60 protein-coding genes (1 of these 60 running past the window's edge) are annotated in these 54,951 nt (G+C 58.7%); 23 read left to right on the top strand and 37 right to left on the bottom strand.

From position 1 onward, the window contains the following. Positions 1-65, top strand: partial view of an SDR family NAD(P)-dependent oxidoreductase gene (locus ACR0M9_RS02780; protein ID WP_267364183.1) — the 3' end only. Its footprint begins 580 nt before the window's first position; only the last 65 of its 645 coding nucleotides appear in the window; its start codon lies off the left edge, out of view; it ends in the stop codon at positions 63-65. Positions 66-125: 60 nt separating this feature from the next. On the opposite strand, the gene ACR0M9_RS02785 is transcribed toward ACR0M9_RS02780, so the two are convergent. The 4 genes from ACR0M9_RS02785 to ACR0M9_RS02800 form a co-directional block, all read right to left on the bottom strand. Beyond that, positions 126-968, bottom strand: coding sequence for an ATP-binding protein (locus tag ACR0M9_RS02785; protein ID WP_267364184.1), 843 nt, complete (start codon positions 966-968; stop codon positions 126-128). Positions 969-1,085: 117 nt separating this feature from the next. Further along, positions 1,086-1,964 (bottom strand): twin-arginine translocase subunit TatC, encoded by an 879-nt coding sequence (gene tatC, locus ACR0M9_RS02790; protein WP_480772793.1) that lies wholly within the window; start codon positions 1,962-1,964, stop codon positions 1,086-1,088. Beyond that, positions 1,961-2,419 (bottom strand): Sec-independent protein translocase protein TatB, encoded by a 459-nt coding sequence (tatB, locus tag ACR0M9_RS02795; protein WP_209503728.1) that lies wholly within the window; start codon positions 2,417-2,419, stop codon positions 1,961-1,963. Before tatB ends, tatC begins: the two co-directional genes overlap by 4 nt. A gap of 6 nt (positions 2,420-2,425) precedes the next feature. Then, a complete protein-coding gene (locus ACR0M9_RS02800; RefSeq protein WP_209503727.1) occupies positions 2,426-2,641 on the bottom strand; it encodes a twin-arginine translocase TatA/TatE family subunit in 216 nt (71 codons plus the stop codon). A gap of 222 nt (positions 2,642-2,863) precedes the next feature. On the opposite strand from ACR0M9_RS02800, the gene ACR0M9_RS02805 reads away from it, so the two are divergent. Both ACR0M9_RS02805 and ACR0M9_RS02810 read left to right on the top strand, forming a co-directional pair. Further along, positions 2,864-3,169 carry a hypothetical protein gene (locus ACR0M9_RS02805; RefSeq protein WP_267364188.1) on the top strand — a complete coding sequence of 102 codons (306 nt, stop codon included), beginning with the start codon at positions 2,864-2,866 and terminating at the stop codon, positions 3,167-3,169. 21 nt (positions 3,170-3,190) lie between these two features. Further along, positions 3,191-3,862 (top strand): helix-turn-helix transcriptional regulator, encoded by a 672-nt coding sequence (locus ACR0M9_RS02810; RefSeq protein WP_267364189.1) that lies wholly within the window; start codon positions 3,191-3,193, stop codon positions 3,860-3,862. Positions 3,863-3,924: 62 nt separating this feature from the next. Here ACR0M9_RS02810 and ACR0M9_RS02815 read toward each other — a convergent pair whose 3' ends face one another. From ACR0M9_RS02815 to ACR0M9_RS02850, 8 genes are all read right to left on the bottom strand, one after another. Continuing rightward, positions 3,925-5,097 carry a peptidoglycan DD-metalloendopeptidase family protein gene (locus tag ACR0M9_RS02815; protein ID WP_480772794.1) on the bottom strand — a complete coding sequence of 391 codons (1,173 nt, stop codon included), beginning with the start codon at positions 5,095-5,097 and terminating at the stop codon, positions 3,925-3,927. A gap of 62 nt (positions 5,098-5,159) precedes the next feature. Then, positions 5,160-5,810: a protein-L-isoaspartate(D-aspartate) O-methyltransferase gene (locus ACR0M9_RS02820; protein WP_209503723.1), complete on the bottom strand. Its 651-nt coding sequence runs from the start codon at positions 5,808-5,810 to the stop codon at positions 5,160-5,162. Continuing rightward, positions 5,807-6,589, bottom strand: a complete 783-nt coding sequence (gene surE / locus ACR0M9_RS02825) for a 5'/3'-nucleotidase SurE (protein ID WP_480772795.1) — start codon at positions 6,587-6,589, stop codon at positions 5,807-5,809. The genes ACR0M9_RS02820 and surE overlap by 4 nt, the downstream gene beginning before the upstream one ends. 114 nt (positions 6,590-6,703) lie before the next feature. Further along, positions 6,704-7,771 (bottom strand): ABC transporter ATP-binding protein, encoded by a 1,068-nt coding sequence (locus ACR0M9_RS02830; protein WP_480486463.1) that lies wholly within the window; start codon positions 7,769-7,771, stop codon positions 6,704-6,706. Between the two features lie 107 nt (positions 7,772-7,878). Further along, on the bottom strand, positions 7,879-8,928 hold the full coding sequence (locus tag ACR0M9_RS02835; RefSeq protein ID WP_480485428.1) for a methyltransferase domain-containing protein: 1,050 nt from the start codon (positions 8,926-8,928) through the stop codon (positions 7,879-7,881). A 106-nt stretch (positions 8,929-9,034) separates the two neighbouring features. Beyond that, positions 9,035-10,147 (bottom strand): hypothetical protein, encoded by a 1,113-nt coding sequence (locus ACR0M9_RS02840; protein WP_480772796.1) that lies wholly within the window; start codon positions 10,145-10,147, stop codon positions 9,035-9,037. A gap of 2 nt (positions 10,148-10,149) precedes the next feature. Then, positions 10,150-10,929 (bottom strand): SDR family oxidoreductase, encoded by a 780-nt coding sequence (locus ACR0M9_RS02845; RefSeq protein ID WP_480772945.1) that lies wholly within the window; start codon positions 10,927-10,929, stop codon positions 10,150-10,152. A 72-nt stretch (positions 10,930-11,001) separates the two neighbouring features. Then, positions 11,002-11,364, bottom strand: coding sequence for a SnoaL-like domain-containing protein (locus ACR0M9_RS02850; protein WP_480480611.1), 363 nt, complete (start codon positions 11,362-11,364; stop codon positions 11,002-11,004). Between the two features lie 109 nt (positions 11,365-11,473). Here ACR0M9_RS02850 and ACR0M9_RS02855 point away from each other — a divergent pair, with 109 nt between their 5' ends. The 4 genes from ACR0M9_RS02855 (at position 11,474) to ACR0M9_RS02870 (ending at position 16,330) form a co-directional block, all read left to right on the top strand. Continuing rightward, positions 11,474-13,078, top strand: a complete 1,605-nt coding sequence (locus tag ACR0M9_RS02855; RefSeq protein WP_480772797.1) for a peptide chain release factor 3 — start codon at positions 11,474-11,476, stop codon at positions 13,076-13,078. A 49-nt stretch (positions 13,079-13,127) separates the two neighbouring features. After that, complete coding sequence (locus ACR0M9_RS02860) at positions 13,128-13,871, top strand: hypothetical protein (protein WP_480772798.1); 744 nt, start codon at positions 13,128-13,130, stop codon at positions 13,869-13,871. Beyond that, positions 13,868-14,797 (top strand): glycosyltransferase family 2 protein, encoded by a 930-nt coding sequence (locus ACR0M9_RS02865; RefSeq protein WP_480480607.1) that lies wholly within the window; start codon positions 13,868-13,870, stop codon positions 14,795-14,797. The genes ACR0M9_RS02860 and ACR0M9_RS02865 overlap by 4 nt, the downstream gene beginning before the upstream one ends. Positions 14,798-14,983: 186 nt before the next feature. Beyond that, positions 14,984-16,330 (top strand): DEAD/DEAH box helicase, encoded by a 1,347-nt coding sequence (locus ACR0M9_RS02870; RefSeq protein ID WP_480772799.1) that lies wholly within the window; start codon positions 14,984-14,986, stop codon positions 16,328-16,330. On the opposite strand, the gene ACR0M9_RS02875 is transcribed toward ACR0M9_RS02870, so the two are convergent. From ACR0M9_RS02875 to ACR0M9_RS02885, 3 genes are read right to left on the bottom strand one after another with little or no spacing between them, the layout of a single operon-like run. After that, positions 16,327-17,229 (bottom strand): EamA family transporter, encoded by a 903-nt coding sequence (locus ACR0M9_RS02875; protein WP_480504901.1) that lies wholly within the window; start codon positions 17,227-17,229, stop codon positions 16,327-16,329. The two genes, ACR0M9_RS02870 and ACR0M9_RS02875, sit on opposite strands and share 4 nt — an antisense overlap. A gap of 21 nt (positions 17,230-17,250) precedes the next feature. Next, positions 17,251-18,153, bottom strand: a complete 903-nt coding sequence (locus tag ACR0M9_RS02880; protein WP_480558033.1) for a fatty acid desaturase — start codon at positions 18,151-18,153, stop codon at positions 17,251-17,253. After that, positions 18,146-18,349: a DUF2061 domain-containing protein gene (locus tag ACR0M9_RS02885; protein WP_267366130.1), complete on the bottom strand. Its 204-nt coding sequence runs from the start codon at positions 18,347-18,349 to the stop codon at positions 18,146-18,148. The genes ACR0M9_RS02880 and ACR0M9_RS02885 overlap by 8 nt, the downstream gene beginning before the upstream one ends. A gap of 117 nt (positions 18,350-18,466) precedes the next feature. Here ACR0M9_RS02885 and ACR0M9_RS02890 point away from each other — a divergent pair, with 117 nt between their 5' ends. Then, on the top strand, positions 18,467-19,324 hold the full coding sequence (locus ACR0M9_RS02890) for a helix-turn-helix domain-containing protein (RefSeq protein ID WP_480772946.1): 858 nt from the start codon (positions 18,467-18,469) through the stop codon (positions 19,322-19,324). A 79-nt stretch (positions 19,325-19,403) separates the two neighbouring features. Beyond that, positions 19,404-19,586 (top strand): hypothetical protein, encoded by a 183-nt coding sequence (locus ACR0M9_RS02895; RefSeq protein WP_267366128.1) that lies wholly within the window; start codon positions 19,404-19,406, stop codon positions 19,584-19,586. 1 nt (position 19,587) lies between these two features. Here the strand turns inward: ACR0M9_RS02895 and ACR0M9_RS02900 are convergent, their stop codons facing one another. The 3 genes from ACR0M9_RS02900 to bcoG form a co-directional block, all read right to left on the bottom strand. Continuing rightward, positions 19,588-20,346: an SDR family oxidoreductase gene (locus ACR0M9_RS02900; RefSeq protein ID WP_480485410.1), complete on the bottom strand. Its 759-nt coding sequence runs from the start codon at positions 20,344-20,346 to the stop codon at positions 19,588-19,590. Next, the gene (locus tag ACR0M9_RS02905; protein ID WP_480772947.1) at positions 20,343-21,809 is read right to left on the bottom strand and encodes a carnitine 3-dehydrogenase; all 1,467 of its coding nucleotides are present in this window, start codon (positions 21,807-21,809) and stop codon (positions 20,343-20,345) included. Before ACR0M9_RS02905 ends, ACR0M9_RS02900 begins: the two co-directional genes overlap by 4 nt. An 84-nt stretch (positions 21,810-21,893) precedes the next feature. Continuing rightward, positions 21,894-22,808 carry a 3-dehydrocarnitine:acetyl-CoA trimethylamine transferase BcoG gene (gene bcoG / locus ACR0M9_RS02910; RefSeq protein WP_267365216.1) on the bottom strand — a complete coding sequence of 305 codons (915 nt, stop codon included), beginning with the start codon at positions 22,806-22,808 and terminating at the stop codon, positions 21,894-21,896. Positions 22,809-22,941: 133 nt separating this feature from the next. Between bcoG and ACR0M9_RS02915 the strand changes: the two genes are divergently transcribed. Then, positions 22,942-23,928 carry a GlxA family transcriptional regulator gene (locus ACR0M9_RS02915; protein ID WP_480772800.1) on the top strand — a complete coding sequence of 329 codons (987 nt, stop codon included), beginning with the start codon at positions 22,942-22,944 and terminating at the stop codon, positions 23,926-23,928. Between the two features lie 67 nt (positions 23,929-23,995). Here ACR0M9_RS02915 and ACR0M9_RS02920 read toward each other — a convergent pair whose 3' ends face one another. From ACR0M9_RS02920 to ACR0M9_RS02930, 3 genes are read right to left on the bottom strand one after another with little or no spacing between them, the layout of a single operon-like run. Continuing rightward, the gene (locus tag ACR0M9_RS02920; RefSeq protein ID WP_480772801.1) at positions 23,996-25,042 is read right to left on the bottom strand and encodes an aldo/keto reductase; all 1,047 of its coding nucleotides are present in this window, start codon (positions 25,040-25,042) and stop codon (positions 23,996-23,998) included. Between the two features lie 29 nt (positions 25,043-25,071). Beyond that, complete coding sequence (locus ACR0M9_RS02925; RefSeq protein WP_480564441.1) at positions 25,072-25,530, bottom strand: DNA polymerase III subunit chi; 459 nt, start codon at positions 25,528-25,530, stop codon at positions 25,072-25,074. 4 nt (positions 25,531-25,534) lie between these two features. Then, the gene (locus ACR0M9_RS02930) at positions 25,535-27,001 is read right to left on the bottom strand and encodes a leucyl aminopeptidase (RefSeq protein ID WP_480772802.1); all 1,467 of its coding nucleotides are present in this window, start codon (positions 26,999-27,001) and stop codon (positions 25,535-25,537) included. Between the two features lie 229 nt (positions 27,002-27,230). Here ACR0M9_RS02930 and lptG point away from each other — a divergent pair, with 229 nt between their 5' ends. The 5 genes from lptG to rsmA all read left to right on the top strand — a co-directional run bounded on the left by lptG (position 27,231) and on the right by rsmA (position 33,627). Continuing rightward, complete coding sequence (gene lptG / locus ACR0M9_RS02935; RefSeq protein ID WP_480480588.1) at positions 27,231-28,331, top strand: LPS export ABC transporter permease LptG; 1,101 nt, start codon at positions 27,231-27,233, stop codon at positions 28,329-28,331. Then, positions 28,331-30,493 carry an LPS-assembly protein LptD gene (locus ACR0M9_RS02940; RefSeq protein WP_480564435.1) on the top strand — a complete coding sequence of 721 codons (2,163 nt, stop codon included), beginning with the start codon at positions 28,331-28,333 and terminating at the stop codon, positions 30,491-30,493. The genes lptG and ACR0M9_RS02940 overlap by 1 nt, the downstream gene beginning before the upstream one ends. Continuing rightward, positions 30,484-31,737: a peptidylprolyl isomerase gene (locus ACR0M9_RS02945; protein ID WP_480480584.1), complete on the top strand. Its 1,254-nt coding sequence runs from the start codon at positions 30,484-30,486 to the stop codon at positions 31,735-31,737. The genes ACR0M9_RS02940 and ACR0M9_RS02945 overlap by 10 nt, the downstream gene beginning before the upstream one ends. After that, on the top strand, positions 31,734-32,699 hold the full coding sequence (gene pdxA / locus ACR0M9_RS02950; RefSeq protein WP_480504884.1) for a 4-hydroxythreonine-4-phosphate dehydrogenase PdxA: 966 nt from the start codon (positions 31,734-31,736) through the stop codon (positions 32,697-32,699). Before ACR0M9_RS02945 ends, pdxA begins: the two co-directional genes overlap by 4 nt. Positions 32,700-32,784: 85 nt before the next feature. After that, complete coding sequence (rsmA, locus tag ACR0M9_RS02955) at positions 32,785-33,627, top strand: 16S rRNA (adenine(1518)-N(6)/adenine(1519)-N(6))-dimethyltransferase RsmA (protein WP_480772803.1); 843 nt, start codon at positions 32,785-32,787, stop codon at positions 33,625-33,627. Positions 33,628-33,682: 55 nt separating this feature from the next. Here rsmA and ACR0M9_RS02960 read toward each other — a convergent pair whose 3' ends face one another. The 3 genes from ACR0M9_RS02960 to prfA form a co-directional block, all read right to left on the bottom strand. Continuing rightward, positions 33,683-34,276 carry a DUF4167 domain-containing protein gene (locus ACR0M9_RS02960; RefSeq protein WP_480772804.1) on the bottom strand — a complete coding sequence of 198 codons (594 nt, stop codon included), beginning with the start codon at positions 34,274-34,276 and terminating at the stop codon, positions 33,683-33,685. Positions 34,277-34,515: 239 nt separating this feature from the next. Next, positions 34,516-35,361 (bottom strand): peptide chain release factor N(5)-glutamine methyltransferase, encoded by an 846-nt coding sequence (prmC, locus tag ACR0M9_RS02965; RefSeq protein WP_480564424.1) that lies wholly within the window; start codon positions 35,359-35,361, stop codon positions 34,516-34,518. Further along, positions 35,358-36,413, bottom strand: coding sequence for a peptide chain release factor 1 (prfA, locus tag ACR0M9_RS02970; RefSeq protein WP_480481653.1), 1,056 nt, complete (start codon positions 36,411-36,413; stop codon positions 35,358-35,360). Before prfA ends, prmC begins: the two co-directional genes overlap by 4 nt. A 62-nt stretch (positions 36,414-36,475) precedes the next feature. On the opposite strand from prfA, the gene ACR0M9_RS02975 reads away from it, so the two are divergent. Further along, positions 36,476-36,757 carry a hypothetical protein gene (locus tag ACR0M9_RS02975; protein ID WP_480480576.1) on the top strand — a complete coding sequence of 94 codons (282 nt, stop codon included), beginning with the start codon at positions 36,476-36,478 and terminating at the stop codon, positions 36,755-36,757. A gap of 15 nt (positions 36,758-36,772) precedes the next feature. On the opposite strand, the gene ACR0M9_RS02980 is transcribed toward ACR0M9_RS02975, so the two are convergent. The 4 genes from ACR0M9_RS02980 to ACR0M9_RS02995 form a co-directional block, all read right to left on the bottom strand. After that, a complete protein-coding gene (locus ACR0M9_RS02980) occupies positions 36,773-37,174 on the bottom strand; it encodes a DUF1499 domain-containing protein (protein WP_480564421.1) in 402 nt (133 codons plus the stop codon). Positions 37,175-37,239: 65 nt separating this feature from the next. Beyond that, complete coding sequence (gene speB, locus ACR0M9_RS02985; RefSeq protein WP_480504872.1) at positions 37,240-38,187, bottom strand: agmatinase; 948 nt, start codon at positions 38,185-38,187, stop codon at positions 37,240-37,242. A gap of 89 nt (positions 38,188-38,276) precedes the next feature. Continuing rightward, positions 38,277-39,251, bottom strand: coding sequence for an agmatinase (gene speB / locus ACR0M9_RS02990; RefSeq protein WP_480480570.1), 975 nt, complete (start codon positions 39,249-39,251; stop codon positions 38,277-38,279). 30 nt (positions 39,252-39,281) lie between these two features. Continuing rightward, positions 39,282-40,445: a M20 aminoacylase family protein gene (locus tag ACR0M9_RS02995; RefSeq protein WP_209503692.1), complete on the bottom strand. Its 1,164-nt coding sequence runs from the start codon at positions 40,443-40,445 to the stop codon at positions 39,282-39,284. Positions 40,446-40,511: 66 nt separating this feature from the next. Here ACR0M9_RS02995 and mazG point away from each other — a divergent pair, with 66 nt between their 5' ends. Genes mazG through ACR0M9_RS03010 form a run of 3 tightly spaced genes read left to right on the top strand, consistent with a single transcriptional unit; the run spans position 40,512 to position 42,820 of the window. Then, entirely contained in the window at positions 40,512-41,378 is an 867-nt protein-coding gene (mazG, locus tag ACR0M9_RS03000; RefSeq protein WP_480772948.1) for a nucleoside triphosphate pyrophosphohydrolase, read from the top strand. Positions 41,379-41,432: 54 nt separating this feature from the next. Beyond that, entirely contained in the window at positions 41,433-42,374 is a 942-nt protein-coding gene (locus ACR0M9_RS03005) for a nucleoside hydrolase (RefSeq protein WP_480772805.1), read from the top strand. Further along, positions 42,371-42,820 carry a GNAT family N-acetyltransferase gene (locus tag ACR0M9_RS03010; protein WP_480772806.1) on the top strand — a complete coding sequence of 150 codons (450 nt, stop codon included), beginning with the start codon at positions 42,371-42,373 and terminating at the stop codon, positions 42,818-42,820. Before ACR0M9_RS03005 ends, ACR0M9_RS03010 begins: the two co-directional genes overlap by 4 nt. Here ACR0M9_RS03010 and ACR0M9_RS03015 read toward each other — a convergent pair. The 7 genes from ACR0M9_RS03015 to ACR0M9_RS03045 all read right to left on the bottom strand — a co-directional run bounded on the left by ACR0M9_RS03015 (position 42,817) and on the right by ACR0M9_RS03045 (position 49,053). Next, complete coding sequence (locus ACR0M9_RS03015) at positions 42,817-42,981, bottom strand: hypothetical protein (protein ID WP_480480564.1); 165 nt, start codon at positions 42,979-42,981, stop codon at positions 42,817-42,819. The genes ACR0M9_RS03010 and ACR0M9_RS03015 overlap by 4 nt on opposite strands. Positions 42,982-43,121: 140 nt before the next feature. After that, complete coding sequence (locus ACR0M9_RS03020) at positions 43,122-43,661, bottom strand: GNAT family N-acetyltransferase (protein WP_480772807.1); 540 nt, start codon at positions 43,659-43,661, stop codon at positions 43,122-43,124. Between the two features lie 48 nt (positions 43,662-43,709). Continuing rightward, positions 43,710-44,987 carry a phosphopyruvate hydratase gene (gene eno / locus ACR0M9_RS03025; protein WP_480772808.1) on the bottom strand — a complete coding sequence of 426 codons (1,278 nt, stop codon included), beginning with the start codon at positions 44,985-44,987 and terminating at the stop codon, positions 43,710-43,712. 136 nt (positions 44,988-45,123) lie between these two features. Then, positions 45,124-46,002 carry a DMT family transporter gene (locus tag ACR0M9_RS03030; protein ID WP_267364551.1) on the bottom strand — a complete coding sequence of 293 codons (879 nt, stop codon included), beginning with the start codon at positions 46,000-46,002 and terminating at the stop codon, positions 45,124-45,126. A gap of 135 nt (positions 46,003-46,137) precedes the next feature. Beyond that, positions 46,138-46,551: a Fur family transcriptional regulator gene (locus ACR0M9_RS03035; protein ID WP_209503686.1), complete on the bottom strand. Its 414-nt coding sequence runs from the start codon at positions 46,549-46,551 to the stop codon at positions 46,138-46,140. Between the two features lie 83 nt (positions 46,552-46,634). Beyond that, complete coding sequence (locus tag ACR0M9_RS03040) at positions 46,635-47,339, bottom strand: endonuclease/exonuclease/phosphatase family protein (protein ID WP_480772949.1); 705 nt, start codon at positions 47,337-47,339, stop codon at positions 46,635-46,637. Positions 47,340-47,634: 295 nt separating this feature from the next. Beyond that, positions 47,635-49,053: a protein adenylyltransferase SelO gene (locus tag ACR0M9_RS03045; RefSeq protein ID WP_480772809.1), complete on the bottom strand. Its 1,419-nt coding sequence runs from the start codon at positions 49,051-49,053 to the stop codon at positions 47,635-47,637. Positions 49,054-49,139: 86 nt separating this feature from the next. Between ACR0M9_RS03045 and ACR0M9_RS03050 the strand changes: the two genes are divergently transcribed. Both ACR0M9_RS03050 and ACR0M9_RS03055 read left to right on the top strand, forming a co-directional pair. Beyond that, on the top strand, positions 49,140-49,559 hold the full coding sequence (locus ACR0M9_RS03050) for a cupin domain-containing protein (RefSeq protein ID WP_480772810.1): 420 nt from the start codon (positions 49,140-49,142) through the stop codon (positions 49,557-49,559). Positions 49,560-49,649: 90 nt separating this feature from the next. After that, on the top strand, positions 49,650-50,426 hold the full coding sequence (locus tag ACR0M9_RS03055) for an extensin-like domain-containing protein (RefSeq protein ID WP_480485389.1): 777 nt from the start codon (positions 49,650-49,652) through the stop codon (positions 50,424-50,426). A 27-nt stretch (positions 50,427-50,453) separates the two neighbouring features. Here the strand turns inward: ACR0M9_RS03055 and ACR0M9_RS03060 are convergent, their stop codons facing one another. Beyond that, positions 50,454-51,527: an anhydro-N-acetylmuramic acid kinase gene (locus tag ACR0M9_RS03060; protein ID WP_480545807.1), complete on the bottom strand. Its 1,074-nt coding sequence runs from the start codon at positions 51,525-51,527 to the stop codon at positions 50,454-50,456. A 327-nt stretch (positions 51,528-51,854) separates the two neighbouring features. On the opposite strand from ACR0M9_RS03060, the gene tyrS reads away from it, so the two are divergent. Then, a complete protein-coding gene (tyrS, locus tag ACR0M9_RS03065) occupies positions 51,855-53,108 on the top strand; it encodes a tyrosine--tRNA ligase (RefSeq protein WP_480772811.1) in 1,254 nt (417 codons plus the stop codon). Between the two features lie 78 nt (positions 53,109-53,186). Here tyrS and ACR0M9_RS03070 read toward each other — a convergent pair whose 3' ends face one another. Further along, complete coding sequence (locus ACR0M9_RS03070; protein ID WP_480772812.1) at positions 53,187-53,936, bottom strand: hypothetical protein; 750 nt, start codon at positions 53,934-53,936, stop codon at positions 53,187-53,189. A 232-nt stretch (positions 53,937-54,168) separates the two neighbouring features. On the opposite strand from ACR0M9_RS03070, the gene ACR0M9_RS03075 reads away from it, so the two are divergent. After that, positions 54,169-54,924, top strand: coding sequence for a 3-hydroxyacyl-CoA dehydrogenase (locus ACR0M9_RS03075; protein WP_480772813.1), 756 nt, complete (start codon positions 54,169-54,171; stop codon positions 54,922-54,924). Positions 54,925-54,951: the final 27 nt, after the last annotated feature.

The raw sequence follows: 54,951 nt of genomic DNA on the forward strand, positions 1-54,951 counted from the left end.
GGGAAGACCGGAGCGTGTTGAACAGCACCAAGGATGAAGCTGCGCGGATTCTGGCACTGCTTTAGGAAATGGCCCTGACGGGCCATGCCTCTGGCGGGGATATTTGCAGCCAGGTGAAGCCTGGATCAGGCGATATGCACGCCGTTGCGCCCAGCCAGATCGACGAAGAATTGCCAGGCGACACGGCCAGAGCGCGACCCGCGCGTGGCTTGCCACTCAATTGCCTCGGCGCGCAAGATCTCTGCATCAACAGAAACGCCATAGGCGGCGCAATAGCGGTCGATCATCGCAAGATACTCGTCCTGATCACAGGGATGGAACCCAAGCCACAGGCCGAAGCGATCCGACAGCGAGACTTTTTCTTCGACCGCCTCGGAAGGATTGATGGCGCTGGAGCGTTCGTTTTCGATCATATCCCGCGGCATCAGATGGCGACGGTTTGAAGTGGCATAGAAGACCACATTCTCTGGCCTGCCTTCAATACCACCATCCAGAACAGCCTTGAGAGATTTGTAGTGCTGGTCATCGTGGCTGAACGACAGGTCATCGCAAAACAGTATGAACCTGTAGGGCGCTGCGCGCAGATGGTTCAGCAACCGCGCCACCGTTCCCATATCCTCGCGCTGCAATTCGACCAGTTTAAGGTCGGCATAATCAGCGCTCAGAGAGCCATGCACGGCCTTTACAAGGCTGGACTTTCCCATCCCCCGCGCCCCCCAGAGCAGCGCGTTATTTGCCTTGTACCCTGCTGCAAACCGGCGCGTATTGTCCATCAACGTGTCGCGAGAGCGATTGATGCCGACCAGGAGATCCAGATCGACCCGGTTGACATGTGTAACAGGTTCCAGTCGATCCGGTTCGACATGCCACACAAATGCCGGAGCAACGGCAAAATCAGGCGCCGCCAAAGGAGCCGGTGCCATGCGTTCCAACGCCTCGGCGATACGGTTCAGGGCTTGGTCGTCCATATGGGCCTCCGGTTTTGTCTTGAGGGGTTCAAAGCACGTTCCAATTGGCACAACAAGAGTTTCAAAAGAAAAAGGCGCGCCCATGGATGGCGCGCCCTTTTGTTTTCGTCGGCAGATTTACTTGTCGTCTTCGAATTCCTGCATCAGGTCATCATCCGCTTCCGGCTCATCATCGTAATAACCGTCAGCGCGCAACTGGTCCTCGCGTTTCTTTTCTACTCGCGCGACCAGGAAGATCGAAATCTCGTACAGGCCGTAGACCACCACAAACAGAATGATTTGTGTGATGACATCCGGTGGTGTGACGACTGCGGCCAGAACCAGAATGCCGACCACCGCATATTTCCGAACAGCACCCAGCCCCTCGGCACTGACCAGTCCTGCCTTCCCCATGAGGGTCAGGAGAACCGGCAGTTGGAAACATAATCCAAAGGCCACGATGAACTTGATCGTCAGGTTCAGATATTCTTGGGCTGAGCCCTGGAACACCACACTCAGCGGTGCCGCGTTGACCCCGTCGGCCACGGCTTCACCCTCAGCCCCGAATTGCTGGAACCCGAGAAAAAAGTCATAGGCCAGAGGCGTGACGACGTAGAAGGCAAAGCTTGCGCCCAGGAGAAACATAAAGGGCGAAGCCAGCATGAAAGGCAGGAACGCGTTTTTCTCGGACTTGTAGAGGCCCGGTGCTACAAAGCGCCACATCTGCATCCCGATATAGGGAAACGCCAGAATGAACCCACCCAATAGGGAAACCTTGATCGCAACAAAGAACCCTTCCTGTGGCGAGATGAAGATCAGGCCACAATCCTGCCCGCGCTCAGCCAGAACGTCACACAGGGGATTGGTCAGGAAATTGAAGATCGGCGTCGCCACTGAAAAACAGATGATCATACCGACCAGAAACGCCACAACGCTATGGATCAGCCGTGTGCGCAGTTCGGCCAGATGTTCGATCAACGGGGCCGAAGAATCGTCAATCTCGTCGGTTTTGCTCATGTCTTGCTTTCAGTGTTCAGCGCGGCTTCGGCCTCTTCTGCCTTGGCCAGTGCATCGGCTGCTTCCTTGGCCTTGCGCTCGGCGGTGGCACGGGCGGCTGACGCCTGAACCTTTTTGGCCTGCTCGGCCCGCTCGGCCGCCAGTTTACCCGTTTCGCTTTCAGGGTCGAACTTTGTAGGATCGATGCTTTTCGCCATCTCCTGCGCGGCTTGCTTGACACCGTCCATGGCCGATCCCACAGGGTTCACGGCAGCGTTGAGACCTTTCTTGATCTCATTCACCCCGGCCTGATCGGCGGCCTCGTTCATGGCGCTGCTGAACTCGCGCGCCATTCCGCGTGCCTTGCCGACAAAACGTCCGACATTGCGGAACAGCACCGGCAGGTCCTTTGGCCCCACAACGATCAGGGCAACGATGCCGATGACCAGAAGCTCGGTCCAGCCCAGATCAAACATCCGCGCTTACGCCTTGTCTTTCTCGGTTTCAGGCGTGACGTCCTTGGCCAGCTCAGAAGCGTCCTTTTCCAGCTCTTCCGAACCGTCTTTGACGCCCTTCTTGAACGCGGTGATGCCTTTGCCGACTTCGCCCATCAGCGAACTGATCTTGCCGCGTCCGAACAGAACCAGAACCACAACGGCGATCAGCAGCAGGCCAGGAAGGCCAATATTGTTGAGCATGTCTTCTCTCCTTTTTCGTCGGCACGTTTGCGCGCCGGGAACATCAACTGACTCAGTCTTTACGCCTCGATCGCTGGTCTCAAAAGGCATCTGCAACGGGTTGCGGGCAAAAATTTTGGAAAACGCGAGGAATCTAAGGGGTCGCAATTCTCAACTGACAGGTTTATGTCAGTTGTCATCCGTTAGGGATTTGGCATCGAAACAAGGTCAATGGAGATTTAAATGACCCACGTTGCTGAAATCGTCACCTTCACCCTGGCCAATGGCACCACGCCGGAAGAGTTCGTGAAACTCAGTCAGGCCTCTGAGGCCTTTGTGCGCAGCGCGCCGGGCTTCGCCCATCGGCAGCTTAGCCAGGGCGAAGATGGTCGCTGGACCGATTATGTTGTCTGGACCGATTTGAAAGCGGCAGAGGACGCCGCTGCGCAGTTTCCGCAACAGGAATGTGCGGCAGGCATGATGGCGGTCATCAATCCCGATAGTATCCAGATGCGTCACGAGAAAGTCCTATGGAACATGACTGCCTAAACGCAGTCAGAACGGCGTGTCATGCGCCGCACTGACCGCCTGTTCGATATCATCCAGATCCTGCGCGATGGCAAACTGCACCGCGCGCAGGACATTGCGGACCGGCTTGAGGTGTCGGTCCGCACCATCTATCGCGACATGGATACGCTTGTTGCTTCGGGCGTTCCGGTCGAGGGAGAGCGCGGTGTCGGCTACATGGTGCGCGAGCAGATCACCCTGCCCCCGTTGAACCTGACCACAGCCGAGCTTGAGGCGCTGAATCTTGGCATGGCCATCGTGGCCGAGGCCGCAGATACTGACCTGAAGGCTGCCGCACAATCGCTTGCCGACAAGATCGACGCTGTTTTGCCAACGCAGGTCGTGGCCGAGGCGGACAGCTGGAAATTCGCGGTCTACCCGTTTGCCGATGCCGCAAGGGGCCTTGCCCATATGGCACCGATCCGCGCAGCCATCAAATCACGTCAGAAACTTCACCTTTCTTATCGCCGCATCGACGGCGTTTTGACTGAACGCACCATCCGCCCGCTCCATATGGAATACTGGGGGAGGGTCTGGACCCTTACCGCCTGGTGTGAGCTGCGCAACGGATTTCGTGTTTTTCGAATCGACCTGATCGAAGCTGTTTCACCCCTTCCGGAGATCTTCGCCGACGAACCTGGAAAGCGCCTGAGCGACTATGACCCGTACGTCTGACAGGCTTCATCTTTTCAGAAATACTCTCGCCGAAGGCATGGCCCGGTACGGGCCATCTAGTCTCACTTCAGATAAGGTTCCGGGTCTACGGACTCGAATCCTTTGCGGACTTCGAAATGCACATAGGCATTGTCGCCGCCCCGCAGTTGAGCCAGCTTCTGACCACGGCGTACCTTATCGCCTTTCTTGACGGTGATCTTGTCGACATTTGCATAGACAGTCAGAAGATCGTTGTTGTGCTTGACCACAATGATCGGCACCTGATCCGCGTCCGCTGTGATCGCCGCGACAGTACCAGCCTCGGCTGCTGTGACCGACGTACCCGGCGCGGCAGCGATGTCGATGCCCTCATTCTTGCCCTTGTCATAGCCGCGAATGATAGTGCCGCCAACCGGCAGGGACAGCGCGGAAGTGCGCGTATTGGTTGGCGCTTCGGCGGTCACGTCGGGGGCCTCGGCCAAAGGCGCAACTTTTTCGTCCGGCAAGGGCTGCGTAGCGCTGGGTGGCGTCGGCGTCGGAGAACCCTGCCCCGGTTCCGTCACTTCCGTGGCGGGAACGGGCGCGGCACTAGCCGCATTTTGCCGGGGCGCTGGCTGGTTCTTGACCGGAATCAACAAGTATTGACCTTCACGCACGGTAAAATCTGATCCCAGCCCGTTCCATTCCGCCAGCGATTCAACCGGAACCTGGTAGAGGCGCGAGATTGTATAGGCCGTCTCACCCCGCTTGACCTTATGCCTGACCGGCTCCGGTCCTGTTGAAATCGGCGCAGGCGTTGTTGCCGGTTTCGCGGGTTCCAGTGTTGTGGTCTGAACCGAACCCGACGCCGGCACCTGGTCAATTGCAGACCCGGCAACCGACGCGATGTCCACGCCGCTGCCAGCACCAACAGTGCGTGGCAATGCAAGAACCTCACCCTCTCTCAGCGTGTCCGTTGTCTGCAGGCCGTTGAAGCGCGAAAGCTCGCCCTCGGGCAGGCCAACCCGCGCGGCCACGTCCCGCACCGTATCGCCGCGGCGGGCCACGACCACCTGGTAATTCGGATAGGTAATGACGCCCCGGTTGTCCGGTGTCGGGCGGGATGCCGTCGCGGATTGCGCTGCATTGGTGGTCGAAAATCCACCGATCTGCCCGCGAAGGTCATAATCCAGAGGCCCCTCGCACCCGGCCAGAATGGCCAGAGCGGCCACCCCGGTCGCACAGCGGTGCATTGCTGATTTGGATACTGCTCTCATAATTCTGTCCTCAACGCCTGCCCCTGTTGCCCGGAGTTCCGGCGACCAATTCTTTAAGCCTATTACGCCTCGTCCTTTCCAAGCCCCTCCAGAAGGGGCACGAAACGGACAGACGTTAATTCGTCATAGTCCAGACCATCTTCGGTGCGCGTTACTTTGATCAGCTGCTGCACCGCGTCCGACTGGCCTACGGGTAGAACCATAATACCCCCGATTTTCAGCTGCGCCAAGAGCGGGCCCGGAGGATCCTCGGCTGCGGCTGTGACAATGATCCGGTCAAAAGGGGCTTGTTCCGGCAGGCCAAATGACCCATCCGACAACATCGACGTGATATTCGTCAGGCCTAGGTCGGCAAACAGCTTGCTTGTTTCGCTCACCAACCGCCTGTGGCGTTCCACTGTGTAGACCCGGCGGGCCAGTTTAGACAGGATCGCTGCCTGATAACCTGAACCTGTCCCAATCTCGAGCACCGTGTCCCGAGGCCTCACGTTCAGGGCCTGCGTCATCAGGCCAACGACCGAGGGTTGACTGATCGTCTGACCGCAGGAAATCGGCAGCGGCATGTCTTCGTAAGCGCGCCCTGCGAACAGGCCGGTGACAAAGCGACCGCGGTCCACCTGCTCCATCGCAGCCAGCACGCGCGCATCCGTGACCCCCCGTTTGCGCAGGGCAAACAGGAATTGCATTACAGTTTCAGGGTCCAGTCCGCTCATTCGACCGCCTTCAATGCCTCCAGCATGTCATGCGCAGTCAGGTCAGCGCGCATCGGCGTCACCGAGATATAGCCTTCCAGATTGACAGCCGCATCCGTCCCGGGTGCGGTCGGATTGTGCTGATAGCCACCCTTGATCCACAGGAACCGCCGCCCCGAAGGCGAACTGTGCGGTTCGACTGAAAACCGTGTGTCGCGCCGAAACCCCTGCGCCGCAATCCGCGTGCCCAGCACTTCGGCTGCCGGAACCGGGGGAAAATTCACATTATAGAACAGCCGGTAATCACCTTGTTCTGCCGGAGTTGCGTCCAGAATCCGGCGCACCAGTTCTGCACCATACCGGGCGGCTGCCTCGAACGGGTCGTCAACGCCCAGGTTGCGGGGGCCAAAATATTGCGACAGAGCAATCGCCGGGACGCCCTGCAATGCCGCCTCCATCGCGCCACCGATCGTACCGGAATACAACGTGTTTTCGGCCGAGTTATTACCCCTGTTCACGCCGGACAGAACCAGATCGGGAGGGGTATCCAACATAACATCGTGAAGCCCTGCCAAAACACAGTCGGCAGGCGATCCTTCGGCGGCAAAGCGCCGCTCTCCCAGCTTGGCGACCATCATCGGGTGGGTATAGCTGATGCAGTGCCCGACCCCGGACTGTTCAAACGCGGGCGCGACCACCCAGACTTCTCCATCCGGTCCGGCCAGCTCGGCCGCAATCGCCTCTAGCGTGATCAAGCCCGGGGCATTGATCCCGTCGTCATTGGTCAGAAGAATTCGCATGTGCCCGATTTACCCCCGCGTTTGGCTCTTGATAGACCCGGGCCTGCGTTGCGGCAAGCGACGTGGCCCCGCAATCTGAGGATTTCGCGCACCACTTTGGTGGAAATCGATGGATCAGCGCCTTGTCTCGGGGAAAACGAAGCACCTGTCGCGGCGGATGGTCAGCCACATCACCCGGCCCGGGTTGGGGACAAACACGTTCGGAACCGTCGCCCTCAGGATCGAACCATCATAGTCCATGCGGAACTCCACCAGGCTTTCATTGCCCAGGAATCGCGCACGTTCAACGACACCACGGGCTGCCACACCATCTGTTGGTGTCGGCAATGGCCCCTTGCCGTTGCGGTCGAAGTCCAGCTTGATGTGCTGAGGGCGAAAAACGATCTCGACATCCGTACCATTCGGAATGCCCGGCGCCAGGAACTGACCAAAGGGCGTGTCCGCCAATGCGCCATTCACTTGCGCCCGCAAAACGTTGACATCACTGAAAAACGCCACCGCTGCCTTGTCTGCGGGACGCGTATAGACGTTATAGGGCGCGCCCTGTTGCACGATCTTGCCACGCCGCATCAGGGCGATCTCGTCGGCCATGCGCATCGCTTCTTCCGGCTCGTGCGTGACCAGCAGTACGGCGGCATCTTCTTCCTTGAGAATGGCCAGCGTTTCGTCACGGATACCATCACGCAAACGGTTGTCGAGGCCCGAAAACGGCTCGTCCATCAGCATGATGCGCGGGCGCGGCGCCAGGGCACGCGCCAACGCCACGCGTTGTTGCTCGCCACCTGATAGTTGATGCGGAAAACCATCGATGAACCGCATCAGGTCGACCTTCTGCAACAACTCCTCGACCCGGGCGCGTTTTTCGTCCTTGTTGCCCTTAAGGCCGAAGGCTACGTTTTTGGCCACGCTCAGATGTGGGAACAGTGCAAAGTCCTGAAACATCAGTCCGATCTCGCGCCGTTCCGGAGGCACCCGGAACACGGTGTCGCAGATCAGCTTGCCATCAACATAAATCTCACCCGAGTCCTGCATCTCGACACCGGCGATCATGCGCAACGTGGTGGATTTCCCGCAGCCCGACGGCCCCAGCAGACAAGTCACCTTGCCTGCCTGAACGGTCAGCGAAACATCATCCACAACAACCCGCCCCTCAAACCGACGGATAATGTTGCGAATTTCCAGACGCGGTGGAATTGCGTTACCTGTCACCGATGGACCCCGTTGCCTTTCCCGATCAAATCCATCGGGCTTGAGCGGGGATAGCAACCCCGCCCCTCAGGTGCAAGGGATCAGCAACACCCGCCAGAAGCGACAGATGCACCCACGGCTTCAAAAGGGCTTTCGCCACCGCAGCCTTCGAAAATGCCATAATGGGTCGAAAAATCGCCGACAAAGTCAAAGTGACGGGCAAATCGCGTGTCTTTCAGCATCATCCAGGTGTTGCCGCAGACCGGAAACACCTTGCCGGATTCGATAACGTGATGGTCATCCAGAACAAATTCATGCGGTGCGTTCGGCACGGTTCCCTTATAGATCACGGCTTGCCCATAATCTTCACAAGCCGGTTCCAATGCGGGCAGTTTGAACAGTCGGTATGTCGCGGACAGGAACTTCAACGGCGCAACACGCTCTTCCAATACCGGATTTTCGATCGTCAGCGGACGGTGCGTCACACGGCGCGGGTCGCCGAAACCGGCCGTTCGAGCCATTGACAGGAAATCATTCCAATAAAGCGCGCCGGACAGGCACTCGCCATAAAGTACTTCGTCTTCGGCCATCGCCTGCGGAATACGGCGGTCAGCATAGACATCCGAAAAATACATCTCGCCGCCCTCTTTCAACAACCGATGCGCGCCGCGCAGAACCGCATTCTTATCCGTGGCCAGGTTGATTACGCAGTTCGAGACGATGATATCGAACGATCCGGGTTCCAGATCAAGCTCATCCAGTTTTTCGATATAGCCGTGATGGAACTCCACATTGCTGCGGGCATATCCAAATGCTTCGGCGTGATACTCCTGATGCGCGCGGGCGACGTCCAGTTGTTCGGGCGTCATGTCGACACCCACCACCCGGCCCGTCTCGCCGACCATGGCGGACAAGGCATATACATCCCGCCCGGCCCCACACCCCAGATCAAGGATCGACATGCCTTCCAGATCAAGTGGGGCAATCAGACCGCAACCATAGTAGCGTGTCAGTACGTCGTCATGAATCTTTGAAAGGATCTTTTTGACATGACCGGGCATGTCGTCAGGCGTGCAGCATGCATTGGTCTGCAAGTCAGCACTGCTTTGCAGGACTTCACCATAATAGTTCTGCACCGATTCATGTTTCATCGCGCTTTTCCCTCGCAAATGGTCATGTACGAGCTAATGCAGCCGCCGGGGGTTCGCAATCCGGGGAAGGCGTTTTTGACGAAAGCGTGAGCGGTCCTGCGCGGTTTTACCCAAGCAGGTCGAAGTCCACGCCTGCACGAATTTTGCCATTTACCTGAACCTCCAGCCGGTGCGCGCCGGGAACCAACTTGAATGTTGTGGCGTCGCCCTTCAACTTGTGGCGTTTTTCCAACGTCAGTTCCCCGTTCTTCAAAGCCGCCTGCTTCAACTTGTGCACCTTGGCTGAGATTTTCCCGCCAGGTCTTTGAAAATGAATGACATAGTCAACCAGAACTGGCAGCTCTCCAACCCCTTTCAAAGTGACTGAAAAGGCCAAAGCGTCACCAATCCGAGCTTCGGAAGTCAGGTTGACCGCGACCTCAATTTCTGCGTCCGGGTCATAGCCTAACATCTTCATCGCTTCAGGATGCCCCGCTTTCACAAGCCCGCGCAGGGTGTGTGACGTCATCCAGTCCAGCTCGTCCAGATTCTGATGCCCCTGGCTGCGCCACGCCTTCAGGCGATCCAATACCAGATCCGGGTCTTTCTTGGTGATGTCATTCAGGTGATTGGATACGGACCGGGTGACATACCGCGTCGAATCCATGTGCAACTTGTCCAGCAATGGCAGCGGGTCCTGCAAACCCAATGCGACCGCCTGCCCCCATGGCAATCGGGGGCGCGTCCCTTCGCTGACCAGCCTGCGCACATGGTAACTGTCATGAGAGCACCAGTCCTGCATCCGCCGCAACACCCGGTCCGGGTCATGGTTCAGGAACGGACGGATTGCCCATTCCATGGAAAACCTCTGTGTCAGTTCCTCCATCACGTCTAAAGCCAGATCAACATGCTCAAGACCTATGGTCGCTACCCACTCACCGACCGGCGCAAAGATGAAATCGCCAAAGTCGTCATCATTCTTCGTTGGGTCCAAAGGTGCAGGCAAGGCACGCAGGATCGTCGGGGCAACAGCAGGCAAATCACCGGGTACCGCCTGTTGCAGGCATGTGGCGATCCAGATGATCCGATCCTTCAACTCTAGATCCAGCAATCGCGACATGACCGCAGATCGGAATGCCGGGGCATCAAATTCTGCATGAGAATCGGAAAACAAACCGCTGAGATAATTTACTTTCTCAGCGTTGAACATCTGATCTTTCAACGAAAACCCTTGTGCCATGGTCACATCGTCAAATTGGTTGCGCCACCATCCAGTAGAATGTTCTGACCAACGATGAACCCCGCATGATGAGAGCACAGGAACGCGCAGGCTGCTCCGAATTCCTGCCGTGTTCCATAGCGTCGCGCGGGAATGGTTGCCGAACGGTTTGCGCGTGCGTCTTCGATCGAGATGCCTTGCTGGGAAGCCACGCCGCTGTCCAGCGCATCCGCACGATCCGTTGCGTGAATGCCGGGCAGCAGGTTGTTGATGGTCACACCATGCGGTGCAACCTGGCGTGAAGTTCCTGCGACATATCCGGTCAAACCCGTGCGGGCTGCATTCGAAAGCCCCAGCACCGCAATTGGCGCGCGCACGGATTGTGAGGTGACGTTCACCACCCGCCCCCAACCTTTGTCCATCATTCCGGGAAGCAGCGCTTTCATGAACGCAATGGGGGTCAACATATTGGCATCCAGCGCCTTGATGAAATCATCACGCCCCCAATCCGACCATAAACCCGGCGGCGGGCCGCCGGCATTTGTCACAAGAATATCAACGCCCTGCGCTGCTTTGATCACCTGCGCCTGCCCTTCCGCAGTCGTCACGTCACAAGCGACTGTTTGTACCTCGACACCTTGCTCTGACCTGAGGCGTGCTGCCTCACTCTCCAAAGCGTCTGAACCACGCGCATTCATCACAAGGTTTACGCCAGCCTCAGCCAAAGCCTCGGCACAGCCCAAACCCAACCCTTTGCTGCTGGCACAGACCAGCGCGCGCTTTCCTTTTATTCCAAGGTCCATCGGATCCTCCCTGTCAGTCATTGCCGCATGTCTAGCATCGGCCAGACAGGGAAGACCAGAAATGGCTTGGGATCAGTAGAAGAACTCTTCTCGCACGATCTTGCCATCTGCGACGTGATAGACACCCACTTCACGCATATCAAAGGCTTCGCCCGTTTCCTTCACCTTACCCTGCACTTCGAAAATCACTGCAAAGCGGTCCTCGCCGTGCACAAACGGGTCGCTGACCGAAGCGCCAGAAACCTCGTGGGCTCCTTCCCACCATTCATGTTTGCCACGGATCGCGTCACGCCCTTGTACTTCGCGCCCCATGCCTGAGTAATCGACTGCTTCGACCGAAACCGCGTCTGGCGCATACAATTTCTCAAGGTTTTCCTTGGCGCGGTCCTCACGGCAGCCGGCCACCAATTCATTGGCAATCTCTTTCAAATCCATCGAATTACTCCATTATTTGTTCACTATATGTTCTTATAGCCACAAGGCCGTGATTCGAACCAGCCCCTTTGTCTTGCCTCGGCAGGATTCCCCGCCTATACGCGCGTTCATGCTTGATACCTCGAACCAACCTGCCCTGCCGCCCGAGATTGCCCGTCGCCGGACATTCGCCATCATCTCGCACCCGGATGCGGGCAAAACGACGCTGACTGAAAAGTTCCTGCTGTACGGGGGCGCCATTCAGATGGCCGGTCAGGTGCGCGCCAAGGGCGAGGCACGGCGGACACGCTCGGACTTCATGCAGATGGAGAAGGATCGCGGAATCTCGGTTTCCGCATCGGCCATGTCGTTCGACTATGGCAATTTCCGGTTCAACCTTGTTGACACGCCCGGCCACAGCGATTTCTCGGAAGATACCTACCGCACGCTGACGGCCGTGGATGCGGCCGTGATGGTGATCGACGGCGCGAAGGGTGTCGAAAGCCAGACGCAAAAGCTGTTCGAGGTCTGCCGCCTTCGTGATCTGCCGATTCTGACCTTCTGTAACAAGATGGACCGCGAAAGCCGCGATACGTTCGAGATCATCGACGAAATTCAAGAGATGCTGGCCATCGACGTCACCCCCGCCGCATGGCCAATTGGCGTAGGTCGTGATTTCATCGGCTGCTACGACATGCTGCGCGACCGGCTGGAGCTGATGGACCGCGCCGACCGCAACAAGGTGGCAGAGAGCATCGAGATTAACGGGCTTGATGACCCGAAACTGTCGGAACATATTCCTGCGCACCTGCTGGAAAAGCTGCTGGAAGAGGTTGAGATGGCGCGCGAGTTGCTGCCCGCGCTGAACCCGCAGGCGGTGCTTGAAGGGCATATGACACCGATCTGGTTCGGCTCGGCCATCAACTCGTTCGGCGTCAAGGAACTGATGGAAGGCATCGGCGCTTATGGCCCACAGCCGCAGGTTCAGTCCGCCGAACCCCGCCAGATATCGCCGGATGAAAAGAAGGTCGCGGGCTTTGTTTTCAAGGTGCAGGCCAATATGGACCCCAAGCACCGCGACAGGGTGGCCTTTGTCCGCATGGCATCAGGCCATTTCAAACGCGGCATGAAACTGACCCATGTGCGGTCAAAGAAACCGATGGCGATTTCAAACCCAGTGCTGTTTCTGGCATCTGACCGGGAACTGGCAGAAGAGGCCTGGGCCGGTGACATCATCGGCATTCCCAACCACGGCCAGTTGCGCATTGGTGACACGCTGACCGAGGGTGAGGCGCTGCGCGTCACCGGCATCCCCTCTTTCGCGCCGGAACTGCTGCAAGGCGTCCGTGCGGGTGATCCGATGAAGGCCAAGCATCTGGAGAAAGCCCTGATGCAGTTCGCCGAGGAAGGCGCGGCCAAGGTGTTCAAACCTTCGATCGGGTCAGGCTTTATCGTGGGTGTCGTCGGCGCGTTGCAATTCGAAGTGCTCGCCAGCCGGATCGAGATGGAATACGGCCTGCCCGTGCGTTTCGAGGCGTCTCAGTTCACCTCGGCCCGCTGGGTCAGCGGTGACAAGGCCGAGGTCGAAAAGTTTGTGAATGCAAACAAGCGGCACATCGCGCACGACCATGACGGCGACATTGTCTATCTGACCCGGCTGCAATGGGACATCGACCGGGTGGTTCGGGACTATCCCGCCCTGAACCTGACCGCCACCAAAGAGATGATGGTGTGATCCAACTCACTGATTGCACAGCCGAGTCTGCCTGTGCAATTCTGCGCGCATGAGCAAGGATGAACTGACTTTCCCCGGCGGTCTGCCCGACATGCTGGACAGGTATGAAAACCGGCGCAGCCCGTTTCAGTTCGGCACCACCTCGTTGCCTGACCTTGACATTGACCTTATTGAACTGGCCGGTCGTGCATTGCCCGAAAGTGCGACTGTGCCCCCGCCAAAGCCTAATACAAGCTGGGATCGCAAGCGCGCTCAGATAGCGCGGGAATTTGTCGGAAATTCAGAACTTGCTTTCCTGAATGCCCAGTTGATCTCGAACCTGCGAAAGCGGTCCTTCCCGCGCCACGCCCCGCTTCTGTTTTGCCGCCTTTGGAACGAACAGTCGGACCACCTTCTGTCCACGCTTGATCTGCGGTGGCTGGTCTCGTCGGTTCAGACCTTTGCGGACCACGGCCAAACTGCAACCCAGCGCGAGGTTGGTCATGCGTTGCGCATGTTGTTCGGCATGATGAAGCTTTATGAGTTCGAGAGGCGCTTTTCGCAGCTGCCCCCGGCAACACCATTTCCGTATCAAAAACTGAAACACGTCCCGCTGCCCTATCAGATGAAAGGGTTTTCCCTTGGAAGTGGCGGACTGGACGTCAATCTGATTGCTCCGGTCTGGACCAAAGCCCTAAGCGACACCACCATCGCGCCACTGGTCGATCACTTGATGACCGAGCTCAACAGTGATCCCGGCGGTGTCTTTCGCCGCCTGAAACTCATGCGCGAAGCGCGCGCGCAGCGCACATGACCACATGGGGTGTCGTGTCGATGGTCAGGGGACCGACCGAAGACGTCCTTCGGTTCGTAGCCTATCACCTCGATCTGGGTGCCGAGACCATCTATATCTATCTGGATGAGCCGAACCAGCGCACGTTCGAGGCGCTGAAGGCACATCCCAGTGTTTGCGTACAGGTTTGCGATGATGCCTATTGGCAAAAGCTAAAACGCACACGACCGGACAAGCACCAGGTTCGCCAATCGGTCAACGCCACCTATGCCTATCGTGAAACGCACCTGGATTGGCTGGCCCATATCGATGTTGACGAGTTTCTGTGGTCGCCGACCCCAATCTCGGATGTGTTGCGCGATATCGGGGACAAGGTTCACGCCGCCCGGGTCCGCCCAATCGAGGCGCTGGCAGGCGGCGAAGACCTGTACAAGGCGCATGTTCCACAAAGCCCGGCCCGAACACAGCTGATTGAGATGCTTTATCCCAACTATGGGGCTTTCGTCCTTGGCGGGTTCCTCAGCCATGTACAGGGCAAGTTGTTTGCGCGCACGGGATTGAAACGTCTGAGTTTTCGTATCCACAACCTGTTTCAGAACGGGAAATTGCTGCCGTGTAAATACGAACTTGCGCAGGTCGATCTATGCCACCGCCACGCGCCGGACTGGGATCACTGGATTGCACATTATCCGTTCCGCTTGGATCGCGGCTCGTATCAGGCTGGCATGGCCCCGAATGCCCCGCGCGAGATGGGGGGGCTGAACAAGAATGAATTGCTCAGCTGGATTGAAAGCGAACACGGCGAGGACGGGCTGCGCGCGTTCTTCAACGAGATGAGCGGCGCTGACCCAGAAGTCCGCGCCCGGCTGGAGCAGAAAGGGCTGATCCGCCACCGCGTGTTGAATCTGGACGGGAAATTGGCGAAACACTTTCCCGGAAGTTGCTGAATTGTTGCGCAAAACTCGAACCTGTCTCGATGAAACCCTGATGTAGCGGTCTTCATTTGACCCCGACCAACGTTTTTGTTATGTCCGCGTCCAAGCCGAAATGTCGCATCACGCGCATGGCCATCCGGGCCCGGCACATCTTATACGCGCGGGCCAGGTCAAGTGTCCGCATTCAACCGGACTTACATGACAAAGTTTAACGAACTGAACCTGAACCCGAAGGTCCTCAAAGCCATTGAGGAAGCCGGATACGAAACCCCAACTCCGATCCAGGCAGGTGCGATTCCGCCCGCATTGGAAGGGCGCGATGTTTTGGGCATAGCTCAGACAGGCACGGGTAAAACCGCCAGCTTTACGCTGCCAATGATCACACTGCTGGCCCGTGGCCGGGCGCGTGCCCGTATGCCACGTTCGTTGGTTTTGTGCCCGACGCGGGAACTGGCCGCTCAGGTGGCCGAGAATTTCGACACCTATACCAAACACCTGAAACTGACCAAAGCGCTGTTGATCGGTGGCGTCAGTTTCAAAGAGCAAGAAGCCCTGATTGACCGTGGCGTCGACGTTCTGATCGCCACGCCGGGCCGTCTGCTGGATCATTTCGAGCGCGGCAAGCTGTTGCTGACCGGCGTGCAGATCATGGTGGTGGATGAAGCGGACCGTATGCTCGACATGGGGTTCATCCCCGATATCGAACGCATCTTCTCACTAACACCTTTCACCCGTCAGACCCTGTTCTTCTCAGCCACCATGGCATCCGAGATCGAGCGGATAACCGACACGTTCCTGTCGGCCCCTGCCCGGGTCGAAGTTGCCCGTCAGGCGACCGCATCCGAGACCATCGAACAGGGCGTGGTCATGTTCAAAGGCGGCCGTCGGGACCGCGAAGCCAGCAACAAACGCAAGGTTCTGCGTGCGCTGATCGATGCTGAAGGCGACAAATGCACAAATGCGATCATCTTCTGCAACCGCAAGACTGACGTGGATATCTGCACAAAATCCCTGAAGAAACATGGCTACAACGCGGCCGCCATCCATGGCGATCTGGACCAGTCGCAGCGGATGAAAACACTGGACGGTTTCCGTGAGGGATCATTGCGCCTTCTGGTCGCCTCAGACGTGGCTGCGCGTGGCCTGGATGTGCCAGCCGTCAGCCATGTGTTCAATTTCGACGTCCCCGGCCACCCCGAGGATTATGTGCACCGCATTGGCCGCACCGGCCGCGCCGGCCGTGAAGGTAAAGCCATCACAATCTGTTCGGGACGCGACGAAAAAGCACTGGTTGCGATCGAAAAGCTGATCCAGAAAGACATCCCGCGCTTAGACAACCCGGTCCAGGAAGACCCTAGACCCGAACAGCCAAAACCTGAGAAAAAGGCCAAAGCACCCGAGAACCCGAAAGAGGGCAAAAAAGTTCGCGAGCCTAAGGGGCGCAGTCGTGGACGCAAGGAAGACACCGGCCCGGCCGTCGTGGGCATGGGAGATCACCTACCCAGTTTCATCGCGCTCAGCTTCGACGAACGTCGCGCCAGCTAGATTGCTAGCACAAGTGCTAAAATCGAAAACCCAAGCAACATCATCCCGGCGATTTCGCGCCGGGTGATCGTCTCGCGGAAGAACAGGATCGACGCCATCAGGCTAAAGATCAGCTCAACCTGCCCCAGCGCTTTGACATAAGCCGCATTCTGCAAGGTGAAGGCCCAGAACCAGCAAAACGAGCCGCCGAGGCTGGTCAGGCCGACAAATACCCCGGTCTTTCTCGTTTGCCAGACTGCGCGCAGTTCGGCCCGGTCGCGCCACAGCAGCCATATCCCCATGCTGGCGAACTGGAATGTCACCACTGCGGCCAACGTTACCAGCGCTCGGAACCACGCATCGATATCGCCCAGTTGCAGTGAAGCCCCACGATAGCTGACGGCGGAAAACGCAAACAAAACACCTGATCCAAGCCCCAATTGCGAAGCCCGATTGGTCAGATGGCGCCACCAGGGTCCGTCCCCTCCAGGTGTTTTTGACAACAAAAGAACAGCCATCAACCCCAACAGGATCGCGAACAATGCGCCCCGCGACACACTGTCCCCCAAGACCAAAAAACCAACGATCGCGGTCTGGATCACCTCGGTTTTCTTGAAGGTAATTCCAACGGCAAAATTACGTTGTTTGAACAACGCCACCACGCAGATCGTTGCAAGGATTTGCGCTGTCCCTCCGATGACCGCGTAAAGCCAGAACAAACTGCCAAGCCGAGGCATGCTCGCCCCGGTTATCTGCAACGCAACATATAGCCCGATAACCGCCAACGGCATGGAATAGGCAAACCGCGCAAAAGTTGCACCTGCAGCAGATAGTTTCACGCTGGCCAGAGATTTTTGCAGCATGAAACGCACAGTCTGAAAACTGGCGGCGGCGATGGTGACGGGGATCCAGAGACTCATGCCACCCGTTGTGTCGTCAATTCAAGGCTTTGGCCAGAGAGGATGTGGCACAGGGTCTTTTGCGCGAACGAAATACTGCCGGAGTATCTGTGCATAGGACCGGTAAACATAGGCTTCGTTGCAAGCCAAGTACCTGTCCTTTCCGTCGCGGTACAATGCAGGCAAGCGATACCACGGAGCCGCCGGATTCATGTGATGAACGACGTGTAGGTTATTGTTTAAAAACAAAAATGCCAGAGGTCCGCGATCTTCGACTATCACCGTGCGGGCGCGGGATTTTTCATGTGCACGATGCTCCAGAAACGTGCGGATCTTCAAAAGCGACAGCCCCATATAGGCCGCGACCAGATAGGCCCAAACCGGCATGGCCGATTGCGCAACTACCCACAGAACCACCACCGCGCCGGGAAGGTGCACAGCCCATGCCAGCAGGACCGCCCTGTCCCCGCGCATCAACCCACGCCATTCGTCACGCATAAACAGAACCTGACCAAGGACAGGCCCCAGTACCATCCGCCCCAACAGCGTGTTGTTCAGGCTCAGGATCATCTGCGCCAGCCGCGGCAATCCCGACCAGATATGCGGATCCAGATAATTCGATTCCGGGTCGTCATAAGGGTCTGTCAGGGTGGCATCCTGATGATGCGCCAGATGCAGGTCCCGAAAGCGGTTATACGGAATTGCCAATGTCAACGGCAGTGCCATCAACGCCTCGTTCAGCCATTTGGCACGAAATGGGTGCCCGTGCAGGGCCTCATGCGTCAGTGACGAATGCAAAGCCGCAACAACACCCAGAGCAGGGATAGCCAACCACAAGGATGTGTTTGCCAGCCAGAACAGACCGGCAAGCCACGCAGCATAACACAAGACTATCAGGAAAAACGTGCCCCATTCGGGCGATTTGGGTGTCGTGGGGTCAGCCATTTCGGCCCCACGAAATGTTCGCCCAAATTCTTTCGTAAATCACGTACATCGTCAGGCCGATGGCCGTGTTCACCAGCGCCAGCGCCCCTCCTACAGCGGCCGAGCCTGTTGCCAACAGGCCCACCATTGTCATGATCGCCAACCCCATCGCATTCCAAACGATTGCTTTCACGACTGATCTTCGCCGCGTTTCCATTCCGAACCCCGTTTTTTTCTTACTCAAAGCGTTACATCCGGACCCCGGCATTGAAAATTCTGAATATGATTAACAAAACTAATCAAATGTGATAAAAATCACGGCATGTAGGAAAATATCGACAAGCGCGACCGTGCCGCGCAATTTCGTCTCCGCCTCGCCCGCGCGATGGAAGAGCGCCATGTCAGCCAAAGTGCCCTTGCGCGCAATATTGGCGTTGACCGCTCGACCGTTTCCCAATTGCTGACAGATCATGGCGCGCGGTTGCCCAACGCACATGTTGTTGGCGGATGTGCAGCGGCGCTCGGCGTTTCGGCCGACTGGTTGCTGAGCCTATCTGACAGGCCGGAAAGCGCGGCTGAGCTTCTGGCTAGCTCGCTGACCTTTACCGAGGCCCCACGCGCCCTTGTCGATGAACGTATCTTCGAGTGGCATCAGGAGGCCGCCGGGTACAAAATCCGCTATGTCCCGGCCACCCTGCCCGACATGCTCAAGACGCGTTCGATACTGGAATGGGAATACGCCCCGCATCTGGGCCGGACCGCTGACCAAGCCATCGGCGCGTCGGCGGATCGTCTGGCATGGATGCGTAGCGCCCAGTCAGACTATGAGATCGCCATGCCGTTATTCGAAATCGAAAGCTTTGCAAGCGCCACTGGGTATTATCAGGGTCTCAGCCCCGAGGTTCGGCTGGAACAGATCGATCACCTGTTGGCGCTGTGCGAACAGCTCTATCCGCGGATGCGTATCTATCTGTTTGACGCAAAACGGCTTTATTCCGCACCCGTGACGATTTTCGGCCCGCTGCTTTGTGTATTTTACGCAGGAAGTCACTATATGGCCTTCCGCGACCGGGATCGGATCGAGACATTCTCACGCCATTTCGACACACTGGTACGCGAGGCCGACGTGGCCGCCCGGGACTTTCCAAACCATCTGCGTCGCCTCAGAACGGCGGTTTCCCGCGACTGGTGATGCAGCGCCATCCAACCTGTGCTATTCTACTGTGGCGCGAACCATAAGGCATTCCGAACACAGACGGAGGAGCACAGGAATGGACGCAATTCAAACCGCTCAATACGCACGTGCACTTTTTGCCGCCCATGGAGACCAAGCCGAGGCCGAAGCCGCGCAAAAAATGCGCGACTGCGAAGCTGCCGGAAACCGGCAAGAAGCCCAGGACTGGCAGGCAGTCCGTCAGACCATCCGCCAGATCCGTGGTCCAAACCAGGGCTGAGTTACAATTTCGGGTCCGGGTTGACCGTGTGGCCATCCACCGCAATCACCTGACCTGAAACCAGACGTGCCGCATCTGAGGCAAGGAAGACTGCCATATTGGCGACATCCTGCGCTTCGACGAAGCGCCCCATTGAGGTGCCCGAGGCATAGCCCCGATAGACCTCATCACGGGTCATGCCCTTGGCTGCGGCCTCGCGGGTCAGGACGCCCTCCATCCGAGGGCCTTCAACTGCGCCCGGACAAATGGCATTGGCACGGATGCCATAGGGCCCCAGCTCCATCGCCAGTGTTTTCATCAACCCGATGACCGCCCATTTTGCCGACGCATAGGGCGCCCGGAACGGGTAGCCATACTGCCCGGCTGTCGACGAGGTCAGAATGATGCTGCCCGCCCGCGCCGTTTTCATCAGCGGCGCTGCATATTTTGCCGCCAGAAAAGCACCGTCCAGATTGACCGCGACACAAGAACGCCACGCGTCCAGATCAATATTCTCAATGTCATTTGTCGGGCCGGCAATACCGGCATTGGCGCAGAGCACATCCAACCCGCCTGTCGAACGGACGGCGTCAAATACCGCGCGCATGTCAGCCTCGTCCGCAACATCGGCTCGGTGCCCGGTCCAATGTTCGGGCAAAGTATCCAACGCCGCCTGATCGATATCAGTAACCCGGACGTCATAGCCAACCGCGTCAAACGCCTCGGCCATGGCCCGGCCGACGCCTGACGCGCCAGCCGTCACCAGAACCCGGCGCGTCATGAAGGCTTCCTGATCGCTGCGCCTGCGCCCTCGGGATAAGGCAATCCGGCCTGAGCCTCTGCAACCCGCGCCATAGCCGCTTCGATTTCAGCAGATGGCGCGCTGGGGCGGCGGGTTTCCAGGCTGACATGCAGCAGAAAACTTTCACCCGTGGCCAGCAGCTTGTCGTCCTCATACATGCTGTGGAACACATGCAGCTTCTTGCCCTGCCCCAACAGCATCTGCGTGCGCACGTCGATTTTTGCACCGGCATGAGCTTCATCCAAATAGCGAATGTGGTTCTCCGCTGTGAAATAGCTGCCGCCTGAGGCAATGTAATCCGCATCGCATCCGATGATTTCCATGAACCGATCGGTGGCGGCGGCAAAGGCCTCCAGATATTTCGCTTCGTTCATGTGGCCGTTGTAATCTGTCCAGTCCAGTGGAACAGCCCGCGACAGGGTCAGGATGGGCTGGCTCAGATCCGCTTGATCCAGCGTCGGCAGCGCACCGGGTTTCAACCGTGCGTCATGTTGGTTCAGCACCGCACCCGCACCGTAATTCTGCGCCTTGAGGGCCCGCATCATGCCAACAAGGTTGTTGTCGCGAATACGCTCCAGCTCTCGGATCGAATGCATCCCGGATTGTGCGTCAGATTGATTGGCGATCAAATCGACCAGTTCGTCAGTGAACTCGGGAACATCCATCAGCTTGGTCCACGGCCATTTCAAGGCAGGCCCGAACTGCGCCATGAAATGCCGCATCCCCGCCTCGCCACCGGCCACGCGGTAGGTTTCGAACAGACCCATCTGTGCCCAGCGGATGCCGAACCCCATACGGATGGCCTCGTCAATCTCTTCGGTCGTCGCAATGCCATCCTTGACCAGCCACAGCGCCTCGCGCCAGACAGCTTCCAGGAACCGGTCGGCAATATGCGCATCGATCTCTTTCTTGACGTGCAGCGGGAAAAACCCGAGCGATTTCAACAGGTCCTGCGCCTGTTCGATCATCTCGGGCGGGTTCTTGTCCGTTGGTACAAGCTCGATCAAAGGCAACAGGTAAACCGGGTTGAAGGGGTGCGTCACCAAGATCTGCTCGGGGCGCAGCGCTCCGTCCTGAAGTTCGGACGGCTTGAACCCGCTGGTCGAGGATCCGATGATCGCGCCCGGATCGCAAGCCTCCTGCAAGCCTTTGTAAACCTTCAGTTTCAAATCCAGACGCTCCGGCACGCTCTCCTGTATCCAACGCGCACCCTTAACCGCTTCGGCCATGTCGCTGTGAAAGCTCAGCACACCCTCGGCTGGCAACGGAACGTCACTCAGCCCCGGCAAGGACCGTCTTGCGTTGTCCAGCACCTCGCCAATCTTGCGTTCCGCCTCGGGGTCAGGGTCAAACACCCGCACATCCCAGCCATTGAGCAGGAACCGCGCGGCCCATCCACCACCGATAACTCCGCCCCCAATAATTGCTGCCGTTTTCATGATTTCCCACCTACTGGCTGCGCATGTTTCATCTTTTTAGAAATACTCCGGGGGCTTGGGGGCTGGCCCCCAAAACCCGCGTGTCCATTATTTTGCAACAGGTGCCTGCTTGGTCAGCCCCAGCTTCGCACGGACTTCGTCAGGGCCGATCACGCGCGCGCCCATATTCTCGATGATGGATCCCGCACGTTCCACCAGCTGCCAGTTCTCGGCCATTACGCCCTTGTCCAGCCAGAGGTTGTCCTCAAGCCCCACGCGCACATTGCCGCCCGCCAGAACCGAAGCCGCGACAAACGGCATCTCGTTCCGTCCCAGTGAAAACGCGCTGAAGGTCCAGTCATCCGGCACGTTGTTCACCATCGCCATAAAGGTATTCAGATCATCCGGCGCACCCCACGGTACCCCCATGCACAGCTGGACCAAAGCGTTTGGTGCCAGAATCCCTTCCTTCACCAGTTGCTTTGCAAACCACAGGTGGCCAGTGTCAAAGGCTTCGATCTCGGGTTTGACACCCAGATCAGTCATCATTTTGCCCATGGCGCGCAATGCACCGGGCGTATTCGTCATAACATAATCGGCCTCGGCAAAGTTCATTGTGCCGCAGTCTAAGGTGCATATCTCGGGCAAACATTCGGCAATATGCGCCACACGTTCGGATGCTCCGACCATGTCCGTGCCCGCGGCCACCGGAAACGGGTTTTCAACACCGCCGAACACGATGTCGCCGCCCATGCCGGCCGTCAGATTCAATACGACGTCCACATCAGCGTCGCGGATGCGGTCCGTCACCTCGCGATACAGATCCAACCGGCGGCTTGGCGCACCGGTCTCGGGGTCGCGCACGTGGCAGTGTACCACTGCCGCCCCGGCCTTGGCGGCAGCGATTGCGCTGTCGGCGATCTGCTGCGGCGACCGCGGCACATGCGGGCTGCGGTCCTGCGTCCCGCCCGAGCCGGTTACGGCACAGGTAATAAATACTTCGCGGTTCATTTCCAGAGGCATGGTGTTTTCCCCAAGTTATACCCGGTTCTGCCTTGGGTTTTCCCCAGGCTTTTCCCCGGATTCCGATTTGCGTTCTGACCCGACTCTGGCGCAGCTTTGGGAAAACTACTTGGCAATATGCGAATCAAACTTGATGAAATCCGCAAAAAACATACTGCAACCGGAACACCGCGCCCTGAAAACCGCGGTGCTTGTGCTTGACGAATGCAACACGCTCAGCTTTGCCTCTGCGGTGGACCCGATGCGGGCCGCGAACCGTCTGGCGGACCGCCCGGCCTTTGATTGGGACTATGTAACCGCGACGCCAGAACCCGCGATTCTGACCAGTGCGTTGCAAGTGCCCGGTATTCCACTGGCCCGGTTGCAATCCTGCGACCTGATGATCGTGGTCGCCGGGTTCCAACTGGCCCGCCACGCCACCCCAAGCCTGCTGGCTGGTCTGCGGCGCATCGCGGGCACAGGCGCAACGATGGCAGGCATTGATGGCGGCCCGTGGCTCCTGGCCGAGGCCGGGCTACTGGATGGCCATCTGGCAACAACCCACTGGGAAGACCTAGAAAATTTCGCCACGCGGTTTCCCGAAGTTGATGTGCGCACCGACCGCTTCACCGTTTCGGGCAATCGACTGACTTCGGGTGGCGCAATTCCGGCTGTCGAGATGATGCTGCACATCATCACCGCCCGTCATGGCGCAAGTTTCGCCGCGCGCGTTGCGGGCCTGTTCCTTTACGATGGTGCTCCGGACCCTGGAAAACCGCAAAGCCGCACAGGCGCACCCCATCGCCACACAGCACTGACCGCCAAGGCCAACTCGATGATGCAGGCGTCACTTGATGATCCCCTGCCGCTGGCCTTTATCGCAGACCGCCTGGGCACCAGCCCACGGACGCTGCAACAACAGTTCCGACTGCGCCTGAACACGACGCCGCAGGACCACTATCTGCAACTGCGCCTGGCCGAGGCCCGCCGTCTGGTCACCGACACTGATATGCCATTGATGGATGTGGCGCTCGCCACCGGCTTTGCCTCACAATCCAGCTTTGCCCGCGCTTTCCGCACCGCCCACGGTCAATCGGCCCGCGACCTGAGACACGAACGCGCGCATCCCACCCATCACTGACCGGATCCTTCTTCATCTGGCCAAAAATATCCCGGGGGCGTCGCCAAAGGCGACGGGGGCAGAGCCCCTAAAACGGCATCGGGTGCGCCCGATGTGCCCTGCTGATCTCGGCCAACACATCCTTGGATAATTCAAGATCCACGCCCGCCAGAATATGATCCAGCTGTGCAACGGTCGTGGCCCCGAAGATTGCCGACATCATGAACGGGCGCGTCCGGCACCACGCCAACGCCATATGCACCGGATCCAGACCATGCCGTGCGGCGATGTCCAGATAAGCTGCAACCGCTTCGAAAACACGACCTGATCTCCGGCCACCCATCTCAGGCACAAAGGACATACGCGATCCGTCAGGCACACAGCCATTTTGGTACTTTCCGGTCAGAAAGCCTGCTGCCAAAGGGGAAAACGCCATCAACCCAACATCTTCATGCACACTCAACTCACCCAGGTCGGTGTCAAAATGGCGGCACAGCAATGAATACTCGTTCTGCACCGATGCCACGCGCGGTGCCCCCATCTGGTCGGCCAGCCGCAGCCATTGCGCGGTTCCCCAAGCGCTTTCATTCGACAGGCCAAAGGCACGGATATTGCCCTTGTCTACCTGAGCCTGCAATGCCTCAAGGCATTCTAGCATGTTGCTCAGCACTTCATCTGTGTTTTCGCCAGACGGCGCATAATCCCAGTTCTGCCGAAACATATAGCTGCCCCGATTGGGCCAGTGAAACTGATAGAGGTCAATGTACCCGGTCTGCAAACGTCGCAAAGACCCCTCAACTGCTTCGGGTATTGTGCGGGCAGTGATCGGCGCACCATCGCGGACAAAGGACAGCCCCGCGCCGGAATGCTTGGTCGCCAAAACATAATCTCCCCGGCGGGTAGTATTGGCCGCGTTCCAGTTTCCCAGTATCTCTTCGGTGCGCCCGATCGTTTCTTTCGCGACAGGGTTCACCGGATACATTTCGGCCGCATCGACAAAGTTGATCCCCGCGTCCAACGCCATATCCATCTGCCGGTGCGCATCCGTTTCAGACGTTTGAGAGCCAAATGTCATCGTGCCAAGGCACAGATCGCTCACCATAATTCCGGTACGGCCCAAGGGCTTCTTCTGCATTGTCGTATCTCCTGAAAATTGCGGGCCGGTCAGGCTTCAGCCTTCTTCTCCCATCGCCCGGACTCCTCCGACCAATATTGTGCGGAACATCCGGCATCCGTCAGCGCTTTCCACTGCCCGCGCGCCTGTTGTACAGCCATGTCGTCATTGCCATCGAACAGGATACAAACCCGTTCCAACGCGGCGACTTCTTCCGCTTCGACCGGCGCGCCATCCACAGCCATGATGCAGGTCGCGTCGTTTCCCGCCACGGCGCTGGTGGTCAGCAGAATCGGCTGGTCCGCGTCATGCGGGCCGCCAGCGCGACCATGCGGCAGGAATCCCTCCTCGGGGCCCAGCCACAGCTTTTCATCCAGCCAGTCCATCCGCGCAGGGTCAGTACCCCGCACGGCTATCCGCCACCCGGCTTGCCGCGCCTTGTCCAGCAGCGCGGGCAAGGTGTGCTCCAGCGGCAGGCGGGTCAGGTGGTAGAAATAGACAGCGCCCATATGCTTACTCGAAATTGTCCTGCACAAACCGGCTCAATGCGCGCACGCCCCAGCCGGTAGCGCCTTTGGGCGCATAAGAGGTCTCTTCAGACACCGATGCGACGCCCGCGATGTCCAGGTGAATCCACGGTGTTTCCTCTTTTACGAACCGCTGGAGGAACTGCGCGGCGGTGACTGAACCGGCGGGGCGACCGCCCACGTTCTTCATGTCGGCAATGCGCGATTTCAGCAACTTGTCATAGGCATCGCCCAATGGCATCCGCCAAGCGCCTTCATCCTCGGCCTTGGCTGATTTCAGGAAAGCATCACAGAACGTGTCATTGTTCGAAAAAACACCAGCGTTTTCATGGCCCAAACCGATGATGATCGCACCGGTCAAAGTTGCCAAGTCGATCATTCCGACCGGCTTGAACCGTTCCTGCGCGTACCACATCACGTCACACAGTACCAGGCGGCCTTCGGCGTCGGTGTTGATGATCTCGACCGTGTCGCCCTTCATTGACCTGACCACATCACCCGGACGGGTGGCGTTACCTGATGGCATATTCTCGACCAGACCGACCAGCGCCACGACATTGGCTTTTGCCTTGCGCTTGGCCAGCGCACGCATGGTGCCCGCAACAACGCCGGCGCCGCCCATGTCCATGGTCATCTCTTCCATGCCAGCAGCGGGTTTGAGCGAGATACCACCCGTGTCAAACACCACGCCCTTTCCGACCAGTGCCAAAGGCGCGTCATCCTTGGCCCCGCCATTCCACTGCATCACCACCACTTTCGAAGGGCTGTCCGAGCCCTGCCCGACGCTTAGCAATGTGCGCATTCCCAACTCGGCCAGCTTGTCTTCGTCCAGTACTTCGACCTCAAGACCCAGCTCCTGCATCTCAACCAGGCGGTCCGCGAATTCGGTGGTGGTCAAAACATTTGCCGGTTCATTGGTCAGATCGCGCGTCATCCGAACGCCATCAGCAATTGCATAGAGAGGTGCAAAATCTGCCTCGGCCTCCGCAGGCTTTGCGTGGCTGATTGTCACTGTGCCAGCATTCTGGCTTTCCTTGGTTTTATGCGCGTCGAATTCATAGCTGCGCAGAACAATCCCCAGTGCCAGATCCTCGGCGCGCGCGTGATTGCCAACCATCACCAGCATGTCCTTTCCGCCCGCCAGTTTGGCAAGGGCTGCACCTGCCTTGCGGGCTTCGCCGGCCTCGGGGCGACGTGGCAGAACCAGAACATCCAGCGCCTCAGCCGCCATTCCTGTGGGCCATGCCATCGAGGTGACGTCCCCTGTTTTGGATTTGCTGAAACTCTCGCTTTCAACAAGCCGCGCCAACCCGCCCTTCGTCAGACGGTTGGCTCTGCGGGCTGCCGGGCCCATCTTACCGTCGACCGGAATGATGATGGCGATGCGCCCTTTGGCCTGCGCCATAGCCTCCAGGTCAAATTCCTGAAAACGGATCGGTATCAGACTGCTCATTGTACACTCCTCGAATTCTGTTCCCCAAGACCTAGCCCGCGGGGCACGCATTGACCAGATAGCAGTTTTCCCCGCCTTTCAATTGCATTAAGGTCCCGAAAAAATGACCGGCAGGCTCGGGGGAGAAAGACGTGGTACGAGAGGGCAGGCATACGCCGTCGCGCACAGCATTGCGCAGGCGCGATATCAGCCCGACGCCCCGCACTACAGGCGCAGCGGGGTCGCGCCTATGATCCTGGACCGTTATTTTGCCCGCCGGTTTCTGCAAAGCTTCATGGTCATCGGAGGTATTTTCCTGACCTTGATGATTCTCATCGATCTGATCGAACAGATTCGCCGCTTTGACGATTTCGACCTGTCTTTTGCCCAGCTGCTGCACCTCACACTGCTGAATACACCAGCCGCCATCAGCGAAATGCTGCCTTTGCTGGTCATCCTGTCCACCATCGCGCTGTTCGTTGGGCTGGCACGTACCTCCGAACTTGTGGTGACCCGTGCAACTGGCCGCTCGGGCATCCGCGCTTTGGTCGCCCCTGTCCTGTTGTCGCTGATCATCGGCGCTCTGGCCGTTGCACTGTTGAATCCCATCGCAGCGGCCACATCTGAAGAGTTCCGCCGCTTGTCGGATTCATACCGAAACAACGGCAGCTCGGCCCTTTCGATCAGCAGCGAGGGCCTGTGGCTGCGCCAGTCTGCCGAGAATGGGCAGGCCGTTATCCACGCCCGGGCAACATCGAACCAAGACAAGCTGCGGCTGGACGGTGTTACCGTCATCACCTTTGGGCGGGATGGCAAACCAACCCAGCAAATTGTTGCGGATCGGGCAGAGTTGGAAGACGGGAACTGGGTTCTGTATCAGGCAAAAACCTGGGCCTTGCAGGATGGGCAGAACCCTGAATCCAATTCAGTTGTGCACGAGCGTCTGGAGCTGCCGACCTCGCTGACCCGACAGCGGATCATGGATACGTTTGGGCAACAGGATTCGGTTTCAGTTTATGACCTGCCCCAGTTGATCAGCGACCTTCGCGAGGCGGGGTTTTCGACCAAACAATATGAGGTCTGGCTGCAGGTACAGCTGGCCCGGCCTTTCTTTCTGATCTCGATGGTTCTGATCGGGGCCGCGTTTACCATGCGCCACGTTCGGTTCGGCGGTACTGGGATCGCCGTTCTGACAGCCGTCCTGCTTGGGTTTGCCATCTATTTCGTGCGCAATTTCGCGCAAATCCTCGGGGAAAACGGACAATTGCCCATCTATATCGCTGCCTGGGCACCGCCCTTTGCCGCAATTCTGCTGTCTCTTGGTCTGCTACTGCATGCGGAGGACGGCTGATGCGGCATATCGTTCCTGTATTGCTTACCAGTGCACTGGCTTTGTCCGTCCCGGCGGGAACTGCAGCACAGACATCCCAAGGCCGGCCACAACCACAGGGCACACAAGCGCAGCAAGAGCCCGCCTTGCTGGTGGCCGACAAGGTATTCATCACGCCTGAGCGCAAACTTGTGGCTGAAGGCAATGTCGAAGCCTTTCAGGGCGACACCAAGTTGTCCGCCCATCGTATCACGTATGACCGCGAGACTGGCGAGCTGATATTGGAAGGCCCCATTCGTATCGATCAGGGTGGTCAAACTACGCTGCTGGCGGATTCAGGGCAACTGGACAGCGGAATTCAGAATGGACTGCTGATCGGTGCACGCATGGTGTTTGAACAGCAGGTACAGATCGCCTCGGTTCAGGCGAAACGGGCCGCAGGACGTTATACACAATTCAGCAAGGTTTCAGCCACATCCTGTCATGTCTGCACCGACGGCAGGCCGCCTCTGTGGCAGATCAGGGCGCGCAAAGTCACGCATGATCAACTGGAACGGCAACTATATTTCGAAGGCGCGCAGCTTCGGGTCCTGGATTATCCGGTATTCTACTTTCCCTATCTGCGCTTGCCCGACCCAACGCTAGAGAGGGCAACCGGCTTTCTGGTTCCTTCTATCCGCAGCACCTCGCAATTGGGCACTGGCGTTCAGGTTCCGTATTTCTTCAAACTTGGCGATCACAAGGACCTGACACTTACGCCTTACGTCTCAGCCAAGACGACAACTCTGGGATACCGCTATCGTCAGGCCTTTGTGAACGGACGCATTCAGGTGGAAGGCGCTTATACACGGGACGATGTGCAACCCGATCAGGATCGCGGCTACCTGTTTGCCACCGGCTGGTTCAATCTGAAGAACGATTTCCGTCTGACCTTCAATCTGGAAACTACATCCGACGATGCCTACCTGGCCGATTACGGCTTGCCGGATCTGGACCGCTTGCGCAGCGAAATCGCACTGGAGCGGATCAAGCGCGATAGTGCGTTCAAAACCGGCCTGATCTACTACAAAACACTTCGGGACAGCGAAAATCAGGACGAAATCCCGTCCCGCGTCTTCGACCTCAACTATGAAAAACGCTATTTTCCCAGCACGCTGGGGGGCGAGGTTCGGCTGGCATTCATCGGTCATGCGCATGAACGTACCAGCGACACAGATGTTGTTGGTCGCGACATGGCACGGGCCACCTTCGATGCCGAATGGCTGCGCAGCTGGACTTTCTCATCGGGGCTGCGGGTCGATACAACGCTGGGGGCGTCGGTTGACACTTTCAACGTTCGCCACGACAGCAACTACCCCGACAACGTGACCCGATCTACGCCGCGCGCGGCTTTGACTCTCCGGTATCCAATGACCCGGCGCGAGGAATCGGGGGCTGTTCAGTTCCTCGAACCGATTGCGCAGTTCGGATGGACACATGTATCGGACACCGATGTTCCGAATGATGAAAGCACTTTTCAGGAATTCGATCAGGGCAACCTTCTGTCCCTCTCGCGGTTCCCTGCTGAAGATCAGCGCGAGAACAGTGCCACTGGTGTGGTTGGCCTGAACTGGGCCCGGTATGGCGCGGGTGGCTGGCAGGCCCAGGCGACTGTGGGCCAAGTGTTTCGGGCCGACGCCGATCCAAACTTCACGCTGACATCGGGATTGCAGGGCACATCGTCGGATTTGCTGGTAGCCGGGCAGATCAGCACGGCCAATGGCTGGTCACTTGCCGGACGCGGTCTGATCGACGGGGATTTCAGCTTTGTCAAAGCCGAACTGCGCGGCGCATGGGCATCCGAAAATGCCGGCCTGTCTGGTAGCTATATCTGGCAGGAACCGGACCCGGCGGAAAACATCACCGAAGAAATCTCGGAAATTCTGCTTCTCGGACGCTACCAGGTCGATCAGAACTGGCTGACCAATGCCCTGGCGCGCTACGATCTGGCTGAGTCGGAGCCGATCCGGCTGGGTCTGGGTGTGACCTATCAGAACGAATGCGTTCGGGTTAACATGTCCGTAAGTCGGCGCTTTACTTCAACATCCACTATTGAGCCTTCGACAGAATTCGGCTTTACCCTTTCTTTGACAGGGTACGCCCTTGAAGGCGGTGGCAAGACATACAAGAGAACATGCAGTTGATATCAGGTTTCTCCAGGTTTCTCCGTTCCGGTTGGCTTAAACCGGTCACACCGGCACTGGTTGCCGCAGTTTTTGCAATCGCGCCTCTTCAGGGTAGCGCGCAAAGCCTGTTCTCACCCGCGATCCGCGTCAATCAGGATATTGTCACCTGGTACGAGCTTGAACAGCGCCTGCAATTCCTGAATGTTCTGGGTTTGCCCGGTGGTAACGAAGCTGACGTCAGGGATGCCCTGATTGATGAAAAACTGCGCAGGCAGGTCATGCGCAGCGCCGGCGTGCAAGCGACGCCCGAGGCCGTTCAGCTGGGCATCGACGAATTCGCCTCGCGCGGACAATTGTCGTCCGAACAATTCCTGAAACTTCTCGGCGACGCGGGCGTCGACCCTGAAACGGTCCGAGACTATGTCGCGGATCAACTGGCATGGCGCGACTATATCAGCTCGCGCTATCTGTCGCAGGCGCGCCCGACCGAGGATGAGATTGATCGCGCGCTGGGCCAGACGGGCGGTGGCGGATTGCAGGTCCTGCTGTCCGAAATCATTATCCCGGTAAACCCGCAAACGGTTGCCCAGACCGAGTTGTTGGCCGAAGAAATCTCGCGCCTTGAAGGGCAGGACGCGTTTTCTGCTGCCGCCGCTCAGTATTCCGCAGCCGCAACACGGGGTCAGGGTGGACGTCTGGAGTGGCTGAACATCTCGAACCTGCCCCCGGCGCTTCAACCTGTCATCCTGGGGCTTCAGACCGGTGAGATCACCGACCCGATCACCCTGCCGAACGCGGTTGCCCTGTTTCAGATGCGGGGCTTGCGCGAAGTCGCAACCGGCGCTCCGCGCATTTCAAAGTTGGATTATGCCGCCTATTACCTGCCTGGCGGGCGCAGCGCCGAAACCCTTTCGCGGGCCGCGAAGTTGAAAGAAGAAATCGACACTTGTGATGATCTCTATGGCATTGCCAAGGATCAGCCCGCCGAAGTTCTGGACCGGGTCGAAGCCGCACCTTCCGAGGTGCCCGGTGATATTGCCGTGGAACTGGCCAAGCTGGACCGGAACGAAGCGTCGGCGACTCTGACCCGCAACAATGGTCAGACGCTTGTGTTTCTGATGCTGTGCAACCGCACGCGGGATCTGGGCGAAGACACCTCTCGGGGCGATGTCGCCAACGCGCTGGCGCAGCAACGTCTTCAGGCCTTTGCGGCCAGTCTGGTGGAGCAGCTGCGGGCTGACGCTGTCATTACTCAGGAATGATACGGCCCGTCGCGCTCAGCTGCGGCGAACCGGCCGGTATCGGCCCGGAAATCGCGGCCAAGGCGTGGGCTGAACTGCGCGATGCCTGCCCGTTCTTCTATATCGGGGACGCCAGCCACCTGCCAGCAGGCACACCCGTTGCTAAAATCGAACACCCAAGTCAGGTTGCTGAAGCCTGTGGCCGGGCCCTGCCCGTTCTTCACATGGATTTTCCCGCCGCGAACGTATTCGGCCAGCCGAATCCGGCCAACGCGCCATCGGTGGTTGATGCCATCGAAACCGGCACCGAACTGGTACAGACCGGTGAGGCCGCAGCGCTTTGCACTGCACCGATCAACAAGAAAGCCCTGATCGACGGCGCAGGCTTCACCTTTCCCGGCCATACCGAGTTTCTGGCGGCCCTTTCCGGAACCCGCCGGGTTGTCATGATGCTGGCCAGCGAGCAGTTGCGCGTCGTTCCCGCGACGATTCACATTCCATTGTCACAGGTTCCCGCGGCACTTACCCCTGATCTTCTGCGCGAAACGATTGAAATCACTGCACGCGGTTTGCGTGATCAGTTCGGTATCGCGCATCCCCGCATCGCAGTTGCAGGCCTGAACCCGCACGCAGGTGAAGGCGGCAAGATGGGCACAGAGGAGCTCGACTGGATTGCTCCGATGCTGGCCGATCTGAACCCCGAGGACGCGACAATTACAGGCCCCCACCCTGCGGATACGCTGTTTCACGCAGCCGCCCGCACCCGCTATGACGCCGCCATCGCCATGTATCACGATCAGGCCCTGATCCCGATCAAGACGCTGGATTTCGACCGGGGCGTGAATGTCACCCTTGGCCTGCCGTTTATCCGTACCTCGCCCGACCACGGAACAGCACTGGACATCGCGGGGAAAGGCATCGCCAACCCCTCCAGCCTGATCGAAGCCCTGAAACTTGCCCAACGCATGGTAAAAAGCTCTTGATCCTTCACCTGGCTGAAAATATCCCCGCCGGAGGCACAAAAATCTCGGGCACAGCCCCTTTAACTGGCGCCAAGGTATTCCGATCATGAGCGCTATAGACACGCTTCCCCCTCTGCGCGAGGTCATCGCAACCCACCAGCTTTCGGCGCGCAAATCGCTGGGGCAGAATTTCCTGTTGGATCTGAACCTGACTGCCAAGATCGCCCGACAAGCCGGCGATTTGTCAGAATGCGATGTGCTTGAAATCGGCCCCGGTCCCGGTGGGTTGACACGAGGCCTGCTGTCCGAAGGCGCGCGCAAGGTCGTGGCCGTCGAAAAAGATACACGGTGCATTGCCGCCCTGAACGACATCGCCGCCGCGTATCCGGGTCGGCTTGAGGTGATCAACGGCGACGCACTGGAGATCAACCCGCTTGAATATCTGACACCGCCAATCCGCGTCGCCGCCAACCTGCCCTACAATGTCGGCACCGAGCTGCTGGTGCGTTGGCTGACACCGCCCGAATGGCCCCCATTCTGGCAGAGCCTGACGCTGATGTTCCAACGCGAAGTGGCCGAGCGTATTGTTGCCCAACCCGGCAGCAAAGCCTATGGACGCCTTGCCATCCTTGCCCAATGGCGGGCAGAGGCACGTATCGCCATGTTGCTTCCCCCCGGGGCCTTCACTCCGCCGCCCAAGGTTTCAAGCGCCGTGGTCCACCTGACCGCCCTGCCCGAGCCACGCTATCCCGCCGATGCCGCCACCCTGTCGCGCGTCGTGGCTGCCGCCTTCAACCAACGCCGCAAGATGCTGCGCGCCTCACTCAAAGGCATTGCCCCGGATATCGAAGACCGCCTTTGGGCCGCAGGTATCAAGCCCACGGACCGTGCCGAGCAAGTCCCGCTGGAAGCGTTCTGCGCTTTGGCGCGCGAAGTTAAGAAAACCTGAACAAACGAAAAAGCCCCGAGTTAAACCTCGGGGCTTGGTTCTTTGGACATCGGCTTTATTCTGCCGCCTCCGGTGCGTCCCCCGTGTCGGCAGGAGCATCCTCTTTTGCCTCGGGTGCAGCTTTGGGCTTCCGGGCGCGTGGCTTGCGCGCGGGTTTTTCCTTGCGCGGAGCCCCTTCCGGTGTTTCAGCCGCCGGGGTTTCTTTGTTTTCCGGGGTCTCCACCAGACCGCTATCGGGCTCTGAAACTTGCTGAGACAGGTCCATCACATCAGGCTGCGGTGCTTCGGCCGGATCAGCCTGGCGGGTCGCTTCGCGTTCCTGACGTTCGGCACGTTCACGGTCGCGCTCGGCCTGGCGTTCGCGGTTCTGGCGCTCCTGCTCTTCACGGCGCGCGTCAATCTCGCGCTGCGCTTCGCTCAGCATCCGCAGGTAGTGTTCCGCGTGTTGCTGGAAGTTCTCTGCCGCCACGCGGTCATTCGACAGCTGAGCGTCACGTGCCAACTGGTTGTATTTGTCAATAATCTGCTGCGGCGTGCCACGGACCTTGCCTTCGGGACCCGAGCTGTCAAAAACCCGATTTACGACGTTGCCGCCAGAAGGACGATTGCGGTTATTCTTGGCCCGCGAACGGGGTTTGGAAGATCTCATCTTACTTTACGTCAGCCTTATCAATGCGCTGTCGCTCAACCCGTGTTTTGCACTGCTCTAAGGCGTTTGCCGTGACGGGAAGTCGACTTTTTGGGCTTGGCGTCAGGGGTGCGCTGCAACAGCGTCAACCTCGCCGACTAATCCTGAGCAAGCATGTCCTGACGGCGCAGACAAGAGGAATCTCGGATTTTCACCAGCTTTTTTCTACAGGTCGGCGTTTTTTGCCGCAAACCCACCACTCATCCCGGCATTCTTGCGCCGACGACACGATCGCGACCGTCCAGATCGGGGATTACCCGGACGTCCACCAACCCGGCGGCATCGAACAAGGCTGACACTTTTGCCGCCTGCGTCGGACCGATTTCGACAAGAATTCGCCCGCCCGGCAACAGAAAATCCGGGGTCGCCGCCGCGATCCGACGATACGCGCCCAACCCGTCCCCCTCATCCGTCAGGGCCATGCGCGGCTCGTGCTCACGCACTTCGGGCGACAGTTCTTCCATCTCAGACACTGAGATATACGGAGGGTTGGAAACAATCAGGTCGAATTTATCTTCAATGTTTTCGAACCAGTTTGATCGAAGGATCTCAATCCGCGTCTCTACCTGATGCTGAACCGCATTGGCACTGGCTTGCAGGCAGGCGGCTTCGCTCAGATCAACACCCACGCCCGTGGCACTGCTGCGTTCGGCCAGAAGGGTTATCAGGATACACCCCGAGCCCAGCCCCAGGTCGAGGACATGATCAAATGGTTCGCTCAACGCTGCTTCGATCAGGGTTTCTGTTTCCGGACGCGGATCAAGGACATCCCGGCTGACGCGAAACCTGCGGCCGTAGAACTCCCGCTCACCCAACAGATGCGACACCGGAACCCGGATGGCCCGCAAGGAGATCAACTGGTCATAACGCTCGGCGATCTCGGGCTGTAATTCTTCCGGGGCAATCAATGTCACGCGGCTGGCTTCAATCCGTGCAGCGTGGGCCAGCAACAGACGCGCGTCACGTGCCGGATCGTCCACACCGGCCGCACGCAGACGCGCTGTCGCCGCCACCATCGCCTGTGCCGCTGTTTGCAGACCTGTCATTGTGCCATCTCGGCCAGCAGCCGGGCCTGATCATCCGCCGTCAGCGCATCAATCACCTCGTCCAGATCACCCTGCATCACCTGATCCAGCTTATATAGCGTCAGGTTGATCCGGTGGTCGGTCATGCGCCCCTGCGGGAAGTTATAAGTACGAATGCGTTCCGAGCGATCCCCCGAGCCAACCTGACTGGCACGATCTGCCGAGCGTTCACTGTCAATCCGCTGCCGCTCCAGATCGTACAAGCGCGTCTTCAGAACTTGCATGGCGATCTCGCGGTTGCGATGCTGGGACTTCTCGGAACTTGTCACCACCAATCCAGTAGGAAGATGCGTGATCCGCACAGCCGAGTCAGTCGTGTTCACGTGCTGTCCGCCCGCGCCCGAGCTTCGCATCGTATCGATTCGGATATCATTGGCGTCGATCTGGATGTCTACATCCTCGGCCTCGGGCAGAACCGCCACAGTCGCCGCCGAGGTGTGAATGCGCCCGCCGCTTTCGGTTTCGGGCACGCGTTGCACCCGATGGACGCCGGATTCGTACTTCAGTCGCGCAAAGACATTGTCGCCTTTGATATGGGCTACTACTTCCTTGATGCCGCCCAGATCCGAGGCCTGCTCTTCGATAATCTCGAATTTCCAGCCACGCGCCTCGGCGTAACGCTGATACATGCGCAACAGATCGCTTGCGAACAAAGCGGCCTCGTCCCCGCCGGTGCCAGGGCGAATTTCCAGCATCGCCGGACGGGCATCTGCCGCATCCTTTGGCAACAGTGCCAGTTGGAGCGCGTTTTCCGCCTTGGGGATGCGGGCCTGCAACTCGGGGATTTCCTCCTCGGCAAGCTCTTTCATGTCCGGGTCAGTCAGCATCGCCTGCGCTTCGGCCAGATCCCCCACCAGCTGTCGCCAGGCCATGATCTGATCGACCACAGGCTTAAGGTCGGAATATTCTTTGGCCAGCGCCGCAATATCACCACCCGATGCGCCATCTGCCATGGCAGCTTCGAGGTACTGAAAACGCTGGGTGATCTGTTCAAGACGTTCTTCGGGGATCATCCCGGCGGTGTCTCTCATCCGGGGGCTTTGGTCAAGGGCAACGTCATGCTAAGCTCGCGGCCATGAAACGGGTTTTACTTGCTCTGCTGCTGACAACCACGCCTGCCCTCGCCGATTACATCGGCCCTGACGGCAAGACGCGGGATTGCTATTGCACCGACACATCCGGGTCTCGCATCGAACTGGGTGAGATGATCTGCCTTCAGGTCGACGGACGCATGTTCACCGCGCAATGCCAGATGTCCCTTAACGTTCCCATGTGGCGCGAGGTTCAGGAGGGGTGTTTGTCGTCCAAATTACAAAGTGAGCCTTTCGACCCCATAGATCTGGACGATGCGTCCTGACCGTTTGCGCAACGACTAGAATTGTGCCAACCACCCATCGACCCGCGCCTTGTTCACACCGAAATCCCTGCGACCGAACCGCAAACGGCCATGGATGCGCAAGATGTCTCCGTCCTGCTGTACCGTGGTGTAGTCGGGAAAGCCGATCCATTTCGTGCGGGTAACATAGGTGATCATGCCCTCACTGACCGAACCCGCCAAAACAGTGGTGCGCGGCGTGGCTTGGGCAATCTCATCAAGACGCTGCAACCCGTCGGGACCGGTTTCAACAACGCGCAACGCACCACCCGGCAAGTTCTGGCTTTCGGGCGAAACCAAAGCGACGTGCCACCGCGCAGGGTCTGACGGTGCCAGCCGGACATAGGCGCCCGCCCCAACCACAAGCGCAATCACTGCCCACAAAGCCATCTTTTTCATCCCGCTCCATCCCTTTTGTGAACCCTAAGCGGAACAAAACCGGCGGCAAGACATTCCACCGCGTCTTACCGCGACGTCACACCCGGAAGGATGCACAGCATCTCATAGATCAGATTGGCTGCTGTCAGTGCTGTGTTGCCCGATGGATCATAAGGGGGTGAGACTTCGACCAGATCGCATCCCACCACGTTTACCCCATGCAGGGCATGGATCAGTTGCAGCGCTTGCGGTGTCGAAAGACCCGCGATTTCCGGCGTGCCGGTGCCCGGAGCGTATGCGGGATCAAGGCTGTCGATGTCGTACGAGATGTAAACCGGGTGGTCCCCAATGATCTTGCGAACCTGCGATCCGATCTGGGTCAGGTTCTGCTGCCACAGCTCCCATGCGGGGAACTGGCGGAAGCCCCAGTCCTTGGCCTCGGTAAAATCCGAGGCTGCATAACCCGAGCCGCGAATGCCGATCTGGAACGTCTTGTCGGGAACAATCAGCCCCTCTTCATATGCACGACGGAAAACGGTGCCGTGGGTTTCGCGTTCACCGAACATCTCGTCATTCACATCGGCATGAGCGTCCACATGCACCAGCGCCACGGGCCCGTGTATTGCCTTGATGGCTCGCAGGATCGGCAGGGTGATCGAATGATCGCCCCCCATGGCCATCGGGATCACGCCTTTCGCCAAAATGGCGTCATAGCTTTCCTTGATGATCCTGAGGCTGTCCGCAAGCGAGAAGGTGTTGATCGCCAGATCCCCAATATCGGCTATCTGCAAACTGTCGAACGGGGCCGCTCTGGTGGCCATGTTATAGGGCCGGATCATCGCGCTTTCGCCGCGGATCTGCTTGGGGCCAAAGCGCGTGCCCGACCGCCACGACGTGCCGATATCCATCGGCACCCCCAGCACCGCCACATCCAACCCCTCAAGCGAGGAGGCCTGCGGCAGGCGCATGAATGTGTTCGGCCCGGAAAACCGGGCCAGATCATTCCCGCTAAGTGGTTGGTTGAATTCGGTCATGTGCGTAATGGTCCCGTCCCTGTTCGTCACTTGATCCAGCACATACCTTAAGCATGGCTAACTGTTGGTTAACGTGAACCCTTGCGGGTTTACCCATCTGCTTTATCCAGCTTGTTCCACCCCAACAGGCAAATGATCTGCGTCGCCACATGGGCCCCAGCAATCGCTGTCGCACCTGAGGTGTCAAAGGGCGGCGATACTTCGACAACGTCCCCGCCCTTGATATTGATCCCGGCAATGTCGCGCAGGATGATTTGCGCCTGAATCGAGCTTAATCCACCCCAGACTGGCGTGCCCGTACCAGGGGCAAAAGCCGGGTCAAGACCGTCGATGTCAAAGCTGAGGTAAACGGGGCTGTCACCAAGAATGTTCTTGATCTTCTCTGCCACAGCAGCTGGTCCCGATTCATAAACCTCGCGCGCATCGATGATGTTCACGCCCAGCGTATCCTCGTTCGTCGTGCGAATACCCACCTGGACCGAGCGTTTCGGATCGACAATGCCCGACTTTACCGCCTTGTAGAACATTGTCCCGTGATCCACGCGGGACATGTCGTCGTCGGCCCATGTGTCGGTATGCGCATCGAATTGCAGCAGGGACATTGGCCCGAATTTCTCGGCATAGGCCTTGAGGATCGGAAAGCTGATATAGTGATCGCCACCCAACGCGACCGACGCCACATCAGCAGCCAGAATGGTTCGGATGTGGTCGGTCAGCGTGTCAGGAAAGGCCGGGATATTGGCGTAATCATAAGCCATATCGCCATAATCCACGATCGCCAGTTCACTCAGCGCATCAAAGGGCCAGCCATAAGGCGCATCGGGCGACTGAAGCGCGCTGGCCTCACGGATCGCCCGCGGGCCAAGGCGCGTGCCGGGCCGGTTCGTAACTGCCTGATCAAACGGCACGCCAGTAACGGCGATGTCCACACCCTTCAGGTTCTTGGTGTAAAGCCGCCGCAGAAAAGACGTCGCCCCGCCGAACGTATTTTCATAAGACAACCCTTTGAGGTCCGGATTGGTGAATGCCTCATCCACCTGGTTTCTTGCGTCTTCCAGTGCCATGTCTTCTGTAGTCCCTTTCCCGAACCTTTATCAGCTCAACGGCTGCGCTTTTTCCACGATCCGCGCGAAAAACGACGCGCCCACCGGCGCGATTTCGTCGTTAAAGTTGTATTTCGGATGATGCAGCCCTGCGCCTTCGCCCTGCCCAAGGAACAAATAAGCACCGGGGCGCTTTTGCAGCATGTACGAGAAATCCTCGGCCCCCATCTCGCGCCCGGTATTGCCGGTGACGCGGTCGTCTCCGGATATTTCACGCGCCACCTCGGTCGCAAATCCCGCCTTTTCGGCATCATTGATGGTGGCAGGGTAATCTACATTGTATTCCAATCGCGCCTCGACCCCATAGGATTTGGCTTGCCCCTCGACAATCTCGGCCATGCGCCGCATCACCATCTGCTGGACGTTCGGGTCGAATGTTCGAACGGTGCCGTTGATATAGGCCGTATCCGGGATCACGTTGTTGACCGTGCCGGTGTGGATTTGCGTGACCGAGACAACAAGATCATCCAGCGCATAATGGTTGCGGCTGACAATGGTCTGAATGGCCTGCGCAATCCCACAGGCCGCCATAACCGGATCACGGGTTTCATGCGGCATCGCACCGTGGCCACCGACTCCCTGAATATGCACTTCGAACGTATCGACAGCCGCCATGATCGGCCCCGGCGTGGTATAGAATGTCCCTTCGGCAAATCCCGGCGCGTTGTGCAGCGCGTAGACCTGTGAGATGTCGAACCGGTCCATGATGCCTTCTTCGACCATCACACCAGCACCACCGCCATCTTCCTCGGCGGGTTGAAAGATCAGCGCCACGCGACCGCTGAAATTTCGCGTCTCGGCCAGATAACGTGCCGCGCCCAGTAGCATGGTAGTATGCCCGTCATGGCCGCAGGCATGCATCTTTCCGGGGTTCTGAGAGGCATAGTCAACGCCCGTTTCCTCGGTAATTGGCAACGCATCCATATCGGCGCGCAAGCCAATCGTCGGCCCGTCGCCCTGCCCGTTGATGATCGCGACCATCCCGGTCTTTGCGATCCCCTCATGCAACTCATCAACCCCGAACTCACGCAGACGTTCGGCCACAAAGGCTGCCGTTTCATGGCATTCGAATTCCAACTCGGGGATGGTATGCAGATACTGGCGCCATCTGGTCATGTCGGCAGAGAAATCGGCAATTCGGTTGACGACGGGCATCTGGGGTGGACTCCTGATCGGGACTGCGGAATGGATGCATCTGACACCGGAATGAAAGGGTTCGCAATGGCTGAAAATCCTCTGATCCATGACAGCAATGCAGGTATCGAACGGCTGCTGGAAATCATGCGCCGCCTGCGCGATCCGCAATCCGGCTGCCCGTGGGATATCGAACAGGATTTCGCGACCATCGCCCCCTATACGATCGAAGAGGCCTATGAGGTCGCTGACGCCATCGAACGCGAAGCCTATGACGAGCTTAAGGGAGAGCTGGGGGATTTGCTGTTCCAATCCGTGTTTCACGCCCAAATGGCAGAAGAAGCAGGACATTTCACCTTTCAGGACGTGGTGCGCACCATGTCCGACAAGATGGTCAGCCGCCATCCGCATGTGTTTGGCGATGAATCCCGCGACAAGTCGGCCGACCAGCAAACCAAAGATTGGGAAGCCATCAAAGCCGCCGAGCGGGCGGGCAAAGAACAAAAAGGTGCACTGGACGGTGTGGCTGCAAACCTGCCCGCCCTGTTGCGCGCGCATAAGCTGCAAAAACGTGCCGCTCGAGTGGGGTTCGACTGGCCTGACGCCAGCCATGTGCTGGCCAAGATCACCGAAGAAGCGGCCGAACTGGAAGAGGCGCGCGACAAAATGGATGCCGACGCGCTGGAAGACGAGTTCGGCGATCTGCTGTTCGTGATGGTCAATCTGGGCCGTCATCTTGGCATCGAACCCGAAGCCGCCCTGCGTCGCACCAATGCCAAGTTCACCCGTCGCTTTGAAAAGGTCGAAGCCCGGCTGGCCGAACGGGGCAAGACCCCCACGCAAAGCGATCTGGCCGAGATGGATGCGCTGTGGGACGAGGTCAAAACGGAAGAGCATCGCGCCAACGGCAAACTCCCGCCGGCGGATGCACTGACGGCGACCAGAAACGGGTAGACAAGCGATCCGACACTTGCGAGTGTCCCACCTTCACGACCCCCGGAGACGCCTATGCCCCCTCGCAAGATCATCATCGACACCGATCCCGGTCAGGATGACGCCGTCGCCATACTGTTGGCGCTGGCCAGCCCGGACGAGATCGAGGTTCTGGGTATCACGGCCGTCGCGGGTAACGTCCCGCTCGCCCTCACGGCCAAGAACGCCCGAATCGTTTGTGAATTGGCCGGACGTACGGATGTGCCGGTTTATGCGGGCTGCGACAAACCGCTGAACCGCCCACTTGTCACCGCGGAACACGTGCACGGGAAAACCGGGCTGGATGGCCCGGTCCTGCCGGATCCGCAGGTGCCCTTGGCTGAAGGTCACGCTGTGGACTTCATCATCGACACCCTGCGCGCTGAAGAATCTGGGACGGTGACCCTATGTCCACTGGGGCCGCTGACAAACATCGCGACTGCATTTCGCAAAGCCCCCGATATCATCGACCGCGTGCAGGAAATCGTCTTGATGGGTGGGGCATATTTCGAAGTCGGCAACATCACCCCCACCGCTGAATTCAACATCTATGTCGACCCAGAAGCTGCTGATATCGTTTTTAAATCCGGAAGGCCAATCGTTGTCATGCCATTGGATGTCACACACAAAGCGCTGGTGACCAAATCACGAAACGACGCGTTCCGCGCATTGGACAGCAAGGTTGGACATGCCGTGGCCGAGATGACGGATTTCTTTGAACGCTTCGACAAAGAGAAATACGGCAGCGCAGGCGCCCCCCTGCACGACCCTTGCGTCACTGCCTATCTGATCCGCCCCGAGCTGTTTTCGGGTCGCCACGTGAATATCGAGATTGAAACAGGGTCCGACCTGACCATGGGCATGACCGTTGCGGATTGGTGGGGTGTCACCAACCGCGCACCAAATGCGTTGTTCATGGGGGAAATCGACGCTGACGGCTTTTTCACCTTGCTGACAGAAAGGCTGGCCAGATTATGAGCGCCGCCCTCCGCCTTGCGCGCCCCGAAGATCTGGATCGCCTTATGACGCTGGTCACCGCCTTTCATACCGAGGCCGGACTGACACAGGACGCCGACAAGACACGCAATGCCCTCGCCCCCATGCTGGATGGCATCCCTCATGGCTGTGTCTATTTGATCGGGCCCGGACGCGCGCCGTTGGGATATATCATCCTGACCTTTGGCTGGTCAGTCGAGTTCGGCGGCATGGACGGTTTCGTGGACGAGATCTATATACGCCCCGCCGTTCGGGGCCGCGGCATTGCCACCGAGGTTCTTTTGGACCTGCCCAAAGCTCTTGCCGGGGCAGGCCTGATGGCTCTTCATCTGGAAGTCGACCGAAACAATGATTCTGCCCAAAAGCTCTATCTGCGCACCGGGTTCAGACAACGTGACAGGTATATGCTGATGAGCAAGGTACTTTAGCGCGACTCGCCGCGGAAGATATTTGCCGGATTCATGTCCTGAACCGGGTCATTCGACGAAACCTGTTCTCCGGTTATCGGATACGTTCCCGGACCCGCGCAGGCGGACAATACTGTGATGGACGTTGTGGCGATTATCAGAAGGAATTTGGATACAGACATCGTAGTCTCCTTTCTGCAATGAAGACAAACTACGGCATTCGGTGTGGACGTGATAAGTAACAAGTTCACACATAAGAATAAATAAGTCACATCTTTATTATCAAATACCTCCAAAACAGACGGATATATCCCTGAAAACTTTAACTTTTCTCAGGCCCGTGTGTGTGTTTCTCAAATAGCGGCATCTCGAAAAAAAGCAGGTGGTCGCGTGCGATTACAGGAGTTTGGTAATAGGCGTCGCGCAGGTGAAAGCCCAAAGACAGGTATAACCGAGTCGCCGCTTCCAGGGGTTTGCCGGTGTCCATTCGAATATAGTCGAACCCAAGATCTCGACACATTTCGATCAGCGAAAGCATGATGGCACAGCCTGCGCCGGTCCCTCTTGCTGCGTCAGTTACAAATACGCGTTTGATTTCAGCCACACTAGGCTCGTACGTGTGAAACATGCCGCAGCCGACCGGTTCCCCATGCAGTAATGCCAGTTTGATCCCACCGTTCGGCGGCGTGTGTTCCGCGTCGATGTTGTCCATTACACGGGTGTATTTTTCGCTTGGGTAGAAGGCCCGAACGATCTGGGCGGTTCTTTCATCCAGTGCGAGCAGGAAATCCCTGTAATCCCAACACAAACGCCGAACCGCTTCAAACTGGTCCGGCGTTTCCGGTTCGATGATGTTCAGCACAATGCGACCCCCGGATTAAACCCGGGGGTCAGCCTAGCACCACGCGCGTTACTTGCGAAGGATCGACGCGCCTGCGTATTCCGCAACCTCGCCCAGTGATTCCTCGATGCGGATCAACTGGTTGTATTTGGCCAACCGGTCCGACCGCGCCAGCGAGCCAGTTTTGATCTGACCGCAATTGGTCGCCACCGCCAGATCAGCAATGGTGGCATCCTCGGTCTCGCCCGAACGGTGCGACATCACGTTTGTGTAACGCGCACGGTGCGCCATATCGACGGCGCGCAGGGTTTCAGTCAGCGATCCGATCTGGTTCACCTTGACCAGCATCGAGTTCGCGCAGCCGCGCTTGATGCCTTCGGCCAAGCGCGCCGGATTGGTCACAAACAGGTCGTCGCCCACCAGCTGCACCTTGTCGCCGATGGCGTCGGTCAAGGCTTTCCAGCCGTCCCAGTCATCCTCGGACATGCCGTCTTCGATCGAGATGATCGGATAGTCATTGACCAGCGCCGCCAGATAGGCTGCGTTTTCCTCGGACGTCAGGGTGATCCCCTCGCCCGCCAGAACGTATTTGCCGTCCTTGTAATACTCGGTCGCCGCGCAATCCAAGGCCAGGTGGATTTCTTCTCCCGGTTTGTAGCCCGCCTTTTCAATGGACTTCAGGATGAAATCCAGCGCCTCGCGGGTACTGGCGATGTTCGGGGCAAAACCGCCCTCGTCACCGACACCGGTGGCCAGACCGGCAGCCGACAGCTCTTTCTTCAGGGTGTGGAACACTTCGGACCCCATGCGCACGGCTTCGCGAATATTCGCGGCCGAGGTTGGCATGATCATGAATTCCTGAATGTCGATCGGGTTGTCGGCGTGTTCGCCGCCATTGATGATATTCATCATCGGCACCGGCAGCACGCGGGCCGAGGTGCCACCGACGTAGCGAAAAAGGGGCTGCGTGGTGAAATCGGCTGCCGCCTTTGCGGTGGCCAGCGACACGCCCAGAATGGCGTTGGCACCCAGACGGCCTTTGTTATTGGTTCCATCCAGTTCAATCATCGCCTGATCGATGGCCACTTGTTCTGTCGCGTCAAAACCCACCAGTTCCTCGGCGATCTCACCATTCACGGCGGCCACGGCTTCCAGAACCCCTTTGCCCATATAGCGGGATTTGTCGCCGTCGCGTTTTTCAACGGCTTCATGTGCGCCGGTGGACGCACCGGACGGTACGGCGGCGCGGCCCATGGTGCCGTCTTCCAGAATCACGTCGACCTCGACCGTCGGGTTGCCCCGGCTGTCCAGAATTTCGCGCGCGTGGATGTCAATAATGGTGCTCATGAGGTCTGTCCCTATGGCTGCAGTCGGTTGCACGCGTCATAGCAGCAACCGGCCAAAAGTAAACCGGTTCCGTTATCGCTAACACGCATATTTACCGACCTTTAGGGCTAACAGTTTGCTGTTTGCGCCAACAGGTTCACGCCGGGACCAGATTGCGCGCCAAACGTCGCTCGCGGATAAAGGTATACAGGCCAGATCCGATGATGAGGCTCGCCCCTGCCATTGTCAGCGCGTCAGGGCGTTCCCCGAACATCAGCATTCCGGCAAGGATCGAAAACACCAGACGCGTGTAACGGAATGGCATCATGGCCGAAGCCTCGCCAACCCGCATGGCCGTGACGATGCCGTAATACCCTAGAACACCAAAACCGATCGCCCCCAGATACGGACCTGCCTGGCCGCTTTGTACCGGCACGAAGGGTGTTCCTGAAACGACCATCAACAGCAACCCGGCCAGCGCCACTGCGATATACGCCTGCATCGCCACAACGGATGAAGCCACCCGAACATCCAGCTTGCGGGTTATCAGATCACGCGCCGCAATCGCAAACACGGTCAGCACGACAAACAGCGAGTCCGGCTGAAACCCTTCCAATCCGGGGCGAATGATCATCAGAACACCGACAAAGCCGACACCAATGGCACTCCAGCGGCGCCAGCCGACCTGCTCTCCCAGAAACAGGGCCGCGCCCATGGTCACGGCAAGCGGCATGGCCTGAAACACGGCGGCGACAGTGGACAGATCGATCAGCGACAGCGCGGTGACAAAGGTCACGGCACCGAATCCTTCTGTCCCTGCGCGCAGCATCGGCAGCAGTTTCCACGCCACGGGATCGAAGATGCGTTTGCGGGTGACCACCGACATCACCGCAAAGACAAGCCCGCAGAACACACCCAGACACACCATGATCTGACCGGTCGGCACAGCGCCCGACAGGAACTTGATGAACATATCCTCAAGCGAAAAGGCCGCCATCGAGCCGATCAGCAAAAGGATGCCGTTTACGTTATTCATGCGCGCGTCCACAGGAAAAGGGTACTTGGGGTGCAGTGTCCGGGCACATGAACCGCAACCAGCGACGTCTGGCAAGCCATTTCCCGACACGTTCAATGAATTAACGTGTTGGGGCCATTCGCGATTTGTGATGGATCACTCCTGCTTGAGCGGTACGCCGTACAGCTCCAGCCGATGCCCTTTCAGCTTGTACCCAAGCTTGGCGGCGATCTTTTCCTGCAGGGCTTCGATCTCGGGGTCGACAAATTCGATAACCTCCCCCGACTGCATGTCGATCAGGTGATCGTGGTGATCACGCTCGGCATCCTCGTAACGGGCCCGCCCATCGCCGAACTCCAGACGCTCCAGAATACCGGCCTCTTCGAACAGTTTGACCGTACGATACACCGTCGCAATTGAGATGCCTGTGTCGATGGCAGAAGCACGCGCGTACAGTTCTTCGACATCCGGATGGTCGTCGCTTTGTTCCAATACCTGCGCGATGATCCTTCTTTGACCGGTCATGCGCAGACCTTTGGCCTCACAACGTCCAATAATCGTTTCCGACATGATGCCCCTCAGAATTGCTCGGGTGTCTGTCTTAGTATGTCTGCGCACTTTGCGCCACAGGGATTTCTTCTTTTCCGTTGAAGTTAAGCCACGCGCGCCAAATCAGCCCAAACCGGCAAATGATCCGATGCGATATGTGCGGGGCGCGCGTCATGGACACCATGCGCAGTGGCCCTGACGCCCGCGCCCAGCGCGATCCGATCCAGCGCGCCCAGCGGCTGCGCGGCGGGAAAACTTGGCTTGGGGGGCAGGAAACGCATTTCGGGTGCCAGGTGATCCAGAATCGGCTGTCGGGACCATTCGTTGAAATCCCCCGCCCAGACAGTCGGCATCTGCTCCAGCTCTTTATCAAACCGCCTGATATGCGAGATCTGCTGACGTCGCGATGCGGGCAACAGCCCCAGATGCATACCCATCACCCGCAACGGCCCGATAGGGGTATCAAATTCGACACGGACCGCGCCGCGCGGTTCAAGCCCGGGCAATTCGTGATGTCCGGTCCGCCGGACCGAAAGGCCCTCGCCACGCCAGATCACCGCGTTGCCATGCCAGCCCAGACTGCCGGCACCGCCCAGATCGACGATCTGCCAACCGGCTTCATCCAGCATGAAATGCGGCAGGGCCGCCGGGCGCGGCGGCAGACGTTTGTCGGCCTCCTGCAACACAACGATATCGGCCTGCATATGTTCGATGACCTGCAAAATGCGCTGCGGCTGGCGCCGGAAATCCAGCCCGAGGCATTTCTGAATGTTATAGCTGGCGATGCGAAGGGTGGAAGATAACTGCATATAGACCTGACCAGTGGGCTTGACCCAAAGTGCCACGCCTGTCGCCGGACGCAACCCTTCAGTTTCACTTCTCAACAACGGCAACCGGGGAAGTCGCTTCGTTAAAATATATCGCCTAAAAACCCCGCACGTGGCGTGGCCGGAAACAGATGGGTTTCCCCTCATATCATCCAGGTGCGGCAGGACGGAGATGCAGCAGTTTCAGCGCATCCGACACCGATCTGGACCGGACAAATCCGTTTGCCCCTCCCAGCGAAACGTTCCGCAGCGAGGGATTTCCAGAGATGTTTCACCGTCACGTACCGCAAAACGTGGCGTGCACAACTTCGTTATCGGTCGGGGGCCGTTTCAGATCCGCCGCTTCTGCCTGCTCGTCGTAAGGCCGCGCGAGGACAGCGTTCAGCCGATGGAACGGCTGGTAATCCCCCGCCACCGCTGATTGGATCATCTGCTCGACACGGTGATTGCGCGGAATATAGGCCGGGTTCGCTGCGGTCATCACTTCATGCGGCGAGGCCTCACGCGCCAAACGTGCACGCCAGCCTTCTGCCCAACTGTCAAAGGCCTGTGGATCGACAAACTGATCGCGCGCGGTATCCTTGCCCAGCGCACGGAAGGTGTTGGTGAAATCAGCCTGCCCCTCGGCCATGCGTTTTAGCAGATCGGTGATCAGCGCCTGATCGCCTTCTTCAGCGGTCGTCAGTCCGACCTTTGCCCGGAACCGGGTCAACCAGTTCTGTTGCAGCAGGTCCGGCATGGCATGCACGATCTCGGTCGCCTCCTCAACAGCGACCTCCTTGTCGTCCATCTGCTGAATCAGAGAGGTTGCCAGCTGCGCCAGATTCCAGACGGCAATATCTGGCTGGTTGGCATAGGCATAACGGCCCATTCGATCTATCGAGCTGTAGACCGTATTGGGATGATAAGCATCCATGAAGGCACAGGGGCCATAATCGATGGTCTCACCCGCGATCGAGCAATTGTCGGTGTTCATGACCCCATGGATAAAGCCCACGCTCATCCACTGCGCGATCAGCCGAGCCTGCGCATCCCGAACGGCCCGCAACAGGCCCATTGGCCCTTCGGCCCCGGGAAAGTGGCGCGCGATGGCATAGTCCGTCAGGCACCGCAGATTGTCCAACTGCCCCCGCGCGGCAAAGACCTGAAAGGTACCTACCCGCAAATGGCTGGTTGCAACCCGGGTTAGCACCCCACCGGGCATCGGACCCTCCCGGAACACGGTTTCACCGGTCTCTACCGCCGCCAGCGCGCGTGTTGTGGGGATGCCCAGCGCGTGCATCGCCTCGGACACCACGTATTCGCGCAGAACCGGACCCAGCCAAGCCCTGCCGTCGCCGCGACGCGAAAACGGCGTCGGGCCCGAGCCTTTCAGCTGAACATCCCGCCGCACACCATCCGTTCCGACAGTTTCGCCCAACAGCACCGCGCGTCCGTCCCCAAGCTGCGGGTTGTACTGGCCAAACTGATGCCCGGAATAAAGCTGCGCGATGGGGTCCGCACCATCGGGGATGCGATTACCTGCAAAGGCTTCTGCCATCTCTTGCACGTCGCCCGGATGGACCTGCAACAGCCGTGCCAGATCATCATTGAACGCGATCAACTTGGGCGCGCGTACAGACGCCGGTTTCTGTCGCGCAAAAAACGCGTCCGGCAGGCGGGCATATGAGTTATCGAATGGAATGGTCAGTGTCATGCGGCAAACATATTCCCCGTGCGCACAAATACCATAGCGGATCACACCTTGCCGTGCATAATCGCGCCAAACACACGAGGGGCCACATGACCGCACAAGAGATCATCGACCGCCTGAACTTGCACCCTCACCCCGAGGGCGGCTGGTACGCGGAAACCTGGCGCGCCGAAAACAAGGGCCGCCCGACCGGCACCTGCATCTACTTCTTGCTGCAGGCGGGGGAAAGCAGTCACTGGCACCGGGTCGACGCGACCGAGATCTGGCTCTTCCACGCGGGCGCGCCACTGATTCTGTCCTTGAGCGCAACAGACAAGGGTCCGGCGGCCGACCACGTGTTGTCACCCGATTTGTCTCGGGGCGCACCGCAACTGATTGTTCCCACCGGCCATTGGCAGGCCGCGCGCAGCACCGGTGATTACACGCTGGTCAGTTGTACAGTGTCTCCCGGATTTCAATTCGATGGGTTCCAACTGGCAGAACCTGGGTTTGATATCCCTCGGGGATAGGTTGATCTTGGAATGCTCTGAAAAGGTGAGTTTACAGAAAGTTACGCATTTATCATTCTGTAAACGCAACCGCAGGTATCGGAGCATCGGGTGATTGTGAAACACATCTTTCTGGTCCTTCTGCTTCTGTTCGCAAACACCGGTCTTGCAAACGCCGAGATCGCCTGTGCAGAATCCCCCCTTTCATCCGAATTGGCGCTGCCCGATCTGGAGGAGGAAGTCGCAACCGAACACAAAGAACCTGCCGCGACTGTCGAACCTGCGGTGCTGATCTCGAAACGCCCTGCGCTGCGCCCTTGCAAGTTCCGCCAGTTTGAAGTGGGTCGCCAGCGTATGCGTGACCGCGGGGCGGTCTGTGGTGACTGGACCATCTTGGGCGAAACCCGCGCGTCTTTGGCTGGAAAAGCGCAAGGTTGCGGCATCGCCAACCCGGTCCGGATTTACAGAATTTCGGACATTGCGCTCAGCCAGTTCTCGCTGATGGACTGTCAGACAGCCGTTACGCTGAAAACGTGGATCGAAAACGTCGCCAAACCCGCCTTCGCCGAACTGGGTGGTGGGCTCAAGGGGATGCGCGTTGTTGGCCACTATGCCTGCAAGACGCAGAACAACCAGCCCTATGCGCGCATCTCCGAACATGCGCGAGGTCGGGCCATCGATATCTCGACCTTCGTGTTGCAGGACGGAACGCAGATCACCGTTCAGAACGGATGGAGCGACACCGATCAAAGCACCGTGTTACGAGAGTTGCACAGCGGAGCCTGTGGCCTGTTTGGAACTGTTCTTGGTCCTGATGCTGACCGGTATCACAAAGGGCATTTTCACTTCGACACAGCCCGTCGCAGTGGCAAGCCTGTGTGTCGATAACGCGTTAGCCGTTACCTGGATGTAGCCTCAACCCACCGGTTGAGCGTTCACTGTACTGACCATACCGCCGCCTACCAGCGCTTTCACCCCGGTTGTTCCGGGGCACGAGGTTGGCAATCCCCGCGCCACGCGCACGGCCAGATAGGCAAAAGCCTGCGCCTCGAGCATATCGCCGTCCAGCCCCACGGCCTCGACCGGTTCGACAGGGCAGTCGAGAGATACGCGCAGCATCTCCATCAACACCGGATTGCGCCGTCCACCGCCTGTAACCAGCACGCAAGACGGCGGTTGCGGACAGTGTTCCATCCCCTGCACCACCCCCGCTGCGCACATCCCGGTCAGGGTCGCCACCGCGTCAGCGTCACCCAGTTCTTTCACCAGGTCGATCATCTCAGAGAAATCATTCCGGTCCAGCGACTTGGGCGGCATGCGTGCGAAGAAAGGCTCAGCCAGGAACAGCTCCAGCGCACCCATTTCGACGGTGCCATTGCGCGCAACCGCACCATCCCGGTCCATCGGCTGCCCCAGCCGGGCCTGCATCAGGTCATCGACCGGTGCATTCGCCGGCCCCGTATCAAAGGCAAGCAGCGCCCCCGGCGCCTCGGGACCATCAAAGCTTGGGTCCACATAGGTCAGATTACCAACACCGCCCAGGTTCAGAAAGCACAACGGGCGGTCCGCGCCAAACCACTTGGCGCAAGCAAAGTGAAAAAACGGCGCCAGCGGAGCACCCTCGCCCCCCATCGCCACGTCATCGCTTCGGAAGTCCCAAACCACCGGGCGCCCCAAAGCCTGCGCCAGACCAAGACCATCGCCCACCTGCAATGTCCCGCGCCCGCGCGGTTCATGCGCCAGCGTCTGGCCGTGAAAGCCGATCAGATCCACGTCTTCGAACTCGGACAGCGCCTCGGCATGGGCAAAGGTCACCATCTCAGCTGCCGCATCGACTTGCGGGCCGTGCCATTGCCCCAAAGCCGCCCGCAGAATTTCGCGTTCGGCTTCGGTATAGGCGCGATAACCGCTTTTCCCGAATCCAGCGATGGAATGCCCGTCGGTTTCCACCACCGCAGCGTCCACCCCGTCCAGCGACGTACCGGACATCGCGCCCAATGCCCGAACCATTCCGTGTTTCTTGATGGTTTGGCCCAAGCCTGCCTCCTGATCTGGCAATGTTTCCGCCGTGCCCGGGGTTTCCGGACTTCACCTCTGGGTTGCAGCTTGGTCAAGGTGCTTTTGTTATGCCGCCTTGGCAAGCCTTCTGATTGGGCGCGTCGGTTTTTTTCCGACGTCGCGCTTCAGGATCAACACCCCGGCCATCAAGGTGCGCGCGCATATCACGGCACGCGGTTTTAGAGTGAAAAGGTGGCTTTTCCTCATCCGCAGCGCCGCCTATACAGTGCCCCGCAACACAAACCCCGAGGGCACGATATGACCTACCACCCCAAATCGGATTTCATCGCCACGATGATCGAGCGCGGCTTCCTCGCCGACTGCACCGATTATCAGGGCCTTGACGACGCGCTGATCAGTGGGTGCAAGCCGGCCTATATCGGCTTTGATGCAACGGCCAAGTCGTTGCATGTGGGCAGTCTGATTCAGATCATGATGCTGCGCTGGTTCCAGAAGACCGGTCATCAGCCGATCACCCTTATGGGTGGCGGCACCACCAAGGTGGGTGACCCTTCGTTCCGCGCGGATGAACGCCCCCTGCTGGGACCCGAACAGATCGACGAAAACATCGCGGGCATCAAGAAAGTGTTCGCGGCCTATATTGATTACGACACTGACGCCGAAAACAAGGCACTGATGTTGAACAATGCCGAATGGCTGGATGATCTGAACTACCTCGATTTCCTGCGCGACATCGGGCGGCATTTTTCGGTCAACCGGATGCTCAGCTTTGAATCGGTGAAATCCCGGCTGGATCGCGAACAGTCGCTGTCGTTTCTCGAGTTCAACTACATGATCCTGCAAGCCTATGACTTTCTGGAGCTGAACCGCCGCTATGGCTGTGTTCTGCAAATGGGCGGCAGCGACCAGTGGGGCAACATTGTCAACGGTATCGACCTGACACGCCGGGTGCTGGATCACGAAATCTACGGCCTGACCTCTCCCTTGTTGACCACCAGCGACGGCAAGAAGATGGGCAAATCGCAGGATGGCGCGGTCTGGCTGAACGCCGAGATGCGCTCGCCCTATGAATTCTGGCAGTTCTGGCGCAACACCACCGACGCGGATGTCGGTCGGTTCCTGAAGCTCTATACCGAATTGCCGGTGGATGAATGTGACCGTCTTGGCGCGCTTGCCGGGTCCGAGATCAATGAGGCCAAAATCCGCCTCGCCAATGAGGTGACAACCCTTCTCCACGGGGCGCAAGCTGCGGCAACGGCCGAAGCCACGGCCCGTGAAGTGTTCGAAAAAGGTGGCGTTGGAGACGATCTGCCCACCCTGACCCTCAGCGCGGATGAACTGGGCGACGGCATGTCCATCGTGCAGATCATTGTCAAATCAGGCCTCGCCAAATCCGGCAAAGAGGCCAAGCGCCTGATTGCTGAAAACGGGGCCAAACTGGACGACGCTCCGCTGACGGATGCAGGTTTGATGATCGACGCGGGCGCATTGTCATCCCCGATCAAGCTGAGTGCAGGCAAGAAACGCCACGCATTGGTGCAACTGGGCTGACGCCCCTTTCACCTTTGATTGCAAAGCAGGAAACGGCCACCCGATTGGGTGGCCGTATCTATTTTGGAATGGGCAAGGCTACTGACGTCCCTTTCCGCGACCGGGCCGGTCGCTTTCGCCCTCGTCGTCATTGGCGTTGTTTCCGCGACCCGGACTGCTGCCCTCGCCGCCGTTGCCGCCGCCATTGTTACCCTTATCGCCACCTTTGCCGCCGCCGTTATGGCCCTTTCCGCCGCCGTTATTGCCTTTGCCACCGCCGGGTTCACCGTCGCCACCACCGGGTTCCCCGCCACCGCCGCCGGGCTCTCCACCGCCACCGCCGGGTTCTCCGCCACCACCGCCGGGCTCTCCACCGCCACCGCTAGGTTCTCCACCGCCACCGCCGGGCTCTCCGTCACCGCCGCCGGGCTGTCCACCGCCACCACCGGGTTCTTGGCCGCCGTTGTCAGGTTCTCCGCCACCACCGAGGCCGTCTGGACCAGCCGCGTTCGCAAATCCCGCCCCGCCGGGTTCTGAACCGCGACTTTCACCCCGATTCTCTGCCAGACCGGACAAGCTTGCCGTTGGCACATCTGTCAGCAAAGCGGCCAGGCCCGGGCATTGCGCCCCGGTAACGCGCAGCGTTGTCTCAAAATCCGGTCGCTTCTGAAGTCTGTCCAGAAAGCTCGGGGTCACCTGAACACAATCGCAAAGACCGGCATAGTCGCCTGCATTCGCGAAATTTCGGGCCGTTTTCCAGTTACACGTTTCCGGCGCTGCAACAGCACTGCCGGCAACCACAATCCCAAAGACAGGTGCAGCCAGAACAGCGCCCAGTGTTTGTTTCATACCATGTACCATATCGGAACCTCCTGACGAAAAAACACGCAATGGCTGTGATTACTTCGTTCACGAACAGGCGCGTTTTCGTGAAGCGCGGATTAAGATGCCTTAAAGATGCGTATTGACCCGGCGGCGGTCAGTCCGCCCCGCCCCTTTTGGCGTTCAGGCTCAAAGATGTGGACACCGCCCCTGCAAAGCAGTTATTGAACAGTTGTTCATATCCCAGGGAGGAGCTCCGATGCACTTGTCCACCACAGCCGCTCTTGTCACCGGCGGCGCATCCGGTCTGGGCGAAGCCACCGCCCGTCACTTTGCCGCGCAGGGCGCGCAAGTCACTATTCTGGACCGTGACGCGGACCGTGGCGCTCAAGTCGCCTCCGAAATCGGCGGATATTTTGCGCTGACGGATGTAACCGACGAAACCTCGGTCGCTGCTGCCGTGCGCCACGGCATGGACAAGATGGGCAAGATCACCGCGACTGTGAACTGCGCGGGTATCGCTTATGGAATCAAGACAGTCGGCAAGGATGGGCCCCACCCGCTGGACGCGTTCCAGCGTACGATCGACATCAATCTTGTCGGCACATTCAACGTCACAAGGCTGGCCGCTGCCGAGATGGCAAAGAACGAACCCGAACCGGACGGGGCGCGCGGTGTGATCATCAACACTGCATCTATTGCCGCATTCGACGGCCAAAAGGGACAGGCGGCATACGCTGCATCGAAAGGCGGGGTTGTTGGCATGACCCTGCCAATGGCCCGTGATCTGGCCTCGACCGGGATTCGCGTCATGACCATCGCGCCGGGTATCTTTATGACCCCGATGCTGGCGGGCCTTCCCGAAGACGTGCAGAAACAACTGGCCGCCGACGTCCCGAACCCGGCCCGCCTGGGCGACCCTAAGGAATACGGGCGGCTGGCCGGTTTCATCGTTGAAATGGGCTACCTGAACGGCGAGGTCATCCGCATCGACGGCGCTCTGCGGATGCGATAAGACAGCTCTATGTTGGAGCGCCAGAAA

It is taken from the genome of Ruegeria sp. CH2 (assembly GCF_056537065.1).

Bases quoted from the DNA above. Each gene is read 5' to 3' on its own strand.
- ACR0M9_RS02785 (WP_267364184.1), bottom strand. From the start codon at position 968: ATGGACGACCAAGCCCTGAACCGTATCGCCGAGGCGTTGGAACGCATG.
- tatC (WP_480772793.1), bottom strand. From the start codon at position 1,964: ATGAGCAAAACCGACGAGATTGACGATTCTTCGGCCCCGTTGATCGAA.
- tatB (WP_209503728.1), bottom strand. From the start codon at position 2,419: ATGTTTGATCTGGGCTGGACCGAGCTTCTGGTCATCGGCATCGTTGCC.
- ACR0M9_RS02800 (WP_209503727.1), bottom strand. From the start codon at position 2,641: ATGCTCAACAATATTGGCCTTCCTGGCCTGCTGCTGATCGCCGTTGTG.
- ACR0M9_RS02805 (WP_267364188.1), top strand. From the start codon at position 2,864: ATGACCCACGTTGCTGAAATCGTCACCTTCACCCTGGCCAATGGCACC.
- ACR0M9_RS02810 (WP_267364189.1), top strand. From the start codon at position 3,191: ATGCGCCGCACTGACCGCCTGTTCGATATCATCCAGATCCTGCGCGAT.
- ACR0M9_RS02815 (WP_480772794.1), bottom strand. From the start codon at position 5,097: ATGAGAGCAGTATCCAAATCAGCAATGCACCGCTGTGCGACCGGGGTG.
- ACR0M9_RS02820 (WP_209503723.1), bottom strand. From the start codon at position 5,810: ATGAGCGGACTGGACCCTGAAACTGTAATGCAATTCCTGTTTGCCCTG.
- surE (WP_480772795.1), bottom strand. From the start codon at position 6,589: ATGCGAATTCTTCTGACCAATGACGACGGGATCAATGCCCCGGGCTTG.
- ACR0M9_RS02835 (WP_480485428.1), bottom strand. From the start codon at position 8,928: ATGAAACATGAATCGGTGCAGAACTATTATGGTGAAGTCCTGCAAAGC.
- ACR0M9_RS02840 (WP_480772796.1), bottom strand. From the start codon at position 10,147: ATGGCACAAGGGTTTTCGTTGAAAGATCAGATGTTCAACGCTGAGAAA.
- ACR0M9_RS02845 (WP_480772945.1), bottom strand. From the start codon at position 10,929: ATGGACCTTGGAATAAAAGGAAAGCGCGCGCTGGTCTGTGCCAGCAGC.
- ACR0M9_RS02850 (WP_480480611.1), bottom strand. From the start codon at position 11,364: ATGGATTTGAAAGAGATTGCCAATGAATTGGTGGCCGGCTGCCGTGAG.
- ACR0M9_RS02855 (WP_480772797.1), top strand. From the start codon at position 11,474: ATGCTTGATACCTCGAACCAACCTGCCCTGCCGCCCGAGATTGCCCGT.
- ACR0M9_RS02860 (WP_480772798.1), top strand. From the start codon at position 13,128: ATGAGCAAGGATGAACTGACTTTCCCCGGCGGTCTGCCCGACATGCTG.
- ACR0M9_RS02865 (WP_480480607.1), top strand. From the start codon at position 13,868: ATGACCACATGGGGTGTCGTGTCGATGGTCAGGGGACCGACCGAAGAC.
- ACR0M9_RS02870 (WP_480772799.1), top strand. From the start codon at position 14,984: ATGACAAAGTTTAACGAACTGAACCTGAACCCGAAGGTCCTCAAAGCC.
- ACR0M9_RS02875 (WP_480504901.1), bottom strand. From the start codon at position 17,229: ATGAGTCTCTGGATCCCCGTCACCATCGCCGCCGCCAGTTTTCAGACT.
- ACR0M9_RS02880 (WP_480558033.1), bottom strand. From the start codon at position 18,153: ATGGCTGACCCCACGACACCCAAATCGCCCGAATGGGGCACGTTTTTC.
- ACR0M9_RS02885 (WP_267366130.1), bottom strand. From the start codon at position 18,349: ATGGAAACGCGGCGAAGATCAGTCGTGAAAGCAATCGTTTGGAATGCG.
- ACR0M9_RS02895 (WP_267366128.1), top strand. From the start codon at position 19,404: ATGGACGCAATTCAAACCGCTCAATACGCACGTGCACTTTTTGCCGCC.
- ACR0M9_RS02900 (WP_480485410.1), bottom strand. From the start codon at position 20,346: ATGACGCGCCGGGTTCTGGTGACGGCTGGCGCGTCAGGCGTCGGCCGG.
- bcoG (WP_267365216.1), bottom strand. From the start codon at position 22,808: ATGCCTCTGGAAATGAACCGCGAAGTATTTATTACCTGTGCCGTAACC.
- ACR0M9_RS02915 (WP_480772800.1), top strand. From the start codon at position 22,942: ATGAAATCCGCAAAAAACATACTGCAACCGGAACACCGCGCCCTGAAA.
- ACR0M9_RS02920 (WP_480772801.1), bottom strand. From the start codon at position 25,042: ATGCAGAAGAAGCCCTTGGGCCGTACCGGAATTATGGTGAGCGATCTG.
- ACR0M9_RS02925 (WP_480564441.1), bottom strand. From the start codon at position 25,530: ATGGGCGCTGTCTATTTCTACCACCTGACCCGCCTGCCGCTGGAGCAC.
- ACR0M9_RS02930 (WP_480772802.1), bottom strand. From the start codon at position 27,001: ATGAGCAGTCTGATACCGATCCGTTTTCAGGAATTTGACCTGGAGGCT.
- lptG (WP_480480588.1), top strand. From the start codon at position 27,231: ATGATCCTGGACCGTTATTTTGCCCGCCGGTTTCTGCAAAGCTTCATG.
- ACR0M9_RS02940 (WP_480564435.1), top strand. From the start codon at position 28,331: ATGCGGCATATCGTTCCTGTATTGCTTACCAGTGCACTGGCTTTGTCC.
- ACR0M9_RS02945 (WP_480480584.1), top strand. From the start codon at position 30,484: ATGCAGTTGATATCAGGTTTCTCCAGGTTTCTCCGTTCCGGTTGGCTT.
- pdxA (WP_480504884.1), top strand. From the start codon at position 31,734: ATGATACGGCCCGTCGCGCTCAGCTGCGGCGAACCGGCCGGTATCGGC.
- rsmA (WP_480772803.1), top strand. From the start codon at position 32,785: ATGAGCGCTATAGACACGCTTCCCCCTCTGCGCGAGGTCATCGCAACC.
- ACR0M9_RS02960 (WP_480772804.1), bottom strand. From the start codon at position 34,276: ATGAGATCTTCCAAACCCCGTTCGCGGGCCAAGAATAACCGCAATCGT.
- prmC (WP_480564424.1), bottom strand. From the start codon at position 35,361: ATGACAGGTCTGCAAACAGCGGCACAGGCGATGGTGGCGGCGACAGCG.
- prfA (WP_480481653.1), bottom strand. From the start codon at position 36,413: ATGATCCCCGAAGAACGTCTTGAACAGATCACCCAGCGTTTTCAGTAC.
- ACR0M9_RS02975 (WP_480480576.1), top strand. From the start codon at position 36,476: ATGAAACGGGTTTTACTTGCTCTGCTGCTGACAACCACGCCTGCCCTC.
- ACR0M9_RS02980 (WP_480564421.1), bottom strand. From the start codon at position 37,174: ATGAAAAAGATGGCTTTGTGGGCAGTGATTGCGCTTGTGGTTGGGGCG.
- speB (WP_480504872.1), bottom strand. From the start codon at position 38,187: ATGACCGAATTCAACCAACCACTTAGCGGGAATGATCTGGCCCGGTTT.
- speB (WP_480480570.1), bottom strand. From the start codon at position 39,251: ATGGCACTGGAAGACGCAAGAAACCAGGTGGATGAGGCATTCACCAAT.
- ACR0M9_RS02995 (WP_209503692.1), bottom strand. From the start codon at position 40,445: ATGCCCGTCGTCAACCGAATTGCCGATTTCTCTGCCGACATGACCAGA.
- mazG (WP_480772948.1), top strand. From the start codon at position 40,512: ATGGCTGAAAATCCTCTGATCCATGACAGCAATGCAGGTATCGAACGG.
- ACR0M9_RS03005 (WP_480772805.1), top strand. From the start codon at position 41,433: ATGCCCCCTCGCAAGATCATCATCGACACCGATCCCGGTCAGGATGAC.
- ACR0M9_RS03010 (WP_480772806.1), top strand. From the start codon at position 42,371: ATGAGCGCCGCCCTCCGCCTTGCGCGCCCCGAAGATCTGGATCGCCTT.
- ACR0M9_RS03015 (WP_480480564.1), bottom strand. From the start codon at position 42,981: ATGTCTGTATCCAAATTCCTTCTGATAATCGCCACAACGTCCATCACA.
- eno (WP_480772808.1), bottom strand. From the start codon at position 44,987: ATGAGCACCATTATTGACATCCACGCGCGCGAAATTCTGGACAGCCGG.
- ACR0M9_RS03030 (WP_267364551.1), bottom strand. From the start codon at position 46,002: ATGAATAACGTAAACGGCATCCTTTTGCTGATCGGCTCGATGGCGGCC.
- ACR0M9_RS03035 (WP_209503686.1), bottom strand. From the start codon at position 46,551: ATGTCGGAAACGATTATTGGACGTTGTGAGGCCAAAGGTCTGCGCATG.
- ACR0M9_RS03040 (WP_480772949.1), bottom strand. From the start codon at position 47,339: ATGCAGTTATCTTCCACCCTTCGCATCGCCAGCTATAACATTCAGAAA.
- ACR0M9_RS03045 (WP_480772809.1), bottom strand. From the start codon at position 49,053: ATGACACTGACCATTCCATTCGATAACTCATATGCCCGCCTGCCGGAC.
- ACR0M9_RS03050 (WP_480772810.1), top strand. From the start codon at position 49,140: ATGACCGCACAAGAGATCATCGACCGCCTGAACTTGCACCCTCACCCC.
- ACR0M9_RS03060 (WP_480545807.1), bottom strand. From the start codon at position 51,527: ATGTCCGGTACGTCGCTGGACGGGGTGGACGCTGCGGTGGTGGAAACC.
- tyrS (WP_480772811.1), top strand. From the start codon at position 51,855: ATGACCTACCACCCCAAATCGGATTTCATCGCCACGATGATCGAGCGC.
- ACR0M9_RS03070 (WP_480772812.1), bottom strand. From the start codon at position 53,936: ATGAAACAAACACTGGGCGCTGTTCTGGCTGCACCTGTCTTTGGGATT.
- ACR0M9_RS03075 (WP_480772813.1), top strand. From the start codon at position 54,169: ATGCACTTGTCCACCACAGCCGCTCTTGTCACCGGCGGCGCATCCGGT.